The sequence below is a fragment of the Vibrio sp. 970 genome (assembly GCF_033339075.1).
Genome location: NZ_JAWOTW010000016.1, coordinates 57,672 through 115,342, shown reverse-complemented (window position 1 = coordinate 115,342; position 57,671 = coordinate 57,672). Strand labels below are relative to the sequence as shown.

Below are 57,671 nucleotides of genomic sequence, written 5' to 3'. Positions count from 1 at the left end.
TATAGCCCTTGATGCTCTAAGTCATCGAACAACTCAACCCACTCAACTTTAGTTCGGTCAGTAATCTCTAACAGCCCTTGCCATATCGAGTCCGCAATCGTTAAGTAAAACGGGCCGCTTTTGCTATCCTCGTAACTCTCTGAAAACTCTTTTAAGTCTGCTTTAAGGTACGCTTTGATTAAAGCTAATTCATCTTTGGTCAAGTCATTAGCAGCATCCACCACTTTGCCCGACGTCTCAATCGCTTTGTTAACTTCTTCCGGACTGTGCTTCAAGGTTTCAATCACATCCTCGAGCATTTCCTCATAACCTGTTTTACGTTTAGGCATAACTGACCTCCATCTTTCTCCTACCTGCGTCACTTAAGGGCGCATGGGTACAGATTGGCTATTGTTGTGATCCCTAGCTTTAGGTATTCTATGACGATCTATTTAAGTCTGTTCTAACCGAACTCACAAATTCCAAGATAACGGATACCATCGATGCAAGAACAATACAACCCACAAGATATTGAACAAAAAGTTCAAAAGCACTGGGATGACAACAAAACCTTTGTTGTAAGTGAAGACCCAAATAAAGAAAAATTCTACTGTCTGTCCATGTTCCCATACCCAAGTGGTCGACTGCACATGGGTCACGTGCGCAACTACACTATCGGTGATGTAGTATCTCGTTTCCAACGCCTACAAGGCAAAAACGTGATGCAACCTATCGGTTGGGACGCATTCGGTCTACCTGCAGAAAACGCAGCAGTAAAAAACAAAACTGCGCCAGCACCTTGGACTTACGAAAACATCGAATACATGAAGAACCAACTTAAGCTTCTAGGCTTTGGTTACGATTGGAACCGTGAATTCGCAACATGTACACCGGAGTACTACCGCTGGGAACAAGAGTTCTTCACTAAACTTTACGAGAAAGGTTTAGTTTACAAAAAGACTTCTTCTGTTAACTGGTGTCCTAACGACCAAACTGTTCTTGCAAACGAGCAGGTTGAAGACGGTTGTTGCTGGCGTTGTGATACGCCTGTAGAGCAAAAAGAAATCCCTCAATGGTTCATCAAAATCACTGAGTACGCTCAAGAGCTACTAGACGACTTAGACAAGCTTGAAGGTTGGCCTGAAATGGTGAAGACCATGCAGCGCAACTGGATTGGTCGTTCTGAAGGTGTTGAACTGAAGTTTGAAGTTAAGGGTCAACAAGACCTAGAAGTTTACACAACACGTCCAGATACGCTAATGGGTGTGACTTACGTGGGTATCGCAGCCGGCCACCCTCTTGCAGCTCTTGCAGCAGAGAACAATCCAGAGCTTGCAGCGTTTATCGACGAATGTAAGAACAACAAGGTTGCAGAAGCTGAGCTAGCGACAATGGAGAAGAAAGGTATGGCAACTGGCCTTACTGCTATTCATCCATTGAACGGCCGCGAAGTACCAGTATACGTAGCAAACTTCGTACTGATGGACTACGGTACAGGCGCGGTAATGGCTGTACCTGCGCACGACCAACGTGACTACGAGTTCGCAACGAAGTACGGTCTAGACATCGTGCCTGTTATCAAGCCTGCTGATGGCAGCGAGCTAGACATCTCTGAAGCAGCATACACAGAGAAAGGTGTACTGTTCGATTCAGGTGAATTCGACGGCCTCGAATTCCAAGCGGCGTTCGATGCAATTGCAGCGAAGCTAGAAGCAGAAGGCAAAGGCACTAAGACTGTAAACTTCCGTCTACGCGACTGGGGTGTATCTCGTCAACGTTACTGGGGCGCACCAATCCCAATGGTAACGACTGAAGACGGTGAAGTTCACCCAGTACCTGCTGACCAACTACCAGTGATTCTTCCAGAAGACGTGGTAATGGACGGCGTAACCAGCCCAATCAAAGCAGACAAAGAGTGGGCGAAGACAACCTTTAACGGCGAACCTGCTCTACGTGAGACAGATACGTTCGATACATTCATGGAATCTTCTTGGTACTACGCGCGTTATTGTTCACCGCAAGCAGACGACATCCTAGATCCAGAAAAAGCAAACTACTGGCTACCAGTAGACCAGTACATCGGTGGTATCGAGCACGCTTGTATGCACCTACTGTACTCACGCTTCTTCCACAAACTACTGCGCGATGCGGGTTACGTAACTTCTGACGAACCGTTCAAGCAACTACTGTGTCAAGGCATGGTACTGGCTGATGCGTTCTACTTCGAGAACGAGAAAGGCGGCAAAGAGTGGGTAGCTCCAACAGACGTAGCCGTTGAACGTGATGGTAAAGGCCGCATTACTTCTGCTAAAGACACTGAAGGTCGTGATGTAACGCACTCAGGCATGATCAAGATGTCTAAGTCTAAGAACAACGGTATCGACCCTCAAGAAATGGTAGACAAGTACGGCGCTGACACAGTACGCCTATTCATGATGTTCGCGTCTCCAGCGGACATGACACTTGAATGGCAAGAGTCTGGCGTAGAAGGTGCGAACCGCTTCCTAAAACGTGTTTGGAAACTAGTTAAAGAGCACACAGCGAAAGGCGCAGCAGAAGCAGTAGATACCTCAGCGCTTTCTGGTGATCAAAAAGCACTTCGCCGCGACGTTCACAAGACTATCGCGAAAGTGACGGACGATATCGCTCGTCGTCAAACATTCAACACCGCGATCGCTGCGATAATGGAGCTGATGAACAAACTAGCGAAAGCGCCTCAAGAATCTGCGCAAGATCGTGCAATCCTTGACGAAGCACTGAAAGCTATTGTTGTCATGCTTTACCCTATCACTCCGCATATCTCATACGAGCTATGGGCAGCACTAGGTGAAACAGACATTGATAACGCGGCATGGCCGACGTTTGACGAAAAAGCGCTAGTTGAAGACGAAAAAACTATCGTTGTTCAAGTTAACGGTAAGCTACGTGCGAAGCTAACAGTCCCAGCTGATATCTCTAAAGACGATATCGAACAGCTTGGTCTAAACGACGAAAACGTGGTTAAGTTCACTGATGGCCTGACTATTCGTAAAGTTATTTACGTTCCAGGTAAACTGCTGAACATCGTTGCAAACTAATCACAGCTTGCAATTTGTCTCTGTTTAGCGAACTTATTTGTTAACCAAGAGTCATTAAACAGGGTAGTTCGCTACCCTGTTTATTTACCTCAAACCATTCACATGAGTGGTTTAAGGTAAATAACCCCTTCAATTTAGGATGAATACAATCAATGCGCTTTTTCTCTTTGATTAAACTACCAGTGGTATTGGTATTAGCGGGGCTTCTTTCTGCCTGTGGTTTTCACCTTCGCGGCGAGTATTCCGTACCGGAAGAGCTGCACACTATGTCTTTCTCCAGCTACGATGAATACAGTGAATTAACTCGCTATGTTCGCTCTCAACTCGAACTGAACAAAGTTGAACTTGTTCAACCATCATCGACGGTACCCAACCTTCATTTGACGGAAGCGACAATCGATGAGCGTACACTATCGCTTTATCAAAATAGCCGTGCAGCAGAAAAAGAGCTGACATACGTAGTAAAATACCGTGTGACAATTCCTGGCTATGGTTCTAAAAACTTTACGACAACAGTAAACCGCAACTACCTAGACAACCCGTTGACCGCACTTGCAAAATCTGTTGAGCGTGACGTAATTGAAGACGAGATGCGCTTGCAAGCTGCAAAACAGATGATGCGCCAGTTGGGCCGTATTCGTGCCGAATATGAAGCAGGACAAATCTCTGAGCCAGCGAACAAAAACTCTTAGTCACTATGCGAATTTATGCCGATAAGCTAACGGATCACTTAACTAAACAAGTTAAACAGGTTTACTTAATCTTTGGTAATGAGCCGTTACTGATTCAAGAAAGCCGCCAAGCAATCCAAAAGGCAGCGTTTCAGCAAGGTTTTGAGGAAAAACACCGTTTTGCGGTGGATGCTAGCATCGACTGGAATCAAGTTTACGACTGTTTCCAAGCGATGAGCCTGTTTTCAAACCGTCAACTGATTGAGCTTGAAATTCCTGAAAGTGGCGTGACAACCGCCGTCAGCAAAGAGCTGCAAACACTGTGTGATATGCTTCATGATGACATCATGCTCGTCATTGTTGGTAGCAAACTGACCAAAGCCCAAGAAAATGCGAAATGGTTCAAAGCATTAAGCTCAAAAGGCGATTGGGTAAGCTGCTTGTCGCCAGATCTACAACGCTTACCTATGTTCATTCAGACACGTTGCCGCACGTTGGGACTAAAACCCGATCAACAATCACTGCAAATGTTGGCTCAATGGCATGAAGGTAACCTATTTGCATTGACACAAAGCTTAGAGAAATTGGCCCTACTCTATCCGGATGGTGAGCTGACCATCATACGTTTAGAGGAAGCCCTAAGTCGCCATAATCACTTCACTACCTTTAACTGGATCGACGCCTTACTGGCAGGTAAAGCAAACCGTGCACAACGTATTCTTCGCCAACTTGAGGCGGAAGGGGTTGAGACCGTGATCTTGATTCGAAGTGTACAAAAAGAGTTGAGCCAACTTTTAAATATGCATCAAGACTTAACTCAAATGGGAATGAACCAGGTATTTGAGAAATATCGAGTTTGGCAAAACAAGCGTCCACTCTATAACGCAGCACTGACCCGCTTATCAGCGAGTCGTATTTGTGCATTGCTCTCCTTGTTGGCTCAAGCCGAGATAAAAGCCAAAACTCAGTATGACGAGTCTGTATGGCCAACTATTCATCAGTTGAGCTTAGAAACCTGCTCTCCTGATATTAAGCTGGCAATTTAAAAATCAAAGCGTGATATAGTGCGCGACCTGTTTTGCAAGCAAGAATGTAAAACACTTTAGAGATAAGAGACAAACCGAGGAAAACCGAGTGCTTCGCGAAGAACTGAAAGACTTTTTAGCTGATAAAGCCGACGACATGAAAGCGGAAGACATTATCGTCCTAAATGTGGAAGATAAATCAAGCGTGACAGATTACATGATCATCTGTACTGGTACATCCAAACGCCACGTTTCATCCATCGCTGACCATGTTGCAACAGAAGTGAAAAAAGCCGGTCTTGAGCCACTAGGAATGGAAGGTGAAAACGAAGGTGAATGGGTAGTCCTAGATATGGGCGACGCCATGCTTCACGTGATGCAAGAAGAGCACCGCGAACTCTACCAGCTAGAAAAACTCTGGGGTTAATCTTTTGAAAATTCAACTAATTGCTGTTGGCACAAAAATGCCAAAATGGGTTGAGGAAGGCTTTCAAGAATATCGTCGCCGTTTCCCGCATGATATGCCGTTGGAGTTGATTGAAATCTCTGCTGGTAAGCGTGGTAAGAATGCCGATATCGCTCGCATCCTGCAAAAAGAAGGAGAAGCGATGCTCGCGGCGGTACCAAAAGGCAACCGTATCGTCACGTTAGATATCCCAGGTAAAAAATGGGACACTCCTCAACTCGCTGAGCAGTTAGAAGCTTGGAAATTAGATGGCCGTGATGTATCAATATTAATCGGCGGTCCTGAAGGACTCGCTCCTGCATGCAAAGCTGCAGCAGACCAAAGCTGGTCATTGTCTGCCTTAACGCTACCCCACCCTCTAGTGCGTATCGTAATGGCAGAAAGCTTGTACCGAGCGTGGAGCATCACCGCTAACCACCCTTATCATCGCGAATAATCGTTGTTTAACTTTAGAGCCAAGCGTTAATGATTCGTAAACGACGCAGTCAAATCCGAGATTATCAAGCCGAAGCGCGTCTGTTTGCCAGCCGCGCTATTGTTGCTTTTATCGGCATTGTTGTCTTGATGGGAGCTCTGGTTGCCAACATGTACAACATTCAGGTGAACCAGTTTCAAGACTATCAAACCCGCTCGAACGATAACCGCATCAAAGTAGTGCCTATCGCGCCTAACCGAGGTCTAATTTATGACCGAAATGGCGTTTTACTGGCAGAGAACCGTCCCGTCTTTAACTTAGAACTGACCCCAGAAAAAATTAAAGACATTGATGCAACCATCCAAGAATTACAGACTATTCTGGAAATTACACCAGACCAGATTGAACGTTTCCACCACGAGCGTAAACGGACTCGTCGATTTAAATCGGTCCCACTGCTTACCCAACTGAACGAAAAACAAGTAGCGGTATTCTCCGTCAATCAGTACCGCTTTCCAGGTGTGGAAATAAGTGCGACCTTAAAGCGCTACTACCCTTTCAGCGAAGTCTTAACCCACGTGATTGGGTATGTTTCTCGAATCAATGATCGCGACATGCAGCGCCTGATCCGAGAAGAAAAAGACGCAAACTATCAAGCCACTCGCGACATTGGTAAGCTGGGTATTGAAAAATACTACGAAGACCTCTTACACGGTACAGCCGGATATCAAGAAGTCGAGGTAAACAGCCGCGGCCGAGTAATTCGTACCTTAAAGTACGTTCCACCTGTACCCGGAAAAGACATCGTTTTAAACCTTGATATCAACTTGCAGTTGTACGTACACCAATTATTGGACGGCCGCCGAGGCAGTGCTGTAGTAATCGATCCTAGAGACAACGGCGTACTGGCTATGGTTTCGAGCCCTAGCTACGATCCTAACTCGTTCGTGCACGGAATCTCAGGTAAAGACTATCGCGCCCTTTTGAACGATAAAAACCGTCCTTTGGTCAACCGCACTACACTTGGCATTTACCCTCCTGCGTCTACCATCAAACCATTTATGGCGGTAGCCGCGCTGCAAGAAGGTGTCGTCACACCTAACACCACACGAAATGACCCTGGTTATTGGCGCATACCAAACTCCAACACACGCCCGTTTCGTGACTGGTTGCGTTGGGGGCACGGGCGCGTCGATATCATTAAGTCGATCGAAGAGTCTGTTGATACCTTCTACTATCAAATCGCTTATGACATGGGTATTGACCGTATTTCGAATTGGATGATGATGTTCGGTTTTGGTGATTACACTGGCATTGATATCTACGAAGAAAGTAAGGCGAATATGCCGACTCGTGACTGGAAAATGTCTCGCCATAAAACCCCATGGTATAAAGGTGATACGATCCCTGTGGGTATCGGCCAAGGATATTGGACAGCAACACCAATGCAAATCGCCAAAGCAACCTCCGTATTAGTAAACGAGGGAGAAGTGATCGCACCTCACTTGCTCAAAGCGACGATAGAAAATGGTAACGACTTCGAAGAGCAGCAAACGACAGAATACGTGACTTACCCACCAATCAAGAATGTGCCTAAAAAGTACTGGGATATGGCGAAAGAAGGCATGCGTCGGGTAAACCATGGCACGCGCGGAACAGCTCGTCGCTCATTCTACAAAATGAATTATGAAACAGCGGGTAAATCAGGTACTGCACAGGTCTTCGGTCTGGGTGAAAACGAAGAGTACAACGCCGATGAGATCGCCGAGCACTTACGTGACCATGCGTTATTTACTGGCTTTGCACCATTTGATGATCCTAAAGTGGTCGTCACTGTAGTACTAGAAAATGCCGGTGGTGGTTCTAGTAACGGTGCCCCAGTAGTAAGGAAAATTTTTGACCGAGTCGTTCTTGGTCCAGAAGAAATTGAGCCTGAAAACAATGCGAAGAAAGAGGTAAAACAGTAATGAAGATGGATCCCTCTACAGGTAAAAATCGCGCCCTGTTTGAACGCTTCCATATCGACTTACCACTCCTACTTGGCATACTGGCCCTGATGGGGTTTGGCCTGGTGATCATGTACAGCGCCAGTGGCCAAAGTTTACTGATGATGGATCGCCAAGCCATGCGAATGGTGCTTTCACTCGTTGTGATGCTCGTCCTTGCACAGCTTTCTCCACGAACTTACGAAAGCTTGGCACCTTTGATGTTCGTTGGTGGCGTTATACTGCTTTTCGGCGTGCTGTTTTTCGGTGAAGCATCGAAAGGCGCGCAGCGTTGGCTTAACCTCGGTTTTGTGCGCTTTCAACCGTCAGAGCTATTGAAGCTCGCGGTGCCATTAATGGTAGCTCGCTATGTTGGTAGACAGCCCCTCCCACCAACGCTAAGAACACTCATTGTTGCACTGATTATGGTCTGCTTACCAACCATTCTCATTGCAAAACAGCCTGACTTAGGTACCTCAATCCTGATCGCGGCTTCCGGTATTTTTGTTATCTTCCTCGCAGGCATTAGCTGGAAAATAATTGCTGGTGCTGCGATTGCATTAGGTGGTTTCATTCCAATTCTGTGGTTTTTCTTGATGCGAGAGTATCAAAAAGTGCGAGTTCGTACTCTATTTAACCCGGAGTCTGATCCGCTAGGAGCGGGCTACCACATTATTCAGAGTAAAATTGCGATTGGCTCCGGCGGTATTTCCGGCAAAGGTTGGTTGCAAGGTACGCAGTCACAACTAGAATTTCTTCCTGAACGACACACTGACTTTATCTTTGCAGTAATTGCTGAAGAATGGGGTATGATTGGCTTCCTTTGCCTTTTAGCCATCTATCTATTTATTATTGGACGAGGTTTATATCTCGCCAGCCAAGCGCAAACCGCATTTGGACGAATGATGGCAGGCAGTATTGTACTCAGCTTCTTCGTGTATATTTTTGTAAATATTGGCATGGTAAGTGGCATCCTACCTGTAGTAGGTGTACCGTTGCCACTCATCAGTTATGGCGGCACATCAATGGTAACCTTGATGGCTGGTTTTGGTATTCTGATGTCGATTCATACGCACCGAAAAGCATTCTCTAAGGCGACCTAGACATGCAAAAACGCGCTTTATATTCCTTGGTTTTCTCTGCTCTTATTTTGGCAGGCTGTTCATCAACTAGCCAAAAAGAACAAGAAGGCCGTTACGAACTCGAATCCGATGTTGCACCGGATACACCGCTTTCAGTCGAACACATCGAGGATGCGCATCCTAAATATGAACCGTACAGCCTAGGTGGGAACAAAGATTACCACTTACGTGGCAAAGACTACAAAATAGTTCGCAATGCGAAAGGCTTTAAAGAAAAAGGCCGAGCATCTTGGTATGGGAAAAAATTCCAAGGTCATTTGACTTCTAATGGCGAAATCTATGACATGTACTCAATGACGGCAGCGCATAAAACGCTACCGTTACCAAGTTACGTAAAAGTTACCAATACTGACAACGGCAAAACCACCATAGTACGAGTTAATGACCGAGGTCCTTTTCACGATGGCCGTATCATTGATTTAAGCTATGCCGCCGCGCACAAGTTAGATGTCATAAAAACAGGCACCGCGAACGTGGAAATTGAAGTGATCAGTATCAATCAGCCCACGGATAAAAAGTCATTAGAAGCGCACCCTAGGTACGTTATTCAAGTGGCATCATCAAAAAATGAAGAACGCGCGCGAACTTTAGGTACCGAGCTTGGTCAAAAATTGGATACAGAAACTTTCCTAGAGAGTGCGAAAGAGTCTTATCGCTTGTTGTTAGGGCCATTTACTGACTATTCCCTGACGCAAGCCACATTAGATAAAGTAAAGTTGCTCGGCTATTCGTCTGCATTTATTAAAAAACACAACACTGCCAAATGACCTCGTGTCATGAATTTCTCTTTGATCCCCCTCTTACATAACTAGGGATTCTGATAAGATGTCTGCAGTTAACCCAAAAATTTGAATTACCATGAATAAAAATAAGTTTGTGAAATCTATTCTCGTTTCTTCGGTTGCCCTTTCTGCAACTTTCGCTCAATCTGCTCTTGCATCACCTATCGTTGTTCCAGATGCCCCTCAAATCGCGGCGAAGGGCTACGTGCTGATGGATTACCATTCAGGTAAAGTACTGGCAGAGAAAGAGATGAACACAAAATTGTCTCCAGCTAGTCTGACTAAGATGATGACCAGCTATGTAATCGGCCAAGAGCTAGCGCGTGGTAATATCTCAGAAGATGATGATGTCACCATCAGTAAAAATGCGTGGGCGAAAAACTTCCCTGATTCATCAAAGATGTTCATTGAAGTAGGCACAACAGTTAAAGTACGTGACCTGAACCGAGGTATCATCGTCCAGTCAGGTAACGATGCCTGTGTTGCGATGGCAGAACATATTGCAGGTTCAGAAGATGCATTTGTTGACCTAATGAACGCTTGGGCCAACACATTGGGTATGACTAACTCGCACTTTGCCAATGTTCATGGCTTAGATAACGCAGAATTGTACTCAACACCATACGACATGGCACTGCTAGGTAAAGCACTTATCCGTGACGTACCAAATGAGTACCGAGTGTACTCAGAGAAGAAATTTACTTACAACGGCATCACCCAATACAACCGTAACGGTCTACTTTGGGATAAGAGCATGAACGTTGACGGCATCAAAACGGGTCACACAAGTAATGCGGGTTACAGCCTAGTAAGTTCAGCAACTGAAGGTCAAATGCGCTTGGTTGCGGTCGTTATGGGTACTAAAGATGCCAATGCTCGTAAGTCAGAAAGCAAAAAGCTGCTAAGCTACGGCTTCCGTTTCTTCGAAACAGTGGCACCGCACAAAGCAGGTGAAACGTTCGTAGAAGAAAAAGTGTGGATGGGTAACAAAGACACCGTAGCACTGGGTCTTGACCAAGATACTTACGTAACACTACCGCGTGGTGAAGCGAAAAACCTAAAAGCAAGCTTCGTCCTTGAAAAAGAGCTAGAAGCCCCAATTAATAAAGGTGATGTAGTTGGTAAGCTATACTATCAGATCGATGGTGAAGATATTGCCGAGTACCCACTAATGGCACTAGAAACCGTAGAGCAAGGTAGTCTATTTAGCCGCATGTGGGATTACATCGTATTGTTATTCAAGAGCTTCTTCTAAAAAGAACGTTAGAGTAGCAAACTTATTCGCAAAGCCGCCTGAATGGGCGGCTTTTTAAGTTTGAGCTCCTCGTCTTGAGTTCCCCCTAATTTGACTGTACTATTTCGCACCGCAACGAATATCTACTGGAGTTATCGATATGCTAACCATCAACTCTGATGCAAAATTAAAAGACCTGCTTGAGTTCCCTTGTTCATTTACTTACAAGGTAATGGGTCATGCAAAGCCTGAACTTCCAGAGCTTGTTCTTGAAGTTATTCAGCGCCATGCTCCAGGTGACTACAGCCCGACCGTTAAACCAAGTGCTAAGGGCAACTACCACTCTGTGTCAATCAACATTACTGCAACCTCTATCGAGCAGGTTGAGACACTGTACAAAGAGTTAGGTGAAATTGACATCGTACGCATGGTTCTATAATTTTTTGATAGATTAAATTTTTTTTGAAAGCAGCTTTGGCTGCTTTCTTTTTATTTATCAAAGAGATAACGAGGCTTTACATCGCTTTCAGTTAAAAATCTGTTACGCAGCGGTAGAGCATCAGGGTTATCCGGTTTATAATCCAAAAACTTTATATATTAGCAACAGGAATTCCCATGCAACACCAACTTGTTGTAAAACGACTTGGCCGCCAAGACTATGAGCCTGTATGGAAGGCGATGCATGAGTTCACCGACCAACGCACAGAAGAAACCCGTGATGAAGTCTGGTTGGTAGAACATAACCCAGTATTTACGCAAGGACAGGCAGGTAAAGCTGAGCACTTGATTAACACTGGCGATATTCCTGTTGTACAAAGTGATCGCGGAGGTCAGGTTACGTATCATGGCCCTGGTCAGTTGGTCGCCTACTTCTTGATCAACCTACGCCGCAAAAAATTAGGTGTACGAGATCTCGTTACCACAATCGAGAACCTCGTGATCAACACGCTAAAAGCATACAATATTGGCTCAGCCGCGCGACCTGACGCACCAGGTGTCTACGTTGCCGGTAAGAAAATATGCTCTCTCGGTTTACGCATTCGTAAAGGATGCTCGTTTCATGGTTTAGCCTTGAACGTAAATATGGATTTAACACCGTTTCTGCGTATTAACCCTTGTGGTTATGAAGGTATGGAAATGGTTCAGGTCAGCCAATTTGGCGGCCCAGACAATGTAGAAGCCGTAGAAAAACAATTAATAGAAGAACTCGTTACTTTGCTCGATTATGAGCAAGTAGAATTCAGCACAGAAGCACCTTCTCAAGGTAATAAAGCATGAGCAAACCAATCCAGATGGAAAAAGGCGTTAAATATCGTGACGCCGATAAAATGGCATTGATTCCCGTAAAGAACATGCCTACAGAGCAGAAAGAAGTGCTACGTAAGCCTGATTGGATGAAGATCAAGCTACCAGCCGACAGCCAACGAATTCAAGACATCAAAGCGGCGATGCGTAAGAATAAACTTCACTCCGTATGTGAAGAAGCATCTTGCCCGAACCTAGCGGAATGTTTTAACCACGGTACAGCAACCTTCATGATCTTAGGTGCTATTTGTACTCGTCGTTGTCCTTTCTGTGACGTTGCTCATGGCCGCCCATTACCACCGGAAGCAGAAGAGCCTCAAAAACTGGCGAAAACCATTGCCGATATGAAGCTGAAATACGTAGTAATCACTTCTGTTGACCGTGACGATCTGCGTGACGGCGGTGCACAACACTTTGCCGATTGTAACCGCGAGATCCGTGCGTTAAACCCGCATATTAAGATTGAAACACTGGTTCCTGACTTCCGTGGTCGCATGGATGTAGCGCTTGATCTAATGAAAGACAATCCGCCAGATGTCTTCAACCACAACTTAGAAACAGCGCCACGTCTTTACCGTAAAGCTCGCCCAGGTGCGAACTATAAATGGTCACTTGAGCTTCTTAAGAAGTTCAAAGAGCAGCATCCCGATGTACCGACCAAGTCTGGTTTGATGATGGGCCTTGGTGAAACCAAAGAAGAAATCATCGAAGTACTGAAAGATCTACGCGCACACGGCGTAACGATGCTGACTCTAGGCCAGTACCTAGCGCCAAGCCGTCACCACTTGCCAGTAGAACGTTACGTTCCACCATCAGAGTTTGACGAGCTAAAAGAAGTTGCACTAGAACTTGGCTTCACGCATGCAGCGTGTGGTCCATTTGTGCGCTCTTCTTACCATGCCGATATGCAAGCTCAAGGTATCGAGATTAAATAAGCTCTCGCTTGTTTTGAAAAGAAAGGTTGGCTCAGTGCCAACCTTTTTTGTATCTGGAAAATGATGATAAAAAGCCATTCTACCACTGTCATTCTGAACAGCGAGGAACGAGCGTGATTCAGAATCAGTTTTCAGAGTACTGATGATTTTTAGGGAAACTCTGAGTAAAAGAGTGTGCCTTAACAAGATTCCTGATCTCGCCTAGGCTCGTCGGAATGACGTGGTTTCGATATATTGAAAAGGGACAGTGTTGGTAGCCATCCCCTTATCACACACTCTCGCTATATCTCATTCCAAACGCCAGACAAACAAAAAGGCCCTCAATTGAGGACCTTTAGTATATCAACGTTCAAAATAGATGAGTCGAGTTCTAGAAGAACACACGGAGTTTGCGCGAGCAAATGAGTATGTTCGACACCGAAATCGACTCATTCTATGAAGAACAGTTATGCGTAAACTGGTAGACGCTTACAAATTTCTAGCACTTTCTGTTTAGTCGCTTCGATAACTTCTTCGTTGCCGATGTTATCTAGAACGTCACACATCCAGTTTGCTAGCTCTTTTGCATCTTCTTCAGTGAAGCCACGGCGAGTGATCGCTGGCGTACCTACACGGATACCAGACGTTACGAATGGGCTGCGTGGGTCATTTGGTACTGAGTTCTTGTTTACAGTGATGTTTGCTGCACCTAGTGCCGCGTCTGCGTCTTTACCAGTGATATCTTTGTCGATTAGGTCAACAAGGAACAAGTGGTTTTCTGTACCGTTAGATACGATTTTGTAGCCACGCTCTTGGAACTGACCAACCATTGCTTTTGCGTTTTTCACTACGCGAGCTTGATAAGCTTTGAACTCTGGCTCCATCGCTTCTTTGAACGCTACTGCTTTACCAGCGATAACGTGCATTAGAGGACCACCTTGACCACCAGGGAACACTGCTGAGTTCAATTTCTTGTACATATCTTCGCCAGCATTTGACAAGATAAGACCACCGCGAGGACCTGCTAGTGTTTTGTGCGTCGTTGTTGTTACCACGTGAGCATGCGGTACTGGTGTTGGGTATTCACCGGCAGCGATAAGACCAGCTACGTGCGCCATATCAACAAATAAGTAAGCACCTGCTTTGTCAGCGATTTCACGCATGCGTTTCCAATCAACGATTTGCGAGTAAGCAGAGAAACCACCGATGATCATCTTAGGTTTGTGTTCAAGTGCTAGCTGTTCCATCTCGTCGTAGTTGATTTGACCAGCTTCATCGATACCGTAAGGGATAACGTTGTAGTGCTTACCCGAGAAGTTTACTGGTGAACCGTGAGTTAGGTGACCACCGTGCGCTAGGCTCATGCCTAAAACTGTATCGCCTGGGTTAAGAAGCGCCATGTAAACTGCGCTGTTTGCTTGAGAACCTGAGTGAGGCTGTACGTTAGCGTACTCACAACCAAATAGTTGGCATGCACGCTCAATTGCTAGTGCTTCAGCTTTATCTACGTACTCACAACCGCCGTAGTAACGCTTACCTGGGTAGCCTTCAGCGTATTTGTTCGTTAGCTGAGAACCTTGCGCTTCCATTACACGTGGGCTTGTGTAGTTTTCAGAAGCGATAAGTTCAATGTGTTCTTCCTGGCGAAGGGTTTCTTCCTGGATAGCTGCGAACAGTTCCGCATCGTAATCTGCGATGTTCATATCACGCTTAAGCATCTGTATCTCCTGACTCAGATTAGTACTGAAAGTTGCAAAAAAACTGTTGAATGACCCAACGCAAACGTTTTCGTCACCCTAATGGCGCGCATTCTACATAATTTGATTTAGGTCATAAAGAGAAATTTACAATTTTTCTCATGCAGTTTTTTCATGATGACAAGCAATGTTTACCATGCCAGCATTGCAATCGCATAACGACAATCTATTGCCTGTCAAATTTGTGCTTTACACCCTGTAAAACAGCAATTACATAGGTTTACCGTAAATTTTACCCTCTAGCTACCGAAAAGATCATCTTTTTACTACTATGCACGCCTTATTTATCACTAATGACTGCAACATTGATGGAAAAACACTCATTAAAAGAAGACTGGATAGCGATTCTCACGGGTACCTTTTTAGTAGCTCAAGGCGTTTTCTTTCTCCAATCCGCGAACCTTCTAACGGGAGGCACGACTGGATTGGCTCTGCTTATTAGCCAATTTACACCTTTTACCTTTGGTGTGCTGTACTTTTTAGCAAACAGTCCTTTTTACTTACTAGCATGGAAACGCTTCGGCCGTCATTTCGCCATTAATAGTGCCATTTCTGGCGCGTTGGTTTCTATCTTTGCCGATCATCTTTATTTGCTAATCTCGCTCGAATCGGTAAATGAAGTTTATTGCGCCGTCGCAGGCGGACTTTTAATGGGGCTCGGTATGCTGATCCTATTCCGACATCGCTCCAGCTTGGGTGGCTTTAACGTGCTGTGTTTGTTTATCCAAGACAAATTTGGCATTTCAGTTGGCAAAAGCCAAATGGCAATCGATGCATGTATCCTGTTTGCTTCATTCTTCTTTGTCACACCAGAAGTGATTGGCCTTTCAATTTTGGGGGCGTTTGCACTCAATCTCGTGTTAGCGATGAACCACAAACCGCACCGCTATTCCGTGACCTACGGTTCATAAATTTTTGATAATGATTGAAGCGCGATTTATAAGATTTCGCGCTCCAATCGCTATATAATACTTCGCGATTTCCAAATAGATCGGTACGGTATGCGCGACTTTCTGCAACAAGCTAAACAGACTCACAGTTGTATTGCGATTGGAGAGCTGATCTATAACCCGAAGACACAGACCCTTCATCAAGATGTTATCGCGATTGATCTTGAACCTCGCACCATTGAATTATTAGAACTGCTGTTAACAAGCGTTGGCCACCCACTCTCTGCTGACACCATTATTGAAACCATTTGGCAGAGCAAGTTCATCTCTAAGAATGTGCTCACGAACCGCATTAGCACCTTACGTGCCCTGCTACAGCAGTACTTACCCGAATACGATGCCGCTAAGCTTTTAGTCACTTACCCCCGCAAAGGCTACTTTCTTAACCCTGCCAATATTCGTTTGGTGCCACCAGCGAAAAGCCATCGACGCGTTATCCCAACTCAGGTTGCGAGGAATAAGAACTTCAAGCTGATTTTTGCTTATAGCTTGTGTGCCATACTTGCAGTTTGTAGCGTGACGCTCGCAAGCTTGTTATGGCAACGCCAAGAAATCTCAACACAACAAACACGTCATCAACTACTGATTCCCAAAGTCGAGCTACTACTCAACCGTGTCGATTCAATCGGCTCTCAGGCGCGAAAATACCGCATACTGGTCAAAGCCATCTTGCTGCAACAACAGGTCGAATATCCATACACCGACATCGCCAACCAAGATGCTCCCAGTTACTTTCTTGATCCTATCGGTCATGCGCCATATTTCCCTGGCGCACGAAACATGCAGACCAGCGACTACGAGCTCAATATCGAGTTAAAAGACGGCACAAAACAGGGCATCTTGAAAGCGCAGATGAACCTTATTTATCCTGCGACGGGCAAGCTAGCGTTTCGCAATGAGTACACACTGCGTTTATCTGACTTACAATCGGATATTTTCCAAATGCACTCGGATGTCGCGCAATACTTCAATCTGCCTGCACCTTCGGCAAGTACGTGGCAGCTTTCGGATATTCACAAAAAAATGTTATTCGAGAATGCCTTTTCTAGCCAACCTCTCCGACAATCTGATGAGTTTGCGGCTATAACAACGGCAAGACATCTCGCCTTATACGAGCACGAACATCAAAAGCTGGAAGCGTATTTAACTCAAGTACAATCGTCGTTTGATGTTTTGCCAGATGAGCTGAGCCTCTGGTTAGGTCTATTGCATTTCAAATTAGGTAACTTAGACAGGGCAAAAGCTCTGTTAACGACACCAGATGGCGACTCACGTATCCAAAACGCACTGATTTATACCTTTGTGTCTCACATTGCTTATAAGCAGAACAAACTTGAACAGTTCCGTCTCAACTACATGGAATCACTGGTGGCGCTGCTGCGCGTTTTACCTTCCGAAACCTTGTTTGAGCGTCTTTCTCAATCTGAATCAAAAGAGACTTGCCTCCAACCGTGGAAAACGTTGCATGTTAGTGTGACCGATCAAGAAATCATAAGCCGATGGAAAGCGCTCATTAACGAGTATTGCACTAACGTAGCCAACGAAATAACCCCAAATAAAACAAAGACCTAAATATAAAATTAAGCTTTCATTAACCCCTGTTAGCTTTTGTTTTTTGCCCTTTTTCTCTCACTGAACTTAGCATGCTCGCATTCAAGCAACGGCCCAACATGAAACGGCCTTATCAATCAGGAATGTAAACCATGCTAAACAAAATGACGCTTATCGCAGCAGCAACTCTGGCTCTTTACGGCTGTGGCGGAGGTTCGTCTTCTGGCAGTGCGAATCCAAACAAAATGCCTCAAGAAAGTTTCGACGTCTCGATTCACAACTCAATCTTCGCTCCTGTACCAAACACACAATTGAGCTATTCGTTTAGCTTGGATGGCCAACCAGAGGGCGACATGAAACTGAGCTTCCAAGCGATGGATAGCGAGCAAATATTGGCAGCATTGGCACAAATCCCAAACAGCGAGGCAATGGTCCAGTTGGTTAATGACTTGGTGAACTACGGCGCCGAACAGTTCTACTATTCAGACGAGCAGTACAACGACGACGAAGAGAGCAATACGCTTTACTTTGCAGGATCAGATGGTGCACTCCATGAAATCACTGACGCTTATTTCATTGGTCATCAGTTTATTGCCATGCTTATGCACAGCGGTCCGATTTTCCGCCTAAACGGTGACGACGTAAAAGAGAAAAGCCCGAATATTGACATCGGTGAAGAAACTATGTCTCTGCAAACCACTCTTACAGGCTACGCAGTTCACAACCTTCTAGACCGTTTTGAAGATCATGAGTGGGTACAAAACCTTCCTATGACAGCATCTTGCCAAGTGGTTTGGCAACAGCAAATCCGAGAGACTGGTATGCGTAAAGCGTTCTCGATCTCAGGCAAGAAAATTGAAGCGGCATACCTGATGGAAGAGAACATCTACAACCTAAACTGTGATGATATGGACTCAATGGAGTTCGCCACTTCGGCAGAACGTTGGTTTAATCCGAGCTTAGGTCTGATAGAACAAATTGAACTGCTGAAAGTACAACAAGTACAAATCAACGAAGAGAAAGTGCAGCTAACAGCGATTGAAACAAAATAAGCTTGCATTTTTTATAGATATCTCAATAAAAGAAGGCTTTGGGGAGCACACCAAAGCCTTCATCTCGAACATCAATCTTAGGGGTGATGACACCCGAGTTTATTCTTCTATCAATAAAATACGAGTTTCGTAAGGTCGTAACACTTGATGGTTTGACGCGACTGCGCTCGCTGAGTTTTGATAGTTAGATAGCAAGTTTTTCGCCTTACTCATATCAAAACGTTCTGGCAGAACGCATTCCACCTCTTCAGCGTAGTAGTTATTGATACACAGCAGCGTTTGCTTATCGTTCTGACGAGCGTAAGCGAAAATACGTTTGTGCTCTGGCAGTAAATCTTCATAACGGCCATCGGTGATGACTGGAACCTGTTTACGCAGTTCAATCAGACGCTTGTAAAAGTAGAACACCGAGTTTAAATCGGCAACCGCAGCTTCAGCATTGATTTCAGAGTAATTCTGCGCCACTTCAAGCCACGGCGTGCCCTCAGTAAAGCCCGCGTGTTTTGCACTGTTCCATTGCATTGGTGTACGTGAGTTATCACGCGACTTCTGTGCCAAGATCGCCATCATATCGTCATGAGATACACCATCACGGTTGACCATGATGTCGTACATGTTAGTACTTTCAACATCACGATATTGGCTGATTTCGGTATAACCCGGGTTGGTCATGCCGATCTCTTCCCCCTGGTAAACATAAGGTGTGCCTTGCATCATGTGCACTGATGCCGCAAGCATCTTGGCAGATTCAACACGGTATTGCTCGTCGTTACCTAATCGGCTCACAACGCGTGGCTGGTCGTGGTTACACCAGAACAGCGCCCCCCACCCTTTGCCATTTAAGCCCGTTTGCCAATGATTGAAGATCTGTTTTAACTGAATGAAATCAAACGGCGCTTTGGTCCATTTTTCACCATTTGGATAATCGACTTTCAGATGATGGAAGTTGAACACCATGGATAGCTCTTTGCCGTCTAGCGAAGAATATTGCTGGCAGTGCTCTAGCGTAGTGGAAGACATTTCACCCACCGTCACGCTGCCGTATTTTTGAAACACAGATTCGCTAATCTCTTGAAGGTATTCGTGCACACGTGGACCATCCGTGTAGAAACGACGACCATCACCAATATCGTCACTTGGAAAATCTTGCTGCTTGGAAATCAGGTTGATAACGTCGAGACGGAAACCATCGACACCTTTGTCTGCCCAGAAGCTGATGACTTCTTTCACTTCTTCACGCACTACTGGGTTTTCCCAGTTTAAGTCCGCTTGCTCTTTAGCAAAAAGGTGCAAATAGTACTGGCCTGTTTTTTCATCCAGCGCCCAAGCGTTGCCACCAAACTTTGATTGCCAGTTGTTTGGTTCAGCACCATCTACCGGATCTTTCCAGATGTAGTAATCACGGTATGGGCTGTTTTTATCACCCAGTGCGGATTGGAACCACTTGTGTTCTGTCGACGTGTGGTTCACTACAATGTCCATGATGATACGAATACCCAACTGATGCGCTTCTGCTAGCAAAGTATCAAAGTCTTGCATCGTGCCGAACTCAGGGTTGATCGAGTAGTAATCGGAGATGTCATAACCGTTGTCGATCATTGGCGATTGGTAAACCGGCGTCAGCCAAATCGCATCCACACCAAGGTGCTTAAGATAATCCAGCTTAGAAATGATCCCTTTGATGTCGCCCGTGCCTTTACTGCCGCTGTCACAAAAGCTTTTTGGGTAAATTTGATAGATGGTTGCGGTTTTCCACCAGCTCTCATCATGCTTGGTCATAGCCATTTCTAACACTCACTTACCAGTAATCGGAAACTTAAAATTTGAAAAGAAAAATAGGAGGAGGCAGCCAAGTCACTGCCTCAAATAGAATTACGCGTTTGCAGGCTCAAGCTCACCTTTGGCTTGTGCACGCTTATAAAGAATTAACGTTAATGCAGCAGGTACTAGCATTGCGACTAACATAGCCAAAGCAAAAATGCCCCAGAACTGCGGTTGGATAGACAAGATGCCCGGCAAACCGCCCACACCGATACCGTTCGCCATTACGCCCGCACTACCACAAATAGCAGCAGCACACGCACTACCGATCATCGCGCTCAGCATTGGGAACTTGTATTTCAAGTTGATGCCGTACATCGCCGGCTCGGTCACACCAAGGTAAGCAGAGATAGCCGCAGGTACTGAGATATCACGCTCGCCATGTTTTTTACTGATGATAATGATGCCGACGACCGCAGACGCTTGAGCAATATTTGAAAGCGCAATCAGAGGCCAAATTGGCGTGCCGCCTAGCTCTTGCATTAATTGAAGGTCAACCGCGTTGGTGGTGTGGTGAATACCAGTAATGACCAATGGCGCGTATAGGAAGCCGAAGATGGTTGAGCCAATCATTGCGAAGTCACCTGTCATGGCTGCTTTTGCTGCGAAAGCAACACCATCACCCAACATACGACCGAATGGGCCAATGATAGAGTGCGCAAGAATCACAGACACGATGATAGAGACAAACGGCACGACCACTAGGTAAAGGTAAGACGGAATGATGCGTTTTAAGTTGGTTTCAATAAACGCCAGAGCCATACCAGCAAGCATTGCTGGAATCACTTGCGCCTGATAGCCCACTTTTTCGATGGCGAATAAGCCAAAATCCCACACTTCGGGTACTTGCTTACCAATCAGGTAGGCGTTCATCAACTGCGGCGAAACCAATGTTACACCAAGCGTGATACCCAGAATCGGAGTACCGCCGAGCTTTTTCACTGTCGACCAACATACGCCAACTGGTAGGAAGAAGAAGATCGCCTCACCAATTAGCCATAGGAAAGAGTGTACCGTTGCCCAAAACTGGCTGATTTCCGTTAGCGTTTGACCATCAAACATCTTGATGTCGCCAATCACGTTACGGAAGCCAAGAATCAGACCACCGGTGATGATCGCAGGTAGCAGTGGTACAAAGATTTCAGCAAGGTGGGAAATACCACGCTCAACGATGTTCATGTTTTGACGAGCAGCGTTCTTAGATTCATCTTTGCTCGATTCACTTTTGCCGCTTAGCTCGATCAGTACTTTGTAAACTTCATCAACTTCAGTGCCGATGACGACCTGAAATTGACCTGCGTTGGTAAAGCAGCCCTTCACCATAGGCAGTGCATCTAACTGTTTTGTATCGGCTTTGTCAGTGTCATTCAACACGAAACGCAAGCGAGTTAAGCAGTGGCTTACACTGGCAATATTGTCCGATCCCCCGACCAGCTCAATAAGACGCTGTACATCTTGACGCGCAATCTTACTCATAACTTTGTCCACCCTGTATTGGATACATTCGATTCATCATTTTGTTTTTATAAATGGGAACATTCCCATTTCTTAATTTTAATATTGCCATTCGAAGACAAAAAACAAAATGGGAACAGTCCCATTAATTGAGAATGATCACAGTATAATTTTAGAGCAGATCGTTTTAGTGTGGATTAACAAACGATAGGCTGTTGAGTAAAGTGAACCACTTCCTCATCACCATTTAATTGATTGATCAGCATGTTAGCGGACTTCTCACCTGCAAGGGTATAACCTGGGTCGACACTAAATACTTTAGGGAAAAGGAAAGAGAGCAATTCATTACCACCAACACCTGTCACAACCACGTCTTCACGTCCTAACTCTTGAAGACGCTTAATCACGCCCAACGCGATAGTGTCACTGGCGCACACGATGGCCTGAGTATCAGATTGAAGGACTTTGTCTACCAACTGATAAGCACTTTCATGGCTCAACTTACCCGTTTGGAAACAAGGTGCAATTTGCTTGCGTTGACACCAAGCTTTATAAGCATTTAGACGAGCTAAGCCAGTGGTTTTGTCTTCAGGATCAACACCAATATAAGCAATGCGAGATAAAGATTGCTGCTCAAGGTGAGACAAAGCCATGTCTATCACACCTTGGTTATCGTAGTTGATCGAGGAAACCATTTGCGTGTCCATCGCGATCACGACGATACGATTCCCCCACTCCGCCAATGCTCGCTCATCACATCCAGTAAAGCCAAACACGATCACCCCATCGACGTTGCGACGTTTAAGCACATCCAAATGCTCATTGGTTTTATCGCGATCGAATTGGCTTTCCATGATCACCGCATCATAACCAGCGGAATACAAAGCATTGAGCATGGTACCAACGGCGCGATTTTCTGATGGTGAGTCTAAACGGGAGATGATAACCCCAATGACTTTTTGGCTGCCACCACGCATCGACTGCGCCGACTTTGATGGGACGTAGCCTGATTCACGAATGATTTGCTCTACCTTCTCTCGCGTTTGGGGTTTCACTTTTGGATCGTTAGTAAGCACACGGCTTACTGTTGATTTGCCCACGCCTGCCAATTTTGCGATATCAAGAATGGTGAGTTTTTTGCTCATAAGTGTTCAGATTAAAAGAAGGAATCAAACAAAAGGGAAGCAGTGGCTTCCCTTATCTCAGTCAGTAATGAAGATTACTTGTTTAAGTACGCAGGCACATCTGCAATGCTATCTAATACTACCGTTGCAATGGCTTCGCCCTGTTCCGTTACTGGCTTACCAGTGCGAACCAAAATCTTAGTGCCAACGCCTGCCGCTTCTGCTGCCATCATGTCTTCAGCTTTATCGCCGATCATCACAGATTTCTCCATGTCGATCTTCAAGAAGTCACGCGCAGAAATGAACATGCCTGGTTTTGGCTTACGGCACTCACAATCTTGCTTGTACTCGCCAATGCCATGTTCTGGATGATGTGGACAGTAATAGATACCATCGAACTCAACACCTTTATCAGCAAAGTTCCAATCCATCCATTGAGTCAGAGACAAGAAACGGTCTTCACTGAATTTACCGCGTGCGATGCCCGATTGATTCGTCACTAACACTAGAAGGTAGCCTTTATCTTTTAGCGCTTTCGTCGCTTCAAATACACCATCAATGTACTCAAAATCATGTTCGTCATGAACGTAGCCGTGGTCAACGTTTATCACGCCATCACGATCGATAAAAACAGCAGGTTTTGCCAAAACGTATTTCTCTATTAACTCGGTTTAATCAGATTATTACATACCTTATAAACTTCAACACTATCTAATTCATTCTTGGCCTCGACAAAACGGTTGATTTGTTGGGCAAGAATCGGTAAATCTGAGGGTGCCCTGCCGTCTACCTCCTCCTTTCTATCTATACATCTTCGTTTCAAAACAGAACATCCATACATTTAGACGTCTAGACGTAAAAATATCTATTGACTTCATTCTGCTTAACCCATAGCATCAACTGAAAATTGAGATAAAGCTCAACATTAAGTTCTGTCAAAGGCCGTTTTTGACAGCGAAGTTCCCCGTATCTTTGGGCAGGTTGAAACATGATAGAAATAAAAAACGTCAATAAAGTGTTCTACCAAGGCAGTAAGGAAATCCTTGCCCTGAAAGACATTAACCTACACATCGACAAAGGCACCATCTTTGGTGTTATCGGTTCATCAGGTGCTGGTAAAAGTACGCTGATCCGCTGTGTCAACATGCTAGAAGCACCGACCTCTGGTTCCATCATCGTTGATGGTGTGGATCTAACCAAACTCAGTAAAAAACAACTAGTCGAAACACGCCGTAACATTGGCATGATCTTCCAGCACTTTAACCTGCTTTCGTCTCGTACTGTGTTTGATAATGTAGCACTGCCACTAGAACTGGCAGGTAAAGACAAATCGCAAATCACAACAAAAGTAACTGAGTTGCTAAAGCTTGTGGGCTTAGCCGACAAACACGAGAGCTACCCATCTAACTTAAGTGGCGGACAAAAACAGCGTGTGGCAATTGCTCGTGCATTGGCATCCGATCCTAGCGTGCTGCTTTGTGATGAGGCCACTAGTGCGCTAGACCCGGCAACAACTCAATCTATCCTTGAGTTATTGAAAGAGATCAACCGCAAACTCAACATCACGATTTTACTTATCACTCACGAAATGGAAGTCGTAAAAAGTATCTGTCACGAAGTAGCAATCATCGGTGGTGGTGAGCTGGTGGAAAAAGGCACCGTTGGCGATATTTTTGCGCACCCTAAGACAGAGCTAGCGCACCAATTCATTCGCTCAACGCTGGATCTTTCCATTCCTGAAGATTACCAAGCTCGTCTGCAAGCAGAGCGTGTTGATGGCAGCTACCCGTTGGTTCGCTTAGAGTTTACTGGCGCAACCGTCGATGCACCGTTAATGTCGCAAATTTCTCGTAAATACAATATTGATGTGAGTATTTTGAGTTCCGACCTTGATTACGCTGGTGGCGTGAAATTTGGCATGATGGTCGCAGAGCTATTTGGTAACGAAGAAGATGACAACGCAGCTCTTGAATACCTGCGTAAGCACAACGTAAAAGTAGAGGTACTTGGTTATGTCCTTTAATACGATTTCTGAATGGCTGAGCTTAAACAGCAAACTACTTTTAGGTGCAACGTGGGAAACGCTTTACATGGTTGCGGTTGCCGGATTAGTCGGCTTTGCTGTGGGTATTCCATTAGGCGTAATCCTCCATATTACTAAGAAAGGCGGCCTACTTGAAAACACCAAACTAAATAGCGGCTTAGGCGCTATCGTTAACATTGGTCGTTCTGTACCATTCCTCGTACTGATGGTTGCGATTATTCCAGTGACAAAAATGCTAGTTGGAACCTTTATCGGTACAACCGCAGCAATCGTCCCACTGACTATTGGCGCCATTCCTTTTGTCGCTCGTCTTATTGAAGGTGCTTTATTAGAAGTACCGACAGGCTTGGTGGAAGCAGCGCAGTCAATGGGGGCGACACCAACACAGATCATCACAAAAGTTCTACTACCTGAAGCAATGCCGACTATTGTTAACTCAGTAACGATTACCTTGGTCACTCTCGTTAGCTACTCAGCTATGTCGGGTACGGTAGGCGGCGGCGGCCTAGGTGACGTAGCCATTCGTTACGGTTTCCACCGCTACGATGTAACTATCATGGCCGTGACTGTCGTGATGTTGATTGTTCTAGTACAGATTATTCAGTCTATCGGCGACGCAGTGGTGCGCCGTGTAGACCACAGATAAGCATCAAAAATACAAATTATAAGGAGATAAAGATGAAATTTAGCCTTAAAGGTCTTTTGACTGTAGCAACGGCCGCCTCTGCTCTTGCTCTAGCGGGTTGCGGCGACAAAGAAGTAGACGTAAACAAAGTAAAAGTTGGCGTTATTGCTGGTGCTGAAGCACAAGTAGCCGAAGTTGCCGCTAAAGTAGCAAAAGAGAAATACAACCTAGACGTTGAGCTAGTAACATTTACCGATTACGTAACACCAAACGCCGCTCTGGATGATGGTTCAGTAGACGCGAATGCGTTCCAGCACAAACCATACCTAGACCAACAAGTGAAAGACCGCGGCTACAAACTGGCTATCGCGGGTAACTCATTCGTTTACCCTATTGCTGGTTACTCAAAGCAAGTAAAATCAATTGATGAAATTCAAGATGGCGCACGCATCGCAGTACCAAACGACCCAACGAACCTAGGTCGCTCACTACTGCTTCTTGAGCAACAAGGTTTGATTACGCTACGTGATGGCGTTGGTCTACTCGCTACAGTACGTGACATCGTAGGCAACCCTAAAAATATCGAAATCATTGAACTAGAAGCCCCACAGCTTCCACGTTCACTGGATGACGTAACGCTATCTATCATCAACACCACTTACGCAAGCTCTATCGACCTATCGCCAGAGCGTGACGGCGTGTTCGTTGAAGATAAAGACTCACCATACGTAAACCTAATTGTCGCTCGCGAAGAAAATGTTAATGCGCAAAACGTACAAAACTTCGTAAAAGCTTACCAAACGGAAGAAGTTTACGAAGCGGCAAAAGAGCTGTTCAAAGGCGGTGTTGTGAAAGGTTGGTAATCCCACTTTTCAAAACATGACCGAAAACAACGTTCTAAACATAAACGTTCTAAACCTAAAAGGGCTGATGTGAAAACATCAGCCCTTTCTATTTGTCTATCCGCCCATTTAAGTAACTTCAATTCGCTACTTAAGGTGGTCCCAAGAGATGTTGGAAACGATTCGGCAGTCATCACACTTAAAATGAAATATGTCATGTAGTGGCTCATCGAGTAGCCACTCGCCATCGCATTTTGGACACTTGCGCGCTTTCTCGCTCTCCAGCGACTGACCTCCGACACGATACTGGTAATAGTACGTAGGGATCTTCGTGATGTATTCGATACGGCCACGTAAGTCCCAACCTCGGCGAAACAGCACACTATCCACATCGCAAATTTCGTGCAGCGCCGCATGTTCCGCGCGGCAACCCCCTGCCATTTGGATTTCATCACACGCTTGCCACTCAGTCTGCCACTTAATGACGGCTTTATGGTCTCCATTAAGTGTTGGCTCATTACGATACAAAGGAATTGGCAACAGGGTTTCACCACTTCGCAAAGGCGAACACGTATGAACATAAGTCGTGTACAACACTTGCCAGCTAGGTGTCTCTTCTTCGGCTGCTTGTTCTGAATTCAAATCACGCCCCAGCATACGCATTTTCGGAGCAAGCAAAGACGCATCCGACAAACGGTTCATGCACACTTTGACGAAATCTGAGTGATAACGTGGATGCAAGCTGTCTTGTTCTGGGCAAACAACACGAACGAAAAATTCACCTTCTCCCATCACTATCGGGAATTCACGACCTAATACTTGGCCGTTGTAACGCAGAGCATCCATCAAGCCATTAATGGCTTTGTCTACCGCGCTGACGGTGGTGTTATCAAAACACTCAAACTGCAACTCAACAACATACATACTTAGACGGCAGCCTCTAACTTATTCAAGAACTCAACCAATGAATCTGCCAATACATCACGTTTAGAGGTGCCCAAACGCTCTAGAATCACATTGCCAGTGAGGTTACAAATAGAAATCACATCCATTTCCTCATCTGTCGCTGCGATAAATACTGTTGGTTTAAGTTTCAAGCGGCGCTGCGTCACCAAATGACCAAGAATATTTTCTTGTAGACGCACGAAATCGTCATCGCTCCAGACTTGCAGCAGCGTCAACGAATTACCTTGCCAAGTTGCCTCCATATCAGCGCAGTATTGAGAACCATAAAAGGCTTTAACATCATCTTGCAGTGACAACTCAATCGCATTTTCCACATTGGTGAAATCGGCAATTTCATCACGTGCGACCGCTTTCCAAAGCACCTTTCCATCACGCTTCTCTTCGACACAAGGAGAAACAAGCTCTGCAAGCTCTTCACTGCTTGGCAACTCATTGTGCTTAGCTTGCCAAGCTTGTTGGTAGCGCAGGCTGAACTCTTGTAGCGCCTGAGTAACGTTTTGGGTCATGAAGGTCTCCTCATTCCTTATTTATCAGATAGCCGTACTTGCCGGATGGCAATTGACCAGCGGATTCAGTAAAATTCTCGCCATTCTAATCGAAAACGACCACAAAGTATGAGCAAATATTCTGACGCTAAAGAGCTTGCTGGCTTAACACTAGGTAAAACGACCGAGTATGCGAACCAGTATGACCCAAGCTTGCTGCAACCAGTCCCTCGCAGCCTGAACCGAGATGACCTCCAGTTAGGCGATACTCTGCCTTTCATGGGGCACGACATTTGGACGCTGTACGAACTGTCTTGGTTAAATAGTAAAGGTTTACCACAAGTGGCCGTTGGCGAAGTATACATTCCAGCCACCAGCGCAAACTTGATTGAATCGAAGTCTTTCAAACTGTACTTAAACAGCTATAACCAAACCCGCTTTGCAAGCTGGGAAGAAGTGACTGAGCGTTTAACACAAGACCTTTCTGAATGCGCAGGTGAAAAGGTGCTGGTTGAGGTGAATCCAGTGACCCACTATACCAATCAACCTATCGTGACAATGGACGGTGAATGTGTAGATGACCAAGACATTGACATCACCAGTTACGATTTTGATGCCGATTTGCTTGAAGGTGCGGCAGGTGAAATACAAGTTGAAGAGGTGCTACATAGCCACCTATTGAAATCAAACTGTTTGATCACTAACCAACCCGACTGGGGCAGTGTAGAAATTCGCTACCAAGGCGCAAAAATAGATCGTGAGAAGCTGTTACGTTACTTAGTGTCTTTCCGCGAGCACAATGAGTTCCACGAACAGTGTGTAGAGCGTATTTTTACGGATCTAATGAAATATTGCCAACCAAGCAAACTGACCGTATTTGCCCGCTATACGCGCCGTGGAGGCTTGGATATCAACCCTTACCGCTCAACGGAACAAGATAAGCCAGCTCACAATCACCGTATGGCTCGTCAGTAAGCGCATAGGCAACAGAAATAAGTTCGGCAATCTAAAGGGTTGCCGGACGTTTTTATTGTCCAGGCATGTTACTATATCAAATGGCTTCAACCCGCATTTAAACGGCTAATTGAGGCTTTTCGCCGTTATCGCCATATCTAAAAACAGTTCGAGGGAACGAAAGGATGTTTTGGGACAGTTCGCGTCTATTCAAGTTGATTGGCTTTCTTTGCTTGCTGTTTGTACAGCCACTTCATGCTACCATTTTATCGTCCGCGTTACTCAACGAAGCACAACAATTGGCGGAAATAGAGCCATCACAAGCAAAACAAGCGGCAACCAACTATTTGTCACAGCGTGAACTAACAGAACGCAAAGAAAGTGACAGCCCTTCAGCCATGTCTCGCGACGAAACAGATCGTAGCGTTCGCACACCAAGCAGCACCATCGAAGCGCACAAGATTATCGCTCAGGCAGATTACGCCATGGGTAATGTTCGTTCGGCTATCGAGCACCTAAATAAAGCGGAACGCTTAGCGCAAGAATATCAATTGCCGTACATGGACTTAGATCTCCAGCTGATGCGCAACCAAATGATTTGGATGTACGACGAAAACTACTCAAAAGCGGAAGACACGCTTAACCAAATTGAACAACAGCTCGATGAAGCCGATGCCGTATTACAACGCACCGACAGCGTTCGCTACCGACTAGTGATGCAAAGAGCACTCCTCGCTTCACATAGTGGCGATGTCATTAAAGCGGAAAACTTGTACTCTGAAGCAAAGACCATGCTTGACGATAGCCGCTCTGAGTTAGCCTTGATCGACTACTACACTGCCGTCGGCGAGTTTTACCTCAATAGCAAGAAATACAATTTGGCTTTGTCAGAACTGCTATACGGTTATTGGCAATCTATTGAAAGTAACAGTGGTGCAAGATTAGCAAAAGTGAATCGCCTTTTGGCTAGGCTCTTCCAGGAGCGACGAGTGTACGACAAAGCGATCGAATACTTATCTCAAGCCGCAGATTTTTATGACTCTTACCCTAGCTCTCCGATCCTAGCGGACGTCCTAGAGCAAATGGGCGACATCTACTTTTATCAGGGGAAGTTTAACCTTGCGTTAGTGCATTACTTCAACGTGCTTGACCATGAAAGTACCAGTAAGAACATCAATAGAATCATTAAAATTCGCTTAAGCTTGGCGGCTACCTACCTACAACTCTATAACTACGCGCTAGCAGAGCAGTACTTAGACCGCTCTAAAGAGCTTTTAGAATACACCAATATTCCTAAGCTTGAAGCAAAGGCTGCCCTGCTTCAGTCAGGTCTGGCTTATCATCAAAATGACAGTAAAGACGTCATTACTAATGCTAAGCTGGCGTTAGCGCTTGCTGAAAAGTCACCTGAAAATAACAACTTCATTAAGCAGCAGTCATACCGTTTACTTGGGTTGGGTTACGAGCAGGCAGGCGAATACAAACTTTCTCTGCAAGCTTATAAAAAATACACCAACCTCGTTCGTCTAGAACAAAAGCAGCTTAACCAAATCAGTGAGGATGCGTTCCGTCAGCAAAAAGAATTTGCCGAACAAACCATCCATTACATCGGTCAATCAGAACGCTTAGAGCAAGTGGAAAGAGAGCATCGTAAATTCCAGAAAATCTCATTTGCATTGTTTATTACTGTCTTGGTCATGTTTTTGTTCATTATGCGCCGTGGTGTCATTATGCAGCGCCAAGCAAGTGAAATCGAAAAACTGCGTAACGACCTCTTCACCCACTCTCGCTCTCGTTTACGTAACTTGCGTATGCTGAATGTTAAGCTGTCTCGCTCATTGAAAAAGTCGAGCGAAACTTTCGAGCAATGGCAAATGGGTGAATTGATCCACGAACCACTTAATGATCGCCTACGCTTTGTTATGATCGATTTGCCATTCTTACGAAGCATGTACGTCCATAACGGCTATAAGGCAGGTCTAGAACTAGAACGTGCATTTGGCGACTTCCTTGCGGAAAAAATAGAAAAACCGTCGCGTCTTTATCATTTCTCAGATGCGAACTTACTCTACATAGAACCGAACGCTGACCGTGATGCTTCTGCCGAAGTCATGTTCGAAAAATTCCAGAGTTGGGTGGATGAGTTCGCACAGCAGCACAACGTCAATCGTATTATTCGTATGGGCATCAGCGATTATCCGTTCTTACCCCGAGCCTACACTGCAATTAACGATGAGGAATTACTCGATCTGTTATTGCTTGCTACTCACATCGCACGAGAAGTCAGCTTGAAGGATAAGCAAAGCCACTGGGTGTTCTTAAAAGCCATCGATAATGCGCCTGCTGCTAGCTTTGCAACAGGTAACATAAGAACTGCTTGTCAACATGCCATTAGCCAAGGCCTGATCAAGATCCACTCGTCCTACAAGAATGAGGACGACATCAAGAAAATATTAAAAAATGGATAATTAAACGCCTGTTGAACGTAATAACTAATGACGCTATAAAGTTTTTTGTTATTATCAGATAATTATCAGTAGTACATGGACTTAACCGTAGTCACTTCATGGGAATCTTGGAATCCGATATTCAGTCGCAGCTGCATCAGCTGAGTTGTCAACTTGACCAACTCAGACTGACTCATCGTGATACTTCACTCAAATTCAAACGTGAACAACAAGTTCTTAAACGCGTTGTGGCATCATTGTCTTCAGCTTGCCAGGGTTCGAATACTCAGGTATCCAACTACCTATTTGAAATCCAACAAGAGCTGCAACATCAAAAAGATATCAGCACTCTTATCCCGCGTTTAGCGGTATTAGAGAGGATGCTCAAACAGCAGTCGAAGACGATGGATAAACAGAACGGTTACCTTGACGAACAAATCAAGCACAGTGGTGAAACACTGCAACGTGTCACTGGCTTACCTGCGCAGTTAAAACGTGAACTACGGAACCTGATGAGTTTCTCTGAAGTTCACGCCAGCAATAAAGCTGATCAAGCCACTAAGCTACTGAGTATTTACGAACGCGCTCTGAAAATCATCACGTCTAATTCACGTCTACATCTTAGTGAATTTGAAAACAATCCCGACAGATCTCAACTTGAATGCTTGGCCAGCGACCTCCAACATACTATTACAGAGCTGGATTTCGAGGGAGAATCAGGCGATAGATTGCTGGATATTCGCGCTAAGTTGCTCCTTGGCGTGAGTGCCGAGTCTCTCATTGAGCTTACGCTCTCAACGCTGAAATTGGTTGTCGAAGCAACAAAGTTCGAGCGCGAGGCGTCTAGCCAATTCCTTGATCAGCTGAACACTTCTCTCGCAAGTAACCTAAAAACCGTTCATCAGAACGTCGACCAGCATCATACCTACTTTGAACACCGCCAAGAGCTCAACATAGAAATGAACAGCTTGGTTGAATTAAGCCAAAAGTCACTTAATCAAGCTCAAGATATCGCGGTTGTGAAAAAAGAAATCACGCCTCTTCTCGAAAAAATGGCGTCGCTGACAGAGCGACTGAAAATGACGGAAGAGCGAGAGCAAGCGCTGCAAGAACGGTTGAGTTACAGTAAGAACCAACTCGAAGCGGTATTTGAAACTACGCAAGATTATCGTCGACGCTTAGATGACCAAGCTCAGCGCATGTTGCTCGACCCGCTGACTAAAGTTTATAACCGCACTGCATTTAACGATCGACTAGAGCTAGAGTATCGCCGTTGGATTCGCTCTCAGCAAAACCTTCGTGTTGTGCTGTTTGATGTAGACAACTTCAAAGCGGTGAATGATAGCTATGGTTATACGGCTGGCGATAAAGCGCTGAAGATCATCGCTCGTACTATTAACAAGCGCGTATCAGAAACGGAAACAGTGGCTCGCTTTGGTGGCGAGGAGTTCATTCTACTCGTCCCGGAACAATCTGAAGAATACACACTGGATCTGATTAAGCATATCCAGCGTGATATTAGCCAATTACCCTTTAAGTTCCGTGAGCAAAATATCATGATTACCTTAGCTGCTGTATCGACGTCTTTCAAAGAGTCCGATACGCCAGAGTATGTGCTCGATCGTCTTGGCAAGATGCTTGCGGATGCTAAAAAACGTGGAACAAACCAGCTTAACTGGAGCTAAGATTCGTACAAAAAGCGAGCAAACAAACCAAATTTGGTGCAATCTTCGCTTTATAACCACCCATTTTCAACGAGTTATCACATTTCTTCCCTTTTAGTCTGCTAAGCTGTAAAAACCCAAGTCACTTCAAGATGATGTATTTATAAAAGGCAAATGTATCATCTTGAGGTTGCTTGGGAGTTGATAACCATAAAACCAAATCGGCCAACTACCTTTCATCAAACCATACGTATAACACCAAAAAGGTAAGTTGGTACTTTCCCTCAAATTAATGCAACACAAGGAGGCGTTATGATTACCCATATAAGCCCCGCTGGTAGCATGGACTTGCTATCTCAACTAGAAGTAGAGCGCTTAAAGAACACAGCCTCGAGTGAACTTTATCAGCTGTACCGTAATTGCACATTAGCGGTGTTGAACTCCGGTAGCCATACCGATAACTCGAAAGAACTGCTCGATAAATACCAATCGTTTGATGTCAACGTCGTGCGTCGTGAGCGTGGTATTAAGCTTGAGCTGACTAATCCGCCAGAGCACGCTTTTGTTGACGGCGAAATAATTAAAGGTATCCAAGAGCATCTGTTCTCCGTATTGCGTGATATCGTTTACGTAAACATGCATTTGGCAGACGCCCAACGGCTCAACCTTACTAACCCAATTCACATTACGAACCTCGTATTCGGCATTCTTCGTAATGCAAGAGCATTAACTCCAGGTATCGCACCGAATCTTGTCGTATGTTGGGGTGGTCACTCTATCAATGGAGTGGAGTATCAGTACACACGTGAAGTGGGTAACGAACTGGGCCTGCGTGAACTTAACATCTGTACAGGTTGCGGCCCTGGCGCAATGGAAGGGCCGATGAAAGGTGCAGCAATTGGGCACGCAAAGCAACGTTATACTCAGCAGCGTTATCTTGGTTTAACCGAACCCTCGATTATTGCTGCCGAGCCACCAAACCCAATAGTAAATGAACTGGTCATCATGCCCGACATCGAAAAGCGCTTGGAAGCCTTCGTCCGTATGGCTCATGGTATCGTTATTTTCCCAGGTGGCCCGGGCACAGCGGAAGAGCTACTGTACATTCTTGGCATCATGATGCACCCGGATAACGCCGATCAGCCAATGCCTATCGTATTAACAGGACCAAAAGAGAGTGAAGAGTACTTCCGCTCTATTGATGAGTTCATTCGCGACACACTTGGTGAGGAAGGGCAAAAGCACTACGAGATCATCATTGACGACCCGGCAGAAGTCGCTCGTATTATGAAACGCTCCATGGACTCGGTACGCCTTCACCGAAAAGAGAAAGGCGATGCGTACAGCTTTAACTGGTCATTGAAAATTGAGCCAAACTTCCAACTGCCATTCGAGCCTACTCATGAGTCGATGGAACAATTGGATTTAAGCCTAGATCAAGAACCGCAAGTTTTAGCGGCCAACTTGCGTCAAGCCTTCTCTGGCATAGTTGCAGGTAACGTAAAGGCTGAAGGTATTCGAGAAATAGAACGTAGAGGGCCTTTCACCATTCATGGCGACGCAGTCCTCATGAAAAAACTCGATAAGTTGCTAAAAGACTTTGTCGAACAGCACCGAATGAAATTACCTGGCGGTTCAGACTACGAACCGTGTTATCGAATCGCTCACCCGGAAATTGGTGGTCGATAGTCAGGCTAGCATTCGTTACACTAGGGGCATTACGCCCCTTTTTTATTGCTAAGTCATTATGTCTATTCATCTTGTTATCATTGATGCCCTAAACCTGATCCGCCGAGTGCACTCAGCACAACCAGATCCAACCGACATAGCAAGAACCATAAGCACAACGCAAAGAACCCTCACTCGCATTCTGTCAGAGGCCAACCCGACACACATCATCGCGGTTTTTGATCACCACGAACAAGACAGAGGTTGGCGCGCTGAAATTCTCCCTGACTATAAGCAAAACCGAAAACCAATGCCTCAGCCATTACTGCAAGGGTTAGATGCGATTCAACAAGCGTGGTGGGAGCAAGGTATTGATTCATTGCTGTCTGAAGGCGATGAAGCAGATGATTTGGTTGCTACACTCGCAACGAAAGTGGCCAGCCATGGTGAAAAAGTCACCATCGTTTCCACAGACAAAGGTTACTGCCAGCTACTTTCCCCTACCCTACAAATCCGTGATTATTTCCAACACCGTTGGTTAGATGAACCATTTATCGAAAAAGAGTTCGGCGTAAAACCAAATCAACTAGCGGACTACTGGGGATTGACAGGGATAAGCTCTAGCCAGGTTCCGGGCGTACCTGGAATTGGCCCGAAAGCAGCGAAAGAGATTCTCACTCAGTTTGAGAGTATTGAAGCTGCCTACGCTAGTGAAGACCTCGTACCGAAATACCGTAAAAAATTGGACGAGCACATTGAGTCTGCTCGTTTATGTAAACGCGTCGCCGCTTTAAAGTGCGATATCGAACTAGGCTTTAACTTGCAAGATATTCGCTTTTTAGGGCCAAACAAAGCGAAGTAGTGCCCGATGGTAGTTTCACACCATGAAATCCGGCAGATATTAAAAAAGCGCCATTTGAAGGCGCTTTTTCTATTCTAATCACTATTCCCAAAAGACTCGGGGAATAAAGTTAGTAAGGTGAAATATTCGACAGACATTGGATATGAATCGTGATCTCTTCACGATCATGATACAAATGTTTAGCTTGTAGCTTGAACTTTACCTTATTATCAATGAGGAACTGCTTCAGATTTTCAAGGTCTTGCAGCACTTCGTCATAACGCCCTTTCATTGGCAGCTTAAGGTTAAAGATAGCCTCTTTTGCCCAACCTTTTAACAGCCACTGTCCCATCAGGTGAGCAACACGAGCTGGCTTTTCCACCATGTCACAAACAATCCATGTTACGTTCTTGCGGTCTGGTTCGAACTTAAAGCCATCCACCATATGGTGCTTGATCTGGCCAGTTTCCATCAAACTGTCTGCCATCATGCCGTTATCAACGCAGTGAACGAACATTGAGCGCTTCACTAATTGGTACGTCCAACCGCCTGGACATGCACCTAAATCCACACCCCACATACCTGGTGCCAAACGCTCATCCCACTCTTCACGTGGAATAAAGACATGAAATGCTTCTTCCAGTTTAAGTGTTGAACGACTTGGAGCGTCTGCTGGGAATTTAAGGCGAGGGATACCCATGAAGAACTGTGAGTTGTTGTCAGTGTAAGAGTAACCAACGTAACAGTGGCCAGGCTCAACAAAGCAAATGTGCAGTACTGGTTTTTTCGCGTTATCTTTGTTCAGCATTAAGCCTTTGCCGCGCAACGCTTGACGCATTGGGACGGTAAACTTACGGCAGAATTTCAGTAACTCTTTCGCTTCATTTGTATCTGGCGTTTCAATTCTCAAATCACCACAACGAGGGAATGCTTCGATATCTGCTAGTTCATTCAAAATTGGACTAATTCGGTCATCGCTTGGCAACGATTGAAACTCAGCTGCTACCGCAAACATTTGTCGAGCAAAAATTAAAGACTTAAAGTCTAAACCTCTCGCAAGTTTGTCGGCATCTCCATCTTGGTAACACTCGAAGACAACATAACCTGAGTTTCTCTTCACACGAGGGAAGCCATACACTTCCAACTGTGTCGCTTTGTCCTGAATTTCACCAGCACACTCTTTCTCAAAGCCAGAACGGCAATAGAGCATTAGTTGTTTCACTTGGAGACCTCTTTGATATTGAACGCAGCAAAAAAGAACAGACACCAACCAATCATGAACAGTAATCCTCCCACAGGAGTAATTGGCCCAAACCACTTAATGCCCGTCAGCGCCAGCGCGTAAAGACTGCCGCTAAAACAAAAGATGCCGATAATAAAGCAAATCGCCGCAATGAAAAAATATTTTTGTGCTTTTTGTCCCAAATTGAGCAGAAGCAGAATGGCACAAAACACAATCGCCAACGTGTGAATAAATTGATACAGAACTCCGGTCTCAAATACACCGAGCAAATAAGGGGCCAGTGTCGCTTTTAGCCCATGAGCAGCAAATGCTCCAAGAGCGACCGAAATCAGCCCAGACAGAGCAGAGAATGAGAGTAACCACTTACTTTTCACTGTACACCTCTTTTATAAACGCCGCTAACTGCTCTATCGCGAGTGCAATGTTACCCACTTCAGTATGACCTGAGATCTTGCGCGGTTTGAAGCTGTGGTCACCATCAGGTAAAAAGCTCACCGTTACTTGTGACGAAAGGACGAAATCATCGAATTCCTCACGCTTACCAAAGGTGTCTCGTTCCCCTTGCAGAATCAGCGTAGGTTTCTCAATGGTTGCTAAGTGTTCGCCTTTGTATTTCTCTGGCTTTCCCGGCGGGTGAAATGGAAACCCTAAACAGGCAATGCCCGCCACCAGCTCATTTTCAGCCAACAAGCTCGACATACGACCGCCCATTGACTTACCACCAATAACCACGGGAGAAGAAGTAAAGTGAGCGATCACTTCGCTGTATGCTTCGAGCAACTTTGGCGCGCGATCGGGCGGACGCTTTTTGCCATCTTCCGAACGTTTCACCATGTAAGGGAAATTAAAACGCACTACACGAATACCTTGCTCCACTAATCCTTTGGCGACAGCTGTCATGAAGTCATGCTCCATCCCCGCACCTGCGCCGTGAGCAAAAATAAACAGCGGTCCGTTTTCAGGTCCCTCAGCTATCCAGTGATTCATCCAATACTTCCTCTTGTTCTTTTCTCGCGGTTGCTAACATCCAGTCTCTAAACGTTGCGATTCGGCCCATATCTGCCTGCTGTTCATGACACACCACATAGAATGCATTCTTAGATATCAACACCTCGTCGAATGGTGCAATGAGTCGTCCGGCTTCCATTTCAGGTTTGGCGAGTACGTTGTTACCGAGCGCGACCCCCTGACCGTGCGCAGCAGCCTGTAGCACCATCGTTGAGTGACTAAAAATAGGACCGTGGTTTACGTTGATGCCTTCAATGTTGTAATGACGAGCAAACTGCTTCCAGTCTTTACGCGAAGTATCGTGTAACAAAGTATGTAATTTGAGGTCACTTAAAGATTCTAATGGTTTGTTACCCAAAAGTAATGAAGGTGAACAAAGTGGGATCAAAAACTCTTGGTACAATTTATCTGCTCGCAAACCTGGCCAGTTCCCACGGCCATAGTAGATCGCCACATCAACATCATCAGTCAGTGAGCCTTCATCCATATCTACGGCTTTAATACGTACATCGATATCGGGCTCTTGAGCATTAAAATCGGCCAAACGAGGTACAAGCCATTGGATAGCAAAACTCGGCGGTAGGCTAATCGTCAATGCCCCTTTTTCGCTACGTTCCAACACCTTATCTGTCGCTTCCGCAATCGAGGTGAAAATATCTTTGATATCGAGAAAGTAACTTTGGCCTTCTTCTGTTAACAACAAAGAACGATTACGTCGACGGAAGAGCTTCAATGATAAGAACTCTTCAAGCGCTTTAATCTGGTGACTGACCGCGGCTTGAGTAACAAATAACTCTTCTGCTGCTCGTGTAAAACTGAGATGACGAGCAGCCGCTTCGAAGACTCGAAGCGAATTTAATGGAGGCAATCTGCGAGACATATGGGACCTCTAATAGGATTAGTTTTTTTAATCTGAAACATTATAAAATGTCCGTTGTCGAACAGCCAGATAAATTCTATATTTCACCCCGCAACACGGGCCTGAACGGCTTGATTTCTTTGGAAATCAATTGGCTTCGTTGTTGCGATGTTGTGTTTGCAAACTCGTATTTCGAGTTAGGTAGATTTCTACCATAATGTTTTGTCCACACTCCCTGTGACAAAACATATACTTCCTGTATTTATTTTTGACCTGTCTGTCAAATTTGTTACACCGCCTAAATTAGGCGGTGTTTTTTTATCTATCAAAAATCTCATCCGCATATCTGGCAGCAATATCACTTTATTACTCTTCTTTCGGATTAATTATCGTTATATCAACACAAAGTGTATGGCTTTGCGATGAGCCTCAACATTATGCTAAGTAATGGTTGTCTGTAACGCGATCAAAAACAAAAAAGGCGCAAATTGATGTCTCAATTTGCGCCTTTTAACGTATTTTAACAGTCAGCTATGGACGGTAAACTTTTACGTTGCTGAAGCCTTGCTCTTGCAAGTAAAGCGCTTGCAGACGGCTCATCACACCGCGGTCACAGTAAAGTAGGTATGTCTTAGACTGGTCTAAGTCACCAAACTGTGTACCCAGCTTGTAGAAAGGGATATGTTTCACATCCACACCTTCGATTTCAAGTGGGTTATCGTCTTCCTCTTCAGGACTACGAATATCTAGCACAACCGCGTGCTCTTCTACCGCTTGAACTTGCTCTACTTCTGGTGCGGCTTGCTCAGACTCTTTCGCGATATCACGAATGTCCATCATGCGAGCTTCTTGAACCACTTGCTCAAGGATACTGAAGTCGAATTTCTCTTCTTCAGCTTCTAGCTTGCCTTTCACCGCTTTCACGGTTGGCTTCTTAGAGATAACACCACAGTATTCTGGCATTGTCTTTGCGAAATCTTCTGTGCCGATTTCACGTGCTAGATTGATGATGTCTTCTTTATCCCAGTTGATAAGCGGACGCAGAATCAGCGTGTCTGTTACGTTATCGATGTGGCGTAGATTGGTTAGCGTTTGGCTCGATACTTGACCTAGCGCTTCACCTGTTACCAATGCTTCGATCTTCATCTTCTGAGCGATCATGCCTGCTGCACGCATGAACATACGCTTCAAGATCACGCCCATTTGGCCGTCATCGACTTTCTCTAGGATTTCCGCAACCACAGGCTCGAAATCAACTGAGATAAAACGTACTTTTGCTGAAGAACCGTATTTGTTCCATAGGTAGTGAGAAACCTGCTTAACGCCGATTTCGTGTGCTGGACCACCCAAGTTAAAGAAGCAGTAATGTACTTTTGAACCACGCTTGATATGAAGATAGCTTGAAACACCAGAATCGAAACCACCCGAGATCAGGCTTAACACGTCTTCTTGCGTACCCAGAGGGAAACCACCTAGGCCTTTATGACGAGACAATACTTGGTTTAGCTTGTCGTTCGAGACTTCTACCTTGATCGTCACGTCTGGGTTTCGTAGCTTAACACTAGCGCTTTCAATCGCTTGATTTAAACCACCGCCTACATAACGCTCTAGTTCAATAGAGGTAAAGTCATGCTTGCCACGACGCTTCGCACGTACAACAAAGGTTTTATTTTCGAGTGCAGCACGGTTGAGTTCTAACACTTGCTCGAAGATATCGTGCAAGTCTTTAAATTCAGTTTGCTTCACTTCCAGTACGTGGTGAATGCCTGGTGTATGAGTCAAAACCTCAAGAACTTCAGCGTGGAATTCGTTACTCTCAGAGGTCACTTCAATGTGATCACGACGGTTAAATACCGCGACAGACTCCGTGCGGCTCTTAATGATGTTACGAATGTTGCACTCTAAAATCTTTGTGAAGCGCTTACGCACAGATTCACTTTTTACAAAAATTTCTGGATGGGGCTTTACAATAAATTTCATAGTCTAATTCGCAGGTTAGTTTCGCAATCAACAAAGAGTGACACTCAACTTCAATACTTCATACGCAGTAAAACCGCGTTTCAGTCACAAAAAGTAGTCTGAGCTCACTTTTAAGGCGCAAGATTATACACCCAAGCGGATTGGAAAAACAAAAAAAGCGAGCAATCTGCTCGCTTTCTTGTCTCTTTACTGACTTAAAACTAAAGCCTAGTTATTGAATTACCGGCACTTCTTCACTGTAGAGAGGCTCGCCTTGCATAATGCTGATTTCAACCCGTCGGTTAAGTGCGCGATTGTCATCAGAATCATTCGGTAACAAGGGCTCCGTATCCGCCATGCCTCGTACTCTTAAACGTTGATGAGAGAAGCCTCTCACTTTCTCCATCTCTTGCGCGACTGATACTGCGCGCTGAGAAGAGAGATCCCAGTTAGAGCGATAAAGTTCCGAATCTAGCGGTCGATTGTCTGTATGGCCAGATACTCGAACAATGCCTGGCACATCTTTTACTAGCTCTGCAATCTGACGAACTAAAGGGCGAAACTTAGGCTGCAAGAAGGCCGAACCTTCTGGGAATGCACCTTTTTCACGCATACGTATAACAATCTGCTGACCGAGGTTTTCAACTTCAATGGCGCCTTGTTCAATCTCTCGCTCTAAGGCTTTCTTGATGCTTTCCATCAAGGTTTCCATCTCTTGCGACATCTCTTTAGATTGCTGTTGCTGCATGTCCGCTTCGGCAGATTCATTGTTTTGAGTTGACGTTTCTGGCGATTGCCCACCCGTTAACTTGCCTTCATCACGTTTTGTGCCACCAGCTCGATCAGACTCCCCTTCATGAAATTCGAGCGTCTGCTGAGTGATGTCCATGGTTTGCTGCATGATGACATCAATCGGAGTTGGTTCCGGCCGACCCGGTCGAAACTCTTGGGCAATAATGCTAGTACCTTTGGGAATGTCTTTCACTTCAAGCTGATTTTGCACACCGAAGGCAAATTTCATTGATCCTGCAATTTGTTTGAACTTCAGTACATCCATCTCAGAAAACGAGAGTAGAAGAACAAAGAAACACATCAGTAGCGACATTAAGTCCGCGAATGTCCCCATCCATAACGGGAGACCGGGTGGCGGACAATCGCATTTGTTATCTTCATCATCCATCACTACTCTCCAAGTTACTCGTCAATCTCAAGGGCACGTTTACCTTCATTGAGGTAGTTCTTCAAGTAACTATCGATCACTCGCGGGTTTTGGCCATCTTGAATCGCTAATACGCCATCCATGATCAAACGGCGATTTAGCGTTTCTTGGTCACGGCGAAGAGAAAGCTTATCCGCAATAGGGAAAAACACCATATTGGACAGGATCGCGCCATACAATGTGGTCAAGAGTGCAACGGCCATTGCTGGTCCAATCGCTTTAGGGTCATCCATGTTTGAAAGCATCGCAACAAGACCAACCAAGGTGCCAATCATTCCCATCGCAGGAGCAACGTCGCCAAAGGCGCGAAATACGCCAGTACCTTGCGTATGTCGTTCATCCGTAAGCGCGATGTCTTTTTTGAGTGCCGCTCTCACAACGTCGGCATCATGGCCATCAACCAGTAGATCAATGCCTTTCTGCATGAATGTGTTGTTTATTTCCATCTCTTCAAGAGCAAGAAAACCACCTTTACGCGCCGCATCGGCCATTTCCACAATTTTTGCGATCAGGTCTTCGGGTTCATCCGCTTTAAACATGAAGGCTTTGCCAGCAATCTTTGTCGCACCAAAAAACTGTCCCATTGTGAACTTCATCAACACGACGAATATTGAGCCGCCAACGACAATAAGGATCGACGTGACATCGACAAACATGCCGATGCTGCCACCAAGCACCATCGCCATAATGACGAATGCAAAACCACCAATCAAACCTAATAGGGTTGCTAAATCCACAAAGCACTCCTCACGCTATACTCAAATACTGCCATTGGGCGGATTATTACCTGTATCGACAACTCGCGCAGAATTTTTAGAAAAATCTTAGCTAATGGATCACAAATTACACTTAACAACCTCAACCAAAATATGGGGTTTCATCGCTTAGACTCGTTGAACGCTAATTTTGTGACAATTATATAAGGTTAAATTTGACCAAGTTACTAGGCTAAGGTAACTTTCGTGCATCTTACCCGAGGCTTGATTAAGGCAGAAAAAAGATGGCGGTCAAGAAACCAGAAAACATGACCTTTGAAGCAACCATTGAAGAGCTTGATAGCTTGGTTGATCAATTAGAAAATGGCGATCTTGCTCTAGATGATGCCCTGCGTAAGTTTGAACGAGGCATTGCCTTAGCTCGTGCAGGCCAAACTAAATTAAGCGACGCCGAACAGCGCGTGAGCATTCTTCTTAGTGAAGATGATGAAGCACCACTGAGTGACTTCAAACCAGATTCAGAATAACAATCAGTAGTGAGCAATGTGATGCAACAGACATTGACGTCTTTTCAACAAAGAAACAATCAGCAATTGAATTTGTGGCTCGATCAGCTTCCATATCAAGAGCAGCCATTGATTCAAGCAATGAAATACGGCCTTTTGCTAGGTGGGAAACGCGTTCGCCCTTTTCTTGTTTACATCACAGGTCAAATGCTCGGCTGTAAACCTGAAGACTTAGACACCCCCGCCGCTGCTATCGAATGTATACATGCCTACTCACTCATTCATGATGATCTGCCAGCCATGGACGATGATGAACTGCGTCGAGGTCAACCAACTTGTCATATTAAGTTTGATGAAGCAACCGCAATACTGACAGGTGATGCACTACAAACTCTTGCCTTCACTATTATTTCTGATGGTCAATTAAGCTCGGCGGCAGAAGCTCAACGCATCAATATGATCAAAGCCTTAGCGCATTCCTCTGGTGCCAGCGGCATGTGTGTAGGGCAAGCCTTAGATTTAGGCGCGGAAAATCGCCTAGTTTCTCTTGAAGAAATGGAAGAGATACACCGTAAAAAAACCGGAGCTCTGATTGATTGTGCGGTAAAATTAGGTGCATTAGCTGCTGGTGAGAAAGGTATCGAGGTTCTACCTCACTTGGAGCGCTACTCAAAAGCAATTGGTTTGGCGTTTCAGGTTCAAGACGATATTCTTGATATCATCAGTGACACAGAAACACTGGGTAAGCCTCAAGGTTCCGACCAAGGTCTGAATAAGAGCACTTACCCTTCCCTGCTGGGTTTAGAGGGAGCCATAGAGAAAGCTCACACTCTGTTACAGGAAGCACTTCAAGCATTGGAAGCTATCCCATACAATACTCAGTTACTCGAAGAGTTCGCCCGATATGTCATCGAGCGCAAAAATTAACACTATAAGCGCGCATTTATATGACTCTTGATATTTCAAAGTACCCAACACTGGCGTTAGCAAATACACCGGAAGAATTACGTCTTCTTCCGAAAGAAACATTACCAAATCTGTGTGATGAACTGCGAACGTATCTGCTAAATTCAGTGAGCCAATCTAGCGGACACTTAGCGTCTGGCTTAGGCACCGTGGAGCTAACTGTCGCTCTGCATTATGTTTACAACACCCCTATCGACAAATTGATCTGGGATGTTGGTCATCAGGCTTACCCGCATAAAATCCTCACCGGACGTCGCGATAAAATGCCAACAATTCGCCAAAAGGATGGTCTACACCCTTTCCCTTGGCGTGAAGAAAGTGAATATGACACCTTATCTGTCGGCCACTCTTCGACATCGATTAGTGCAGGTCTTGGCATGGCCATCAGCGCACAAAAAGAAGGTAAAGGTCGCAAAATCGTCAGTGTGATTGGTGATGGCGCAATTACAGCAGGCATGGCATTCGAAGCCATGAACCACGCTGGCGACGTTCATCCTGATATGTTGGTGATTTTGAACGACAACGAAATGTCGATTTCAGAAAACGTCGGCGCCCTGAATAACCACCTTGCGAAAGTACTTTCTGGCAGCTTGTACACTTCTATCCGTGAAGGCGGCAAGAAAGTGCTGTCTGGTGTCCCACCTATTAAAGAGTTGGTTCGCCGTACGGAAGAGCACCTAAAAGGCATGGTAGTGCCTGGTACTCTGTTCGAAGAGTTCGGCTTTAATTACATTGGCCCGATTGATGGACACGACGTCAATGAACTCGTCAAAACGCTGAAAAATATGCGTGAGCTCAAAGGTCCTCAGTTCCTACACATCATGACCAAGAAAGGCAAAGGTTATGAGCCTGCCGAGAAAGATCCTATCGGCTACCATGGTGTTCCTAAATTCGATCCAACGCATAATTGTCTGCCGAAGAGCAGTGGCGGTAAGCCAACTTACTCAAAGATCTTCGGTGACTTTTTATGTGACATGGCGGCCCAAGATCCTAAGCTAATGGCAATTACGCCAGCGATGCGCGAAGGCTCGGGTATGGTGCGTTTCTCAAAAGAGTACCCAGACCAATACTTTGATGTGGCGATTGCTGAGCAGCACGCAGTGACACTTGCAACAGGCATGGCAATTGCGGGCGATCATCCAATCGTTGCTATCTATTCGACTTTCTTGCAACGTGGTTATGACCAATTGATCCACGACATCGCGATCATGGACTTACCAGTGATGTTTGCGATCGACCGCGCAGGTCTCGTTGGCGCAGATGGTCAAACTCACCAAGGTGCGTTCGATTTGAGCTTTATGCGCTGTATTCCGAACATGGTGATCATGGCGCCAAGTGACGAAAACGAATGTCGACAAATGCTTTACACTGGCCATAAGCATTCTGGCCCGAGTGCGGTTCGATACCCTCGTGGTAGCGGCATGGGCGTAGAAATCGAAACTGAGTTTACGGCGTTAGAAATCGGTAAAGGGCGCATGGTTCGCCAAGGTGAAAAAGTTGCTATTCTGAACTTTGGTACTTTCTTGGGTAACGCGCTAGAAGCGGCAGAATACCTTAACGCCACTGTTGCTGATATGCGCTTTGTGAAGCCGCTCGATGAAGCATTAATTCGTCAATTAGCCGCAGATCATGACGTGCTCGTGACGTTAGAAGAAAATGTTATCGCGGGTGGTGCTGGTGCTGGTGTCGTTGAGTTCATGATGAAAGATAAAATCATTAAACCTGTGTTGAACCTAGGTTTACCAGATGAGTTTATTCATCAGGGAACACAAGATGAACTGCATGAAGAGCTTGGTCTTGATGCAAAAGGAATTGAAAAATCCATCTTGGATTATTTAGCAAAATAGAATGTAAAAAGGGATGCTCATAGCATCCTTTTTTTACGGTCAACGTTTAGTTCATCCAGCCCGCATATTTTGCGACTAGAAACAGGGCAACACTGGCCATAACTCCCGCCACGATATCATCAACCATAATACCCAGCCCACCGTGAACTCGCTTATCTAGCCACCCAATTGGCCAAGGTTTTACCATATCGAAAAAACGAAATAAGATGAAGCCAGTGATCAACCACTTCCATTCAGTTAGTGGAATATTCAGTGCAGGTACAATGCTCATCGTAATCCAAAAGCCTGCAAACTCATCCCATACGATTGAACCATGATCATGCACCTTCATGTCTGCAGACGTCACTTGGCATATTTGAATGCCGATCACACACGAAATCAGAACAACAATGACATACGCCGTAAATGGTAATTGTGCCAACAACAAAAATAAAGGCACGGCCGCCAGTGTGCCCATTGTTCCAGGGATAAACGGGGATAATCCACTGCCAAAACCCGTCGCCAATAGATGCCACGGGTTCTTTAATGAAATCAGAGAAAGAGGGTTGGTCATATCCTTAAACCTATACTGCTAGTTTGGTTTCAATCGTCATGCCTGCGAGTTACTCAATAGTAACAGGCTCTTGGCTAGAGCTTAGCTCAGATCATTTAAAGTGGTCGAAGCCACTTAAGTCCCAATCAAGTGGTTGATTGTTATCATGCAGCTCGAAGGTTCCATTTGGTCGGATTTGACCAATACATGTGACCTTACAGCCAGTATGAGATAAAGCGCTTTGTAACGAGCCTCGATTTTGCTCCGGCACGGTAAAACACAACTCGTATTCTTCGCCACTTGCTAAAGCATACTGCTGCGCGCTGATCTTATCATCTAAAAACTGGACTAATTCTGAAGAGATCGGTAGCTGAGAGACATCAATACTCACCCCAACCTGAGATCGCTGTAAAATGTGCTTAATATCAGAGATTAAACCATCTGAAATATCTATCGCCGACGAGGCTAAGCCAACAAGAGCTTGTCCAGCAAGCACACGCGGAGAACTAAGGTAATGAGCTCGCTCTAGTGCTTCCGCGCCGGCTCTGCTGCGCAGAGAGTCATCTAGAATCACATCCAAGCCAGCTTTTGCATCGCCAAGGTTTCCCGTTACATATACCCAATCCCCAGGCTTGGCTCCGGATCGCGTGAGCGCTTTGTCTTCAGGTACAAAACCTTGCACCGTGAGTGTCAGACACAATGGCCCTTTGGTGGTATCACCGCCTATTAACTGAATACCATAGTAATCAGCCAGTTCGAAAAATGCATCACAGAAAGGAGCAAGCCATTCTTCATCTGGCTCAGGCATCGTTAATGCAAAGCTCACCCACGCAGGCGTTGCGCCCATCGCCGCCAAATCACTGATGTTAGAAGCCAATGCTTTGTGTGCGACCCATGCTGGGTTCGCGTCGGCTAAGAAATGCGTTCCAGCTACCAATGTATCCGTGCTAATCGCAATCTGAACATTAGCTGGCGCTTTGACCAAAGCACAATCATCACCAGCGGCTAGATGGACATCTTTACGTTGGCTCTGACGACCGACGAAGTACTTGTCTATCAGATTAAATTCACCAGACATAATTCACTTACTTTTTGATGTAAAAGCTTTTGATACAAAAAAGGTCAGCATGTGCTGACCTTTTCATTGAAGAAATCGTTATTTCTTACGAATGTGAGGTGCTGCTTTATCAAGTACACCATTCACAAACTTGTGGCTATCTTCTGCTGCGAAAACTTTTGCAAGTTCAATCGCTTCATTGATAACAACTTTGTAAGGAACATCTTCGCGACGAGTCATCTCGTACATAGCAAGGCGAAGAAGAGCAAGTTCCATCATATCTAAATCCTGCATAGGACGAGAGATGTATGGACGAATTTTGCTATCTAGCTCAGCGTGGCTAAGTACAACACCGCTTAATAGTTCACGGAAGTAAGCTACGTCTGTCTCTGGAGCAGCAAGCGCTGGCTCAGATGCATGAAGTTCTTCTTCATCGTATTTGTCGCCAGACAAAAACTGTTCTTCAATCTTGGCAACATTCTCTTTAGTAATTTGCCATGAGTAGATCGCCTGTAGAGCGAATTGACGTGCGTTACGACGTGCGGCTGGTTTCACACTGGCCCCCATTAGGAATCAATTTCAGATAGTACATTAATCATTTCAAGTGCGCTTAGTGCAGCCTCTGCACCTTTATTACCAGCCTTGGTTCCTGCGCGTTCAATCGCTTGATCGATCGTATCAACAGTCAAAACACCAAATGCTACTGGAATGCTAAATTCCATAGACACTTGTGCTAGACCTTTGTTCATTTCACTACAAACATAGTCAAAGTGAGGCGTTCCACCGCGAATAACAGACCCTAGAGAAACAATAGCGTCGAATTTGCCAGTTTTAGCAACACGCTGAGCTACTAGAGGTAGTTCTACGGCACCTGGACAACGCACAACCGTGATGTTGTCTTCGCTTACTTGTCCGTGACGCTTTAGTGTATCGATCGCACCAGAAAGTAGGCTTTCGTTAATAAAACTGTTGAAACGAGAAATAACGATAGCAATTTTTGCATTTGGCGCTGGGAAGCCACCCTCGATCACTTTCATAAGCTTTCCTTTAACTCTATTTATAAGTGAAATATGTTCATCAAGTGAGAATCGCCGGATTCTAGCACAAATTTGTGAGCAATATCTAATGGAAATTGGAGGCAAATCACCGGTTCCTAGCCATTGACGAGTTAAGCACGTCAAAGACTAGGAACTTATTGTTCGGTTGTTACTCGCAGACGTACTCAACAACGTTCAGACCAAAACCACCTAACGCGTGGTACTTTTTGTTGGTCGATGACAGAAGGCGCATATCATGTACACCGAGATCCGCAAGAATCTGTGAACCAACGCCAACACGGCGAGACGTGCCTTGTTTTTTAGCAAGCGTTGGGGCTTCACCTTTGTCTTGCGCTTCGAACATCTTCACGCGATGAATAAGTAGATCGGTCGATTCTTCATGGCCAAGAACAACCAGCACACCGCCTTCTTCACCAATGCGTTTCATTGCCTTATCTAGTGTCCAGCTGCGCTCTGCATTACGATCGCTACGTAGTAAGTCGGTAAAAACGTCTTGAAGATGAACGCGAACCAGTGGCGCTTTTTCTTTCAAATCGCCCTTGCACATTGCGTAGTGCACTTGGTTATCAATGGTGTCTTTGTACGTGACTAACGTGAACTCGCCAAACTCTGTCGGTAACTTGCACTCTGCCACACGTTCAATCGTTGTCTCAGTGTTATTGCGGTACTCTATTAGGTCGGCAATAGTGCCCAATTTAATACCGTGCTTCTCTGCAAAGATCTCTAGATCTGGGCGACGAGCCATGGTGCCGTCGTCATTTAAGATCTCAACAATCACCGATGCTGGCTCTAAACCAGCAAGACGAGCCAAATCACAGCCAGCTTCAGTGTGACCTGCACGAGTCAGTACACCGCCGTCTTGAGCTGCGAGAGGGAAGATGTGACCAGGCTGCACCAAATCCGCAGCTTTAGCGTTTGGCGCGACTGCTGCTTGAACGGTACGTGCGCGATCTGCGGCTGAAATACCCGTCGTTACCCCTTCTGCCGCCTCAATAGAAACGGTAAAGTTGGTGGTGTATTGCGCATTATTGTCTTGCACCATTGGTGGCAGACCTAGACTTTCGCAACGATCTTTGGTCATGGTTAAACAAATCAGGCCACGGCCATAGGTTGCCATAAAGTTGATGGCTTCCGGCGTAATATGCTCGGCAGCCATGATCAAGTCACCTTCATTCTCGCGGTCTTCATCATCCATTAGAATGACCATTTTGCCTGCGCGAATATCATCAATAATTTCTTGTGGCGTACTGATTGGCATAGTCTGTTATCCCGTTATTCTAAATTTGTTATTGCGACAGCAATGAAAAATTACGTTGCATTGAATGCTAGTTAGGTCAATAGTTTGAGCTTTGCATCAAGCAAGTCAATGAATCTCGCGGTGTTCTGTGAGTCTGCTCTTTATCGCATGCCTCACGTAGCCACTCCCAAGACTTATGCAAAACCGTTTTGCTGTAAAAAGTCCATCGTGATACGAGACTCGGCCTTATCTTCTTGTTGTCCTTGCAGTAAACGCTCCATATAACGCGCAAGTACATCAACTTCCAAGTTGACTTTGCGCCCCACTTGAAACTGGTCAATCGTAGTTTCTTCACTCGTATGAGGAACGATCGTCAGCTTAAAAGCATTTTTACGTAAGTCGTTGACGGTTAGGCTAATACCATCAACAGTAATCGAGCCTTTCTCTGCAACGTACTTGCTAATTTCCGCAGGCATTGCAACCCAAAACTCTATCGCACGGCCAACTGAATTGCGTTCGACAATTTCACCAACCCCATCGACATGGCCAGAAACGATATGTCCACCCAATCGCGTTGTTGGCAACATGGCTTTTTCTAGATTCACCTTATCGCCTACTTGGTATTCAGCAAACCCAGTTTTCTTCAAGGTTTCTAATGACAGATCAGCACTGTAATAGTGGCTTCCGAAGTCAACTACCGTTAAGCAAACACCATTGGTCGCAATGCTATCGCCTAACTTAACGTCTGACATATCAAGCGTACCCGTTTCAACCGTGACGGTGATGTCTTCGCCCTTCGGCGTAATCGCAGCTAACTTGCCAACTGCTTCTACTATTCCTGTAAACATACTATTTCTTATCTAAGTTCATTACGTTTAATGGTGGCGGTGATGCGAATGTCTACCCCGACCATACGAACGTCTGTAATGTTTAAATCTATGACGTCAGCCATAGCGCTTAACCCTAAAGCACCGATAAGCCCCCGACCATCGCTGCCCATGAGTTTTGGCGCAAGGTAAACAATGAGCTCATCTACAAGATTAGCCTTTATCATCGCACTCGCTAGCGTAGCTCCAGCTTCAACCCATAAGTGATTGATGTGGTGCTCATCCGAGATACGTTTTAATGTCGTTGATAAGTCAATTTGGTCAGCGCTGTCCAATAGAGGGATACAGTCTCCATCAGAGCGAATAATAACTCGCTCTCCATCGGTGTGGAACAGCTTGAGCGCACCCGTTAAATGGTTCTGACGGTCTAAGATTACACGTACTGGTTGACGAAGTTCTTCTCGTAAATACTGCGCTTGAACACTGGTAGGTAAGTCATCCCAACGCACATTGAGTGACGCATTATCATCAATCACCGTTTTGCTGGTAGAGAGAATACCACCACTCATCGCTCGATAGCGCTGCACATCTTGGCGGGCCGCTGGGGAGGTGATCCATTGGCTCTGACCATTACTGAGTGCGCTTTGCCCATCCAAACTGGCTGCCATTTTTAATTGAACAAACGGCATGCCTGTACGCATGTACTTTATAAAACCAGGGTTAAGGGCAAGGGCATCTTGCTCTAACAAGCCGATTTGTACTTCAATTCCGGCATCACGTAACATCTGGATGCCGCGACCTGCAACTTTCGGGTTTGGGTCTACCATGGCGCAAACCACACGTGCCACTTTGGCTTTAATCAGCCCTTCGGCACATGGCGGTGTACGGCCGTAATGAGAGCAAGGTTCTAGCGTCACATAAGCGGTTGCACCAACTGTTTTTTCACCCGCCATGCGCATCGCGTGCACTTCGGCATGCGGCTCACCAGCACGATGGTGATAGCCTTCACCGACAATTTCTTCATCACGAACGATGACACACCCTACATTTGGATTAGGGGCGGTGGTGTAAATGCCACGTTTCGCTAACTTAATAGCTCGTGACATCATGGCGAAATCTAAATCAGAAAACGCTCTTTCAGGAGTGTGTTGAGTCATGAGCTACTCAGTCTTCTAGGCGGGCAATCTCTTCGCCAAACTCGCGAATATCTTCAAAGCTGCGGTAAACGGAAGCAAAACGAATGTAAGCCACCTTATCGAGCTCTTTGAGCTGGTCCATGACTAAATTACCAATCATTTCACTCGGAACCTCTCGCTCACCCGTCGCACGCAGTTGTGATTTGATCATACTGATCGCTAATTCTATAGAATCGGCACTCACTGGGCGTTTCTCTAAAGCGCGTTGAATACCGCCGACCATTTTATCTTCATCAAATGGTTCACGGTTGCCATTCGATTTGATCACTTTAGGCATCACTAACTCTGCGCTTTCAAACGTAGTGAAACGCTCGCTACACGCCAAGCACTGACGGCGACGTCGAACTTGATGGCCATCAGCCACTAAGCGGGAATCAATAACTTTGGTATCGTTCTCGGAACAAAAAGGACAATGCATATCACCTCCATATCTATACCAAAATAACCTCATGAGCAATCACGAATAACCACGCGTTCATGGTTATACGGACTCTATTAAAGCTATTTGGGTATAACGCTTTCAAACCGAAATAAAAGCTCATGTAGTGTAGCGGAATTGGTATGTTAGACAAAACAAAAAGGGGCGCAAAGGCCCCTTTTTCACTCAAGATCTCGTCGAATGTGTTAACTGCGTGCTAAGTAGTTCGCTTTACCAACCCACTTGTAGCTAGTTAGCTCTTCTAAGCCCATCGGACCGCGTGCATGTAGCTTTTGCGTAGATACTGCGACTTCTGCGCCAAGGCCAAATTGCGCACCGTCTGTAAAGCGCGTTGAAGCATTCACATAAACCGCCGCCGAACCGACAGAATTGATGAACAGTTCTGAGTTTTCCAAGCTATTGGTCATGATCGCATCTGAGTGGCTCGCGTTATGGACACGCATATGATCAACGGCATCTTTCACATCAGACACAACTTTTACACCAAGAGTGTAGCTCAACCATTCCGTATCAAAGTCACCTTCAACAGCATCGCGAATTTGTGTTGCTTGAGCCATCAGTGCTTTTGCCTTAGGCTCTGTCACGAAGGTCACTTTATCGTTCATGCGCTCTACGATCATTGGTAGGAATTGCGCTGCAATTTTTTCATGCACGAGCAGCGTATCTAATGAGTTACACGCAGATGGACGTTGAACTTTAGAGTTCTCAACCACATTCAGGGATTTCTTTAGATCAGCGGATTCGTCGACAAAGATATGGCTGATACCAAAGCCACCAATAATCACCGGAATCGTGCTGTTTTCTTTACACATTTTGTGTAGGCCAGCACCACCGCGTGGAATGATCATGTCGACGTAATCGTCCAACTTAAGCAATTGAGAAACAAGCTCACGATCTGGTTTTTCAATGTACTGCACAGAAGCGGCTGGAAGGTTCGCCTTTGCGAGCGCAGACTGAATAACCTTCACTAATTCCATATTCGAGAAAAATGTCTCTTTGCCACCACGTAAAATACTTGCGTTGCCGGTTTTCAAGCACAACGCTGCAATATCAATGGTTACGTTTGGACGCGCTTCATAAATTACGCCCACGACACCAAGCGGCACACGACGACGAGACAGTGACATCCCATTTTCCAGTACCTTACTGTCTATTTCGCTGCCTACAGGATCGTTCAAGCTAATGACGTTGCGAACATCATTCGCAATTGCAGTCAATCGTTCTTCATTAAGCAAAAGGCGATCGAGCAGCGCATCGGTTAAACCCGCTTCACGGCCAAGTTCGATGTCTTTAGCGTTTGCCGCCAAAATAGCAGCAGAGTTTGCTTCTAGTTCATCAGCAATGATGGCTAATGCTTGGTTCTTTTGCGCAGTTGACGCTGTCGCTAATTCGAAAGCTGCATCTTTAGCAGCTTTACCCATATTCGTTAAATCCACTTTGCTTCCCTCTAATTCTATTCCTGAATGACGACCAAATCATCGCGGTGAATCACCTCAGAGCCATAATCATGACCCAAAATAGAGATGATATCTTTACTGTGCTTACCAGTAATTTTAGTTAGGTCATCACTTGAGTAGGCGCTGATGCCACGAGCCACCAACTTACCGTGAGTGTTTGTTACACGCGCCACTTCGCCTCGTGCGAAGTCACCACTAACTTTGATGACCCCTTTAGCAAGTAGGCTACTGCCCTTGCCGACCACAGCATTGACTGCACCATCATCAATAACGATGTCGCCCGATGCCGCAGGTCCCGCTAGAATCCAGCGTTTACGGTTCTCTAAGGCTTCAGCGCAAGGTAGGAAGCGCGTGCCCTGAGGTTCAGCACTTAAAGAGTCAAAGATAACATTCGGCGCACTACCAGCAGCAATAATAACCTCGATACCTGCGCGGCGAGCGATGTCTGCGGCTTGCAGCTTCGTTGCCATACCACCAGTACCCAATGTTGTACCGCTTCCACCTGCGATTTTACGCAGCGTATCGTCGATGGTTTTTACTTCCTTGATAAGCTCTGCGTTCGGATCTTTACGAGGGTCAGCAGTAAACAGACCTTTTTGGTCCGTTAAAAGCAAGAGCTTATCTGCGCCACATAAAATGCCTACCAAAGCGGAAAGGTTGTCGTTATCGCCAACTTTAATCTCGCTAGTCGCAACGGCATCATTTTCGTTTACGATAGGAACAATATCGTTCGCAACGAGCGCATTAATAGTGTCACGCGCGTTAAGGAATCGCTCACGATCTTCTAAATCGGCACGGGTTAGTAGCATTTGGCCGATCTTGATACCATAAATACCAAACAAAGACTCCCATGTTTGAATCAAGCGACTCTGCCCCACCGCGGCAAGTAACTGCTTACTCGCCATCTCGTTGGGCAATGCGGGGTAACCAAGATGCTCACGGCCTGCTGCAATCGCACCAGACGAAACCATTACGATTGAATGGCCTTGTTTTTTAAGCTCAGCACACTGGCGTGCTAACTCAACCATGTGTGCACGGTCGAGTGCCAGAGTGCCGCCTGTCAGCACACTTGTACCCAGTTTCACAACGACAGTTTGTGGTTGTGAAACAACTGCATTTTGTTGATTCGTTGTCATGATGTCTTCTGAAGTGAAAAACAAATAAAGAGAGGATGTTTTAACAATCAAATAGGGAATTAACAAGAGAAAAGGTGCGTTTTCGCACCTTTTTGTTTGGTATTAAATGAAAACAACCAAATTAAGCGAAATCGAAAGACTCCGTGTGATATTCGACTTCTAATTTGAAGTGTTCTTCTAAAGTATCAACCAGCTTTTGATGGAATGTGCTCTGCGTGAGATACACTTCCTCTACTACTTTTTTGGGAAGGGCTTCAGATACCCATTGCCCTTCTTTGTTGTACTTGCCAATATGATATTTAGCAGTAAAGCCTCCCTCGATGGATTCCAAATCCATCCACCAGCCCCAAAATTCACGCTTCTCAGGCGATTTTTTGTCGTCTACACATACAGATAAACAATCAAAATAATAGCGCCCTTCTTGCGATTGTGGTTCGCGCAGGTAAGGCCCTATCGCCTTCAACTTTGACATCAAGCGAAAGTGAGTCGGGCCCTGAGTCGTCTCTGACATATGAATCTCCGTTTTCATAGTTAAAAGTAAACACCCAAGAATGATTATTATTTTTAATTATCATGAGCTTATTTTTTGCTCAGATATATCACTCTTAACTAATTTAGGAGAATTGTCACCCTAATAATTCATCTTCTAGCCACTTTATGGCTAAATCGAGGGATTGCTCATATCCTTTTGTAATTGTTTTGGAACTGATTTTTTTCGCTCTACCATACTGGCTAAATAGAGCAACAAGTTGATTATCACTGTGTGGCGACACTGGATCGCCTTCAAGACTCAAAGCCAAAATAGGCACTTTGGTTTTTCGACTGCTCAGGAAGCCCTGAACCTTCAATGACCACGCCATCATCTGACCAGCCATGCTATTAATATCAACCGCATTTTTCCCCAAACGGGAAGCCAAAAGATCTAGGTACATCTTCGGCATTTTTTGTAACTTCTGAGGGGAAGTAAAAATATCATGAACTGGCGCGCCTAGAGCGACACAAGCTTTGATCTTTTCTTGCTCGACAAAAGAGAGTCTGATCATGGCATTACCACCAAAACGAAACCCAACTAACCCCACTTTGTGATGATCAACCCAAGGTAGCGAGTAAAGCTCATTCAATACCGCTTGATGTAGGCAACTTGAATTCTCGGTCAAGGGCCAATGAGAGCTATGCCCTACCGAAGGCATGTCTACGGTTAACATCGCAATATCTCGCGGTGCAAGACGATTACGGAACAAACGCCACATGTCGGTTTGTAGGGTATCCAAACCAGCGCTCACCATTACCACAGGCAACTGTTTATCCGTTCTTGGTAAATGGAGGTTCGCGATGATTTTGCGATTTTGGTAAGGCACTTCAATTTGCTTGATGGTGTACTTAGTTTTTTCTGCGCCGTCAGAATACGCTTTGTTTGCCAGTACTTGAGCCTGCGATGCCAAGTTATCATTTTTTAAATGTGGGTAGCCTGCAATACTAAAACACAAAGAAGCAGTGAAGAGTTCATCCGCTGCCTCTTCTCCTTGCATTTCATTTGCTCGCTTCTGATGATCCATACCAAGCTTGATCCACTCAAATGTCCAGTTACCACTGTGATAACCCATTACAGTGTCTAACCAATCATCATTGGTTCGCGAGTGAGAAGATGAAGCAATTTTGGACAGTACGCCTTCCATTTCGATCGGAGACAATCCTTGCCAAGCCCATTGCAAGCGACGCAAATGACGATACCAAGCACGATCACCCTGCGCTTCTCGTTCATCAAGTATTTTTTTACTGGTCGGCATGTACTGGGTAAGCGCGGAGGTTTCTTTTGCTTGCTTATGTTTCACGAACAAAGTTTCGGAAAGATTTTTACTGACGTCTTCAGACATAGGAAGAACCCTAGGCTATTAGCATGATTTAATATCATAATAAAAAAAATGCCCCTATAAAGGGGCATTTCTCAATATTCTTTAACCGCGCTTATTTTTGCTTGCGGTTTACTGGCTCAGCATACTGGATTGACATATCCCAAGGCTGCTCGATCCAAGTGTCTTGAGCAATATCTACAACGTAATCATCCAGCAGCTCTTTGCCTGATGGTTTCGCACACACAGCGATCATTTTCGCTTTTGGATACATCTCACGTAGTTTGCGCGCTGTATCACCACTGTCTACTAGGTCTTCAACGATTAGGTAACCTTCGCCATCACCTTCAGGTGCTTTTAGTACCGTCATATCGCGCTGATGATCATGGTCGTAGCTTGAAATACAGATTGTATCAACATAACGAATACCAAGTTCACGAGCCAAAATAGCGCCAGGAACCAAACCGCCGCGGCTTACCGCCCAAATTCCTTTCCATTGCTCAGCTGGCATTTGTTTTTCAGCCAGTTCACGGCAGTAAGTCTGCATTGCATCCCAAGTGATAATGAATTTTTTACTCATTGTAATAACCTAATAATTTGAAAATATGCATCCTCAAAATCTAGCGAAGTCACTCAAAAGCGGAATGCTCACTAACTTCTCCAAAATGTTTGGAGACGAGGATTTCAAGCTGCGCAAACGATTATTCTACCGAAACACACCGCTAATACCAACGGTGATATCAAAATTCTCTGCCTATTCTGCAGAAAAACCGTCTTCTGTGAACAACGTAAAAAAGAAAAAGCCAGCGTGAATAAATCCACACTGGCTTTTTGCTCGAGAAATTAACCGACGAGGTATTTAACGATGAAGATGGCTGACATCACCCATACACTCATCGACACTTCACGGCCCTTGCCGCTGAATAACTTGATCGCCGCGTATGCGATAAAGCCTAACGTGATACCTTCTGCAATCGAGAATGTTAGCGGCATAACTAAACAAGTCACAACAACTGGGGACGCTTCAGTTAGGTCACGCCAATCAATGCTTACTAGCCCAGACAGCATCAAGATCGCCACATAGAATAGCGCACCTGACGTTGCATAAGCAGGGATCATACCCGCAAGTGGTGAGAACAATAGAGCAAGTAGGAAGAGTACACCAACAACCACGGCTGTTAGACCAGTACGCCCACCCGCAGCCACACCAGAAACGCTTTCAATATAAGATGTCGTGTTGGAGGTACCAAGTAATGCACCTACTGACGTTGCTGTTGAGTCTGCAAGTAACGCTTTGTTTAAACGAGGGATGTTGCCA

Annotated in this window: 55 protein-coding genes (2 of these 55 cut by a window edge); 26 read left to right on the top strand and 29 right to left on the bottom strand. The window is 45.4% G+C overall.

Annotation, left to right across the window (positions count from 1 at the left end; translation table 11 throughout):
* A protein-coding gene (locus R7Q11_RS20285) for a zinc ribbon-containing protein (protein ID WP_005373024.1) crosses the window boundary here: on the bottom strand, window positions 1-329 show its 5' portion. It extends 142 nt beyond the left edge of the window; the window shows 329 of its 471 coding nt (coding positions 1-329); it begins with the start codon at window positions 327-329; its stop codon lies off the left edge, out of view.
* Between the two features lie 153 nt (window positions 330-482).
* Between R7Q11_RS20285 and leuS the strand changes: the two genes are divergently transcribed.
* The 12 genes from leuS (at window position 483) to lipA (ending at window position 13,016) form a co-directional block, all read left to right on the top strand.
* Window positions 483-3,056, top strand: a complete 2,574-nt coding sequence (gene leuS / locus R7Q11_RS20280) for a leucine--tRNA ligase (RefSeq protein WP_005384121.1) — start codon at window positions 483-485, stop codon at window positions 3,054-3,056.
* 152 nt (window positions 3,057-3,208) lie between these two features.
* Window positions 3,209-3,748 (top strand): LPS assembly lipoprotein LptE, encoded by a 540-nt coding sequence (gene lptE, locus R7Q11_RS20275; protein WP_005384122.1) that lies wholly within the window; start codon window positions 3,209-3,211, stop codon window positions 3,746-3,748.
* Between the two features lie 5 nt (window positions 3,749-3,753).
* On the top strand, window positions 3,754-4,773 hold the full coding sequence (holA, locus tag R7Q11_RS20270; protein WP_005384123.1) for a DNA polymerase III subunit delta: 1,020 nt from the start codon (window positions 3,754-3,756) through the stop codon (window positions 4,771-4,773).
* Between the two features lie 88 nt (window positions 4,774-4,861).
* Window positions 4,862-5,179 (top strand): ribosome silencing factor, encoded by a 318-nt coding sequence (rsfS, locus tag R7Q11_RS20265; RefSeq protein WP_005373015.1) that lies wholly within the window; start codon window positions 4,862-4,864, stop codon window positions 5,177-5,179.
* A 4-nt stretch (window positions 5,180-5,183) separates the two neighbouring features.
* The gene (gene rlmH, locus R7Q11_RS20260; protein WP_017821762.1) at window positions 5,184-5,654 is read left to right on the top strand and encodes a 23S rRNA (pseudouridine(1915)-N(3))-methyltransferase RlmH; all 471 of its coding nucleotides are present in this window, start codon (window positions 5,184-5,186) and stop codon (window positions 5,652-5,654) included.
* A gap of 29 nt (window positions 5,655-5,683) precedes the next feature.
* Window positions 5,684-7,600 carry a penicillin-binding protein 2 gene (gene mrdA, locus R7Q11_RS20255; protein WP_005384126.1) on the top strand — a complete coding sequence of 639 codons (1,917 nt, stop codon included), beginning with the start codon at window positions 5,684-5,686 and terminating at the stop codon, window positions 7,598-7,600.
* Window positions 7,600-8,721: a rod shape-determining protein RodA gene (gene rodA / locus R7Q11_RS20250; RefSeq protein WP_005384128.1), complete on the top strand. Its 1,122-nt coding sequence runs from the start codon at window positions 7,600-7,602 to the stop codon at window positions 8,719-8,721. The genes mrdA and rodA overlap by 1 nt, the downstream gene beginning before the upstream one ends.
* 2 nt (window positions 8,722-8,723) lie before the next feature.
* A complete protein-coding gene (locus tag R7Q11_RS20245; RefSeq protein ID WP_017635670.1) occupies window positions 8,724-9,527 on the top strand; it encodes a septal ring lytic transglycosylase RlpA family protein in 804 nt (267 codons plus the stop codon).
* Window positions 9,528-9,618: 91 nt separating this feature from the next.
* Window positions 9,619-10,797 carry a serine hydrolase gene (locus tag R7Q11_RS20240; RefSeq protein WP_005384132.1) on the top strand — a complete coding sequence of 393 codons (1,179 nt, stop codon included), beginning with the start codon at window positions 9,619-9,621 and terminating at the stop codon, window positions 10,795-10,797.
* A 139-nt stretch (window positions 10,798-10,936) separates the two neighbouring features.
* The gene (gene ybeD / locus R7Q11_RS20235; protein WP_005384135.1) at window positions 10,937-11,215 is read left to right on the top strand and encodes a DUF493 family protein YbeD; all 279 of its coding nucleotides are present in this window, start codon (window positions 10,937-10,939) and stop codon (window positions 11,213-11,215) included.
* 176 nt (window positions 11,216-11,391) lie between these two features.
* Window positions 11,392-12,054, top strand: coding sequence for a lipoyl(octanoyl) transferase LipB (gene lipB / locus R7Q11_RS20230; RefSeq protein WP_053350277.1), 663 nt, complete (start codon window positions 11,392-11,394; stop codon window positions 12,052-12,054).
* Window positions 12,051-13,016, top strand: coding sequence for a lipoyl synthase (gene lipA / locus R7Q11_RS20225; RefSeq protein WP_005391329.1), 966 nt, complete (start codon window positions 12,051-12,053; stop codon window positions 13,014-13,016). Before lipB ends, lipA begins: the two co-directional genes overlap by 4 nt.
* Window positions 13,017-13,462: 446 nt before the next feature.
* On the opposite strand, the gene glyA is transcribed toward lipA, so the two are convergent.
* A complete protein-coding gene (glyA, locus tag R7Q11_RS20220) occupies window positions 13,463-14,713 on the bottom strand; it encodes a serine hydroxymethyltransferase (protein ID WP_005381985.1) in 1,251 nt (416 codons plus the stop codon).
* A 347-nt stretch (window positions 14,714-15,060) separates the two neighbouring features.
* On the opposite strand from glyA, the gene R7Q11_RS20215 reads away from it, so the two are divergent.
* The 3 genes from R7Q11_RS20215 (at window position 15,061) to R7Q11_RS20205 (ending at window position 18,305) form a co-directional block, all read left to right on the top strand.
* A complete protein-coding gene (locus R7Q11_RS20215; RefSeq protein ID WP_017635671.1) occupies window positions 15,061-15,663 on the top strand; it encodes a YitT family protein in 603 nt (200 codons plus the stop codon).
* 90 nt (window positions 15,664-15,753) lie between these two features.
* Window positions 15,754-17,274 (top strand): transcriptional regulator, encoded by a 1,521-nt coding sequence (locus tag R7Q11_RS20210; RefSeq protein WP_025768904.1) that lies wholly within the window; start codon window positions 15,754-15,756, stop codon window positions 17,272-17,274.
* Between the two features lie 131 nt (window positions 17,275-17,405).
* A complete protein-coding gene (locus R7Q11_RS20205) occupies window positions 17,406-18,305 on the top strand; it encodes a hypothetical protein (RefSeq protein ID WP_017821758.1) in 900 nt (299 codons plus the stop codon).
* Between the two features lie 99 nt (window positions 18,306-18,404).
* Here R7Q11_RS20205 and treC read toward each other — a convergent pair whose 3' ends face one another.
* From treC to gmhB, 4 genes are all read right to left on the bottom strand, one after another.
* The gene (gene treC, locus R7Q11_RS20200) at window positions 18,405-20,090 is read right to left on the bottom strand and encodes an alpha,alpha-phosphotrehalase (RefSeq protein WP_169644050.1); all 1,686 of its coding nucleotides are present in this window, start codon (window positions 20,088-20,090) and stop codon (window positions 18,405-18,407) included.
* Between the two features lie 87 nt (window positions 20,091-20,177).
* On the bottom strand, window positions 20,178-21,602 hold the full coding sequence (gene treB, locus R7Q11_RS20195) for a PTS trehalose transporter subunit IIBC (RefSeq protein ID WP_054729996.1): 1,425 nt from the start codon (window positions 21,600-21,602) through the stop codon (window positions 20,178-20,180).
* Between the two features lie 176 nt (window positions 21,603-21,778).
* Complete coding sequence (gene treR / locus R7Q11_RS20190; RefSeq protein ID WP_005381960.1) at window positions 21,779-22,726, bottom strand: trehalose operon repressor TreR; 948 nt, start codon at window positions 22,724-22,726, stop codon at window positions 21,779-21,781.
* Window positions 22,727-22,800: 74 nt separating this feature from the next.
* The gene (gmhB, locus tag R7Q11_RS20185; RefSeq protein ID WP_054729997.1) at window positions 22,801-23,352 is read right to left on the bottom strand and encodes a D-glycero-beta-D-manno-heptose 1,7-bisphosphate 7-phosphatase; all 552 of its coding nucleotides are present in this window, start codon (window positions 23,350-23,352) and stop codon (window positions 22,801-22,803) included.
* Between the two features lie 341 nt (window positions 23,353-23,693).
* Between gmhB and metN the strand changes: the two genes are divergently transcribed.
* The 3 genes from metN to R7Q11_RS20170 are packed head-to-tail and all read left to right on the top strand — an operon-like array spanning window position 23,694 to window position 26,237.
* Window positions 23,694-24,728: a methionine ABC transporter ATP-binding protein MetN gene (metN, locus tag R7Q11_RS20180; protein WP_005381962.1), complete on the top strand. Its 1,035-nt coding sequence runs from the start codon at window positions 23,694-23,696 to the stop codon at window positions 24,726-24,728.
* Window positions 24,718-25,395 (top strand): methionine ABC transporter permease, encoded by a 678-nt coding sequence (locus tag R7Q11_RS20175; protein ID WP_225466677.1) that lies wholly within the window; start codon window positions 24,718-24,720, stop codon window positions 25,393-25,395. Before metN ends, R7Q11_RS20175 begins: the two co-directional genes overlap by 11 nt.
* A gap of 32 nt (window positions 25,396-25,427) precedes the next feature.
* Window positions 25,428-26,237 carry a MetQ/NlpA family lipoprotein gene (locus R7Q11_RS20170; RefSeq protein ID WP_005381966.1) on the top strand — a complete coding sequence of 270 codons (810 nt, stop codon included), beginning with the start codon at window positions 25,428-25,430 and terminating at the stop codon, window positions 26,235-26,237.
* Between the two features lie 126 nt (window positions 26,238-26,363).
* Here the strand turns inward: R7Q11_RS20170 and R7Q11_RS20165 are convergent, their stop codons facing one another.
* Together R7Q11_RS20165 and syd are read right to left on the bottom strand one after the other, a co-directional pair.
* Complete coding sequence (locus R7Q11_RS20165) at window positions 26,364-27,140, bottom strand: Zn-ribbon-containing protein (RefSeq protein WP_005383605.1); 777 nt, start codon at window positions 27,138-27,140, stop codon at window positions 26,364-26,366.
* Window positions 27,141-27,142: 2 nt separating this feature from the next.
* Window positions 27,143-27,688 carry a SecY-interacting protein gene (syd, locus tag R7Q11_RS20160; RefSeq protein WP_213868800.1) on the bottom strand — a complete coding sequence of 182 codons (546 nt, stop codon included), beginning with the start codon at window positions 27,686-27,688 and terminating at the stop codon, window positions 27,143-27,145.
* 108 nt (window positions 27,689-27,796) lie between these two features.
* Here syd and queF point away from each other — a divergent pair, with 108 nt between their 5' ends.
* The 5 genes from queF to xni all read left to right on the top strand — a co-directional run bounded on the left by queF (window position 27,797) and on the right by xni (window position 35,262).
* On the top strand, window positions 27,797-28,642 hold the full coding sequence (gene queF / locus R7Q11_RS20155; protein WP_149192382.1) for an NADPH-dependent 7-cyano-7-deazaguanine reductase QueF: 846 nt from the start codon (window positions 27,797-27,799) through the stop codon (window positions 28,640-28,642).
* A 164-nt stretch (window positions 28,643-28,806) separates the two neighbouring features.
* The gene (locus R7Q11_RS20150; protein WP_225466676.1) at window positions 28,807-31,089 is read left to right on the top strand and encodes a tetratricopeptide repeat protein; all 2,283 of its coding nucleotides are present in this window, start codon (window positions 28,807-28,809) and stop codon (window positions 31,087-31,089) included.
* 98 nt (window positions 31,090-31,187) lie between these two features.
* Window positions 31,188-32,753 carry a sensor domain-containing diguanylate cyclase gene (locus tag R7Q11_RS20145; protein ID WP_206954884.1) on the top strand — a complete coding sequence of 522 codons (1,566 nt, stop codon included), beginning with the start codon at window positions 31,188-31,190 and terminating at the stop codon, window positions 32,751-32,753.
* 291 nt (window positions 32,754-33,044) lie between these two features.
* On the top strand, window positions 33,045-34,421 hold the full coding sequence (gene ppnN, locus R7Q11_RS20140; RefSeq protein ID WP_005383611.1) for a nucleotide 5'-monophosphate nucleosidase PpnN: 1,377 nt from the start codon (window positions 33,045-33,047) through the stop codon (window positions 34,419-34,421).
* A gap of 58 nt (window positions 34,422-34,479) precedes the next feature.
* Window positions 34,480-35,262 (top strand): flap endonuclease Xni, encoded by a 783-nt coding sequence (xni, locus tag R7Q11_RS20135; RefSeq protein ID WP_225466675.1) that lies wholly within the window; start codon window positions 34,480-34,482, stop codon window positions 35,260-35,262.
* Window positions 35,263-35,371: 109 nt separating this feature from the next.
* On the opposite strand, the gene rlmM is transcribed toward xni, so the two are convergent.
* The 7 genes from rlmM to pomA all read right to left on the bottom strand — a co-directional run bounded on the left by rlmM (window position 35,372) and on the right by pomA (window position 42,266).
* Window positions 35,372-36,463, bottom strand: a complete 1,092-nt coding sequence (gene rlmM / locus R7Q11_RS20130) for a 23S rRNA (cytidine(2498)-2'-O)-methyltransferase RlmM (RefSeq protein WP_017820611.1) — start codon at window positions 36,461-36,463, stop codon at window positions 35,372-35,374.
* Window positions 36,460-36,858, bottom strand: coding sequence for a DUF423 domain-containing protein (locus R7Q11_RS20125; protein WP_042521214.1), 399 nt, complete (start codon window positions 36,856-36,858; stop codon window positions 36,460-36,462). The genes rlmM and R7Q11_RS20125 overlap by 4 nt, the downstream gene beginning before the upstream one ends.
* The gene (locus tag R7Q11_RS20120) at window positions 36,848-37,471 is read right to left on the bottom strand and encodes an alpha/beta fold hydrolase (protein WP_005383614.1); all 624 of its coding nucleotides are present in this window, start codon (window positions 37,469-37,471) and stop codon (window positions 36,848-36,850) included. The genes R7Q11_RS20125 and R7Q11_RS20120 overlap by 11 nt, the downstream gene beginning before the upstream one ends.
* The gene (locus R7Q11_RS20115) at window positions 37,452-38,372 is read right to left on the bottom strand and encodes a transcriptional regulator GcvA (protein ID WP_005383616.1); all 921 of its coding nucleotides are present in this window, start codon (window positions 38,370-38,372) and stop codon (window positions 37,452-37,454) included. Before R7Q11_RS20115 ends, R7Q11_RS20120 begins: the two co-directional genes overlap by 20 nt.
* A 510-nt stretch (window positions 38,373-38,882) precedes the next feature.
* Window positions 38,883-40,331 (bottom strand): tRNA uracil 4-sulfurtransferase ThiI, encoded by a 1,449-nt coding sequence (gene thiI / locus R7Q11_RS20110; protein WP_005383617.1) that lies wholly within the window; start codon window positions 40,329-40,331, stop codon window positions 38,883-38,885.
* Between the two features lie 211 nt (window positions 40,332-40,542).
* A complete protein-coding gene (locus tag R7Q11_RS20105) occupies window positions 40,543-41,490 on the bottom strand; it encodes a flagellar motor protein MotB (protein WP_005383619.1) in 948 nt (315 codons plus the stop codon).
* A gap of 14 nt (window positions 41,491-41,504) precedes the next feature.
* Window positions 41,505-42,266, bottom strand: a complete 762-nt coding sequence (pomA, locus tag R7Q11_RS20100; protein ID WP_005381564.1) for a flagellar motor protein PomA — start codon at window positions 42,264-42,266, stop codon at window positions 41,505-41,507.
* Between the two features lie 263 nt (window positions 42,267-42,529).
* Between pomA and xseB the strand changes: the two genes are divergently transcribed.
* The 3 genes from xseB to dxs are packed head-to-tail and all read left to right on the top strand — an operon-like array spanning window position 42,530 to window position 45,564.
* A complete protein-coding gene (xseB, locus tag R7Q11_RS20095; RefSeq protein WP_005381566.1) occupies window positions 42,530-42,772 on the top strand; it encodes an exodeoxyribonuclease VII small subunit in 243 nt (80 codons plus the stop codon).
* Window positions 42,773-42,793: 21 nt separating this feature from the next.
* Window positions 42,794-43,678, top strand: coding sequence for a (2E,6E)-farnesyl diphosphate synthase (gene ispA, locus R7Q11_RS20090; RefSeq protein WP_042521208.1), 885 nt, complete (start codon window positions 42,794-42,796; stop codon window positions 43,676-43,678).
* Between the two features lie 20 nt (window positions 43,679-43,698).
* On the top strand, window positions 43,699-45,564 hold the full coding sequence (dxs, locus tag R7Q11_RS20085; RefSeq protein ID WP_005383623.1) for a 1-deoxy-D-xylulose-5-phosphate synthase: 1,866 nt from the start codon (window positions 43,699-43,701) through the stop codon (window positions 45,562-45,564).
* Between the two features lie 46 nt (window positions 45,565-45,610).
* Here the strand turns inward: dxs and pgpA are convergent, their stop codons facing one another.
* The 14 genes from pgpA to R7Q11_RS20015 form a co-directional block, all read right to left on the bottom strand.
* A complete protein-coding gene (gene pgpA / locus R7Q11_RS20080; protein WP_225466674.1) occupies window positions 45,611-46,117 on the bottom strand; it encodes a phosphatidylglycerophosphatase A in 507 nt (168 codons plus the stop codon).
* Between the two features lie 91 nt (window positions 46,118-46,208).
* On the bottom strand, window positions 46,209-47,174 hold the full coding sequence (gene thiL, locus R7Q11_RS20075) for a thiamine-phosphate kinase (protein WP_005381570.1): 966 nt from the start codon (window positions 47,172-47,174) through the stop codon (window positions 46,209-46,211).
* 78 nt (window positions 47,175-47,252) lie between these two features.
* A complete protein-coding gene (gene nusB / locus R7Q11_RS20070; RefSeq protein WP_005381571.1) occupies window positions 47,253-47,720 on the bottom strand; it encodes a transcription antitermination factor NusB in 468 nt (155 codons plus the stop codon).
* Window positions 47,720-48,190, bottom strand: coding sequence for a 6,7-dimethyl-8-ribityllumazine synthase (ribE, locus tag R7Q11_RS20065; RefSeq protein WP_005381572.1), 471 nt, complete (start codon window positions 48,188-48,190; stop codon window positions 47,720-47,722). Before ribE ends, nusB begins: the two co-directional genes overlap by 1 nt.
* A 169-nt stretch (window positions 48,191-48,359) precedes the next feature.
* Window positions 48,360-49,469, bottom strand: coding sequence for a bifunctional 3,4-dihydroxy-2-butanone-4-phosphate synthase/GTP cyclohydrolase II (ribBA, locus tag R7Q11_RS20060; protein ID WP_005381573.1), 1,110 nt, complete (start codon window positions 49,467-49,469; stop codon window positions 48,360-48,362).
* 173 nt (window positions 49,470-49,642) lie between these two features.
* Complete coding sequence (locus tag R7Q11_RS20055) at window positions 49,643-50,296, bottom strand: riboflavin synthase (protein ID WP_005381574.1); 654 nt, start codon at window positions 50,294-50,296, stop codon at window positions 49,643-49,645.
* An 8-nt stretch (window positions 50,297-50,304) separates the two neighbouring features.
* On the bottom strand, window positions 50,305-51,432 hold the full coding sequence (ribD, locus tag R7Q11_RS20050) for a bifunctional diaminohydroxyphosphoribosylaminopyrimidine deaminase/5-amino-6-(5-phosphoribosylamino)uracil reductase RibD (protein ID WP_225466673.1): 1,128 nt from the start codon (window positions 51,430-51,432) through the stop codon (window positions 50,305-50,307).
* A 7-nt stretch (window positions 51,433-51,439) separates the two neighbouring features.
* Complete coding sequence (gene nrdR, locus R7Q11_RS20045) at window positions 51,440-51,889, bottom strand: transcriptional regulator NrdR (protein WP_005381578.1); 450 nt, start codon at window positions 51,887-51,889, stop codon at window positions 51,440-51,442.
* A gap of 206 nt (window positions 51,890-52,095) precedes the next feature.
* On the bottom strand, window positions 52,096-53,346 hold the full coding sequence (locus R7Q11_RS20040; protein WP_225466672.1) for a glutamate-5-semialdehyde dehydrogenase: 1,251 nt from the start codon (window positions 53,344-53,346) through the stop codon (window positions 52,096-52,098).
* Window positions 53,347-53,363: 17 nt separating this feature from the next.
* Window positions 53,364-54,503, bottom strand: coding sequence for a glutamate 5-kinase (gene proB, locus R7Q11_RS20035; protein WP_137281755.1), 1,140 nt, complete (start codon window positions 54,501-54,503; stop codon window positions 53,364-53,366).
* Between the two features lie 121 nt (window positions 54,504-54,624).
* Complete coding sequence (gene crl / locus R7Q11_RS20030) at window positions 54,625-55,014, bottom strand: sigma factor-binding protein Crl (RefSeq protein WP_005381584.1); 390 nt, start codon at window positions 55,012-55,014, stop codon at window positions 54,625-54,627.
* A 115-nt stretch (window positions 55,015-55,129) separates the two neighbouring features.
* Entirely contained in the window at window positions 55,130-56,377 is a 1,248-nt protein-coding gene (frsA, locus tag R7Q11_RS20025; protein WP_005381586.1) for an esterase FrsA, read from the bottom strand.
* A 91-nt stretch (window positions 56,378-56,468) separates the two neighbouring features.
* A complete protein-coding gene (tet(34), locus tag R7Q11_RS20020; RefSeq protein ID WP_005381590.1) occupies window positions 56,469-56,933 on the bottom strand; it encodes an oxytetracycline resistance phosphoribosyltransferase domain-containing protein Tet(34) in 465 nt (154 codons plus the stop codon).
* 263 nt (window positions 56,934-57,196) lie between these two features.
* On the bottom strand, window positions 57,197-57,671 hold the 3' portion of the coding sequence (locus R7Q11_RS20015) for an NCS2 family permease (RefSeq protein WP_225466671.1). It continues 815 nt past the right edge of the window; 475 of the gene's 1,290 nt are visible here — the last part of the coding sequence; its start codon lies off the right edge, out of view; its stop codon occupies window positions 57,197-57,199.

Coding starts and splice junctions, on each gene's coding strand:
- leuS (WP_005384121.1), top strand. CDS start 483: ATGCAAGAACAATACAACCCACAAGATATTGAACAAAAAGTTCAAAAG.
- lptE (WP_005384122.1), top strand. CDS start 3,209: ATGCGCTTTTTCTCTTTGATTAAACTACCAGTGGTATTGGTATTAGCG.
- holA (WP_005384123.1), top strand. CDS start 3,754: ATGCGAATTTATGCCGATAAGCTAACGGATCACTTAACTAAACAAGTT.
- mrdA (WP_005384126.1), top strand. CDS start 5,684: ATGATTCGTAAACGACGCAGTCAAATCCGAGATTATCAAGCCGAAGCG.
- rodA (WP_005384128.1), top strand. CDS start 7,600: ATGAAGATGGATCCCTCTACAGGTAAAAATCGCGCCCTGTTTGAACGC.
- R7Q11_RS20245 (WP_017635670.1), top strand. CDS start 8,724: ATGCAAAAACGCGCTTTATATTCCTTGGTTTTCTCTGCTCTTATTTTG.
- R7Q11_RS20240 (WP_005384132.1), top strand. CDS start 9,619: ATGAATAAAAATAAGTTTGTGAAATCTATTCTCGTTTCTTCGGTTGCC.
- ybeD (WP_005384135.1), top strand. CDS start 10,937: ATGCTAACCATCAACTCTGATGCAAAATTAAAAGACCTGCTTGAGTTC.
- lipB (WP_053350277.1), top strand. CDS start 11,392: ATGCAACACCAACTTGTTGTAAAACGACTTGGCCGCCAAGACTATGAG.
- lipA (WP_005391329.1), top strand. CDS start 12,051: ATGAGCAAACCAATCCAGATGGAAAAAGGCGTTAAATATCGTGACGCC.
- glyA (WP_005381985.1), bottom strand. CDS start 14,713: ATGCTTAAGCGTGATATGAACATCGCAGATTACGATGCGGAACTGTTC.
- R7Q11_RS20215 (WP_017635671.1), top strand. CDS start 15,061: ATGGAAAAACACTCATTAAAAGAAGACTGGATAGCGATTCTCACGGGT.
- R7Q11_RS20210 (WP_025768904.1), top strand. CDS start 15,754: ATGCGCGACTTTCTGCAACAAGCTAAACAGACTCACAGTTGTATTGCG.
- R7Q11_RS20205 (WP_017821758.1), top strand. CDS start 17,406: ATGCTAAACAAAATGACGCTTATCGCAGCAGCAACTCTGGCTCTTTAC.
- treC (WP_169644050.1), bottom strand. CDS start 20,090: ATGGCTATGACCAAGCATGATGAGAGCTGGTGGAAAACCGCAACCATC.
- treB (WP_054729996.1), bottom strand. CDS start 21,602: ATGAGTAAGATTGCGCGTCAAGATGTACAGCGTCTTATTGAGCTGGTC.
- treR (WP_005381960.1), bottom strand. CDS start 22,726: ATGAGCAAAAAACTCACCATTCTTGATATCGCAAAATTGGCAGGCGTG.
- metN (WP_005381962.1), top strand. CDS start 23,694: ATGATAGAAATAAAAAACGTCAATAAAGTGTTCTACCAAGGCAGTAAG.
- R7Q11_RS20175 (WP_225466677.1), top strand. CDS start 24,718: ATGTCCTTTAATACGATTTCTGAATGGCTGAGCTTAAACAGCAAACTA.
- R7Q11_RS20170 (WP_005381966.1), top strand. CDS start 25,428: ATGAAATTTAGCCTTAAAGGTCTTTTGACTGTAGCAACGGCCGCCTCT.
- R7Q11_RS20165 (WP_005383605.1), bottom strand. CDS start 27,140: ATGTATGTTGTTGAGTTGCAGTTTGAGTGTTTTGATAACACCACCGTC.
- syd (WP_213868800.1), bottom strand. CDS start 27,688: ATGACCCAAAACGTTACTCAGGCGCTACAAGAGTTCAGCCTGCGCTAC.
- queF (WP_149192382.1), top strand. CDS start 27,797: ATGAGCAAATATTCTGACGCTAAAGAGCTTGCTGGCTTAACACTAGGT.
- R7Q11_RS20150 (WP_225466676.1), top strand. CDS start 28,807: ATGTTTTGGGACAGTTCGCGTCTATTCAAGTTGATTGGCTTTCTTTGC.
- R7Q11_RS20145 (WP_206954884.1), top strand. CDS start 31,188: ATGGGAATCTTGGAATCCGATATTCAGTCGCAGCTGCATCAGCTGAGT.
- ppnN (WP_005383611.1), top strand. CDS start 33,045: ATGATTACCCATATAAGCCCCGCTGGTAGCATGGACTTGCTATCTCAA.
- xni (WP_225466675.1), top strand. CDS start 34,480: ATGTCTATTCATCTTGTTATCATTGATGCCCTAAACCTGATCCGCCGA.
- R7Q11_RS20120 (WP_005383614.1), bottom strand. CDS start 37,471: ATGAATCACTGGATAGCTGAGGGACCTGAAAACGGACCGCTGTTTATT.
- R7Q11_RS20115 (WP_005383616.1), bottom strand. CDS start 38,372: ATGTCTCGCAGATTGCCTCCATTAAATTCGCTTCGAGTCTTCGAAGCG.
- thiI (WP_005383617.1), bottom strand. CDS start 40,331: ATGAAATTTATTGTAAAGCCCCATCCAGAAATTTTTGTAAAAAGTGAA.
- R7Q11_RS20105 (WP_005383619.1), bottom strand. CDS start 41,490: ATGGATGATGAAGATAACAAATGCGATTGTCCGCCACCCGGTCTCCCG.
- xseB (WP_005381566.1), top strand. CDS start 42,530: ATGGCGGTCAAGAAACCAGAAAACATGACCTTTGAAGCAACCATTGAA.
- ispA (WP_042521208.1), top strand. CDS start 42,794: ATGCAACAGACATTGACGTCTTTTCAACAAAGAAACAATCAGCAATTG.
- dxs (WP_005383623.1), top strand. CDS start 43,699: ATGACTCTTGATATTTCAAAGTACCCAACACTGGCGTTAGCAAATACA.
- pgpA (WP_225466674.1), bottom strand. CDS start 46,117: ATGACCAACCCTCTTTCTCTGATTTCATTAAAGAACCCGTGGCATCTA.
- thiL (WP_005381570.1), bottom strand. CDS start 47,174: ATGTCTGGTGAATTTAATCTGATAGACAAGTACTTCGTCGGTCGTCAG.
- nusB (WP_005381571.1), bottom strand. CDS start 47,720: ATGGGGGCCAGTGTGAAACCAGCCGCACGTCGTAACGCACGTCAATTC.
- ribE (WP_005381572.1), bottom strand. CDS start 48,190: ATGAAAGTGATCGAGGGTGGCTTCCCAGCGCCAAATGCAAAAATTGCT.
- ribBA (WP_005381573.1), bottom strand. CDS start 49,469: ATGCCAATCAGTACGCCACAAGAAATTATTGATGATATTCGCGCAGGC.
- R7Q11_RS20055 (WP_005381574.1), bottom strand. CDS start 50,296: ATGTTTACAGGAATAGTAGAAGCAGTTGGCAAGTTAGCTGCGATTACG.
- ribD (WP_225466673.1), bottom strand. CDS start 51,432: ATGACTCAACACACTCCTGAAAGAGCGTTTTCTGATTTAGATTTCGCC.
- nrdR (WP_005381578.1), bottom strand. CDS start 51,889: ATGCATTGTCCTTTTTGTTCCGAGAACGATACCAAAGTTATTGATTCC.
- proB (WP_137281755.1), bottom strand. CDS start 54,503: ATGACAACGAATCAACAAAATGCAGTTGTTTCACAACCACAAACTGTC.
- crl (WP_005381584.1), bottom strand. CDS start 55,014: ATGTCAGAGACGACTCAGGGCCCGACTCACTTTCGCTTGATGTCAAAG.
- frsA (WP_005381586.1), bottom strand. CDS start 56,377: ATGTCTGAAGACGTCAGTAAAAATCTTTCCGAAACTTTGTTCGTGAAA.